Origin of the sequence: Photorhabdus akhurstii (assembly GCF_019090985.1) — a bacterium.
In the GTDB taxonomy this organism is placed as follows: domain Bacteria; phylum Pseudomonadota; class Gammaproteobacteria; order Enterobacterales; family Enterobacteriaceae; genus Photorhabdus; species Photorhabdus akhurstii.
Genome location: NZ_CP020335.1, coordinates 5,581,560 through 5,638,069, shown reverse-complemented (window position 1 = coordinate 5,638,069; position 56,510 = coordinate 5,581,560). Strand labels below are relative to the sequence as shown.

General features: G+C 43.9%; 62 protein-coding genes and 5 pseudogenes (2 of these 67 cut by a window edge). 37 read left to right on the top strand and 30 right to left on the bottom strand.

From position 1 onward, the window contains the following. The 23 genes and pseudogenes from rfbH to cpxR form a co-directional block, all read right to left on the bottom strand. Positions 1–984: pseudogene (gene rfbH / locus B0X70_RS24475) on the bottom strand (lipopolysaccharide biosynthesis protein RfbH); it reaches 329 nt to the left of the window's first position. A gap of 128 nt (positions 985–1,112) precedes the next feature. Then, positions 1,113–2,186, bottom strand: coding sequence for a CDP-glucose 4,6-dehydratase (rfbG, locus tag B0X70_RS24470; RefSeq protein ID WP_217471803.1), 1,074 nt, complete (start codon positions 2,184–2,186; stop codon positions 1,113–1,115). Positions 2,187–2,191: 5 nt separating this feature from the next. Beyond that, positions 2,192–2,965: a glucose-1-phosphate cytidylyltransferase gene (gene rfbF, locus B0X70_RS24465; protein WP_217470570.1), complete on the bottom strand. Its 774-nt coding sequence runs from the start codon at positions 2,963–2,965 to the stop codon at positions 2,192–2,194. Positions 2,966–2,976: 11 nt separating this feature from the next. After that, positions 2,977–3,954 carry an FAD-binding oxidoreductase gene (locus B0X70_RS24460; RefSeq protein WP_217471802.1) on the bottom strand — a complete coding sequence of 326 codons (978 nt, stop codon included), beginning with the start codon at positions 3,952–3,954 and terminating at the stop codon, positions 2,977–2,979. A 3-nt stretch (positions 3,955–3,957) separates the two neighbouring features. Then, the gene (gene rfbC, locus B0X70_RS24455; protein ID WP_217470569.1) at positions 3,958–4,506 is read right to left on the bottom strand and encodes a dTDP-4-dehydrorhamnose 3,5-epimerase; all 549 of its coding nucleotides are present in this window, start codon (positions 4,504–4,506) and stop codon (positions 3,958–3,960) included. A gap of 53 nt (positions 4,507–4,559) precedes the next feature. Beyond that, positions 4,560–5,444 (bottom strand): glucose-1-phosphate thymidylyltransferase RfbA, encoded by an 885-nt coding sequence (gene rfbA, locus B0X70_RS24450; RefSeq protein ID WP_217470568.1) that lies wholly within the window; start codon positions 5,442–5,444, stop codon positions 4,560–4,562. A gap of 45 nt (positions 5,445–5,489) precedes the next feature. Further along, positions 5,490–6,380, bottom strand: coding sequence for a dTDP-4-dehydrorhamnose reductase (gene rfbD / locus B0X70_RS24445; RefSeq protein WP_246593382.1), 891 nt, complete (start codon positions 6,378–6,380; stop codon positions 5,490–5,492). Then, positions 6,380–7,468, bottom strand: coding sequence for a dTDP-glucose 4,6-dehydratase (gene rfbB, locus B0X70_RS24440; protein ID WP_217470566.1), 1,089 nt, complete (start codon positions 7,466–7,468; stop codon positions 6,380–6,382). The genes rfbD and rfbB overlap by 1 nt, the downstream gene beginning before the upstream one ends. Positions 7,469–8,811: 1,343 nt before the next feature. After that, positions 8,812–9,771 carry a DMT family transporter gene (locus tag B0X70_RS24435; protein WP_217470565.1) on the bottom strand — a complete coding sequence of 320 codons (960 nt, stop codon included), beginning with the start codon at positions 9,769–9,771 and terminating at the stop codon, positions 8,812–8,814. Between the two features lie 285 nt (positions 9,772–10,056). After that, positions 10,057–11,931 (bottom strand): polysaccharide biosynthesis protein, encoded by a 1,875-nt coding sequence (locus tag B0X70_RS24430; RefSeq protein WP_217470564.1) that lies wholly within the window; start codon positions 11,929–11,931, stop codon positions 10,057–10,059. Positions 11,932–11,940: 9 nt separating this feature from the next. Further along, the gene (locus B0X70_RS24425) at positions 11,941–12,552 is read right to left on the bottom strand and encodes a sugar transferase (RefSeq protein WP_217470563.1); all 612 of its coding nucleotides are present in this window, start codon (positions 12,550–12,552) and stop codon (positions 11,941–11,943) included. After that, positions 12,553–13,710: a DegT/DnrJ/EryC1/StrS family aminotransferase gene (locus B0X70_RS24420; RefSeq protein ID WP_217470562.1), complete on the bottom strand. Its 1,158-nt coding sequence runs from the start codon at positions 13,708–13,710 to the stop codon at positions 12,553–12,555. It abuts the gene before it with no gap. Beyond that, positions 13,703–14,941, bottom strand: coding sequence for a glycosyltransferase family 4 protein (locus tag B0X70_RS24415; protein ID WP_217470561.1), 1,239 nt, complete (start codon positions 14,939–14,941; stop codon positions 13,703–13,705). Before B0X70_RS24415 ends, B0X70_RS24420 begins: the two co-directional genes overlap by 8 nt. Beyond that, on the bottom strand, positions 14,938–16,008 hold the full coding sequence (wecB, locus tag B0X70_RS24410; protein ID WP_217470560.1) for a non-hydrolyzing UDP-N-acetylglucosamine 2-epimerase: 1,071 nt from the start codon (positions 16,006–16,008) through the stop codon (positions 14,938–14,940). Before wecB ends, B0X70_RS24415 begins: the two co-directional genes overlap by 4 nt. Before the next feature lie 5 nt (positions 16,009–16,013). Next, a complete protein-coding gene (locus B0X70_RS24405; protein ID WP_246593381.1) occupies positions 16,014–17,102 on the bottom strand; it encodes a glycosyltransferase in 1,089 nt (362 codons plus the stop codon). A 1,228-nt stretch (positions 17,103–18,330) separates the two neighbouring features. Then, positions 18,331–19,443, bottom strand: a complete 1,113-nt coding sequence (locus B0X70_RS24400) for a D-glucuronyl C5-epimerase family protein (protein WP_217470558.1) — start codon at positions 19,441–19,443, stop codon at positions 18,331–18,333. A gap of 360 nt (positions 19,444–19,803) precedes the next feature. Then, positions 19,804–20,667: an oligosaccharide flippase family protein gene (locus tag B0X70_RS24395; RefSeq protein ID WP_246593380.1), complete on the bottom strand. Its 864-nt coding sequence runs from the start codon at positions 20,665–20,667 to the stop codon at positions 19,804–19,806. Positions 20,668–20,672: 5 nt separating this feature from the next. Beyond that, positions 20,673–21,743, bottom strand: a complete 1,071-nt coding sequence (locus tag B0X70_RS24390) for a DegT/DnrJ/EryC1/StrS family aminotransferase (RefSeq protein ID WP_217470557.1) — start codon at positions 21,741–21,743, stop codon at positions 20,673–20,675. A gap of 14 nt (positions 21,744–21,757) precedes the next feature. Further along, on the bottom strand, positions 21,758–22,345 hold the full coding sequence (locus B0X70_RS24385) for an acyltransferase (protein WP_036811315.1): 588 nt from the start codon (positions 22,343–22,345) through the stop codon (positions 21,758–21,760). Positions 22,346–22,363: 18 nt separating this feature from the next. Then, positions 22,364–23,412, bottom strand: a pseudogene (locus B0X70_RS24380) (Gfo/Idh/MocA family protein). Positions 23,413–23,426: 14 nt separating this feature from the next. Then, positions 23,427–24,737: a nucleotide sugar dehydrogenase gene (locus tag B0X70_RS24375; RefSeq protein ID WP_217470556.1), complete on the bottom strand. Its 1,311-nt coding sequence runs from the start codon at positions 24,735–24,737 to the stop codon at positions 23,427–23,429. 402 nt (positions 24,738–25,139) lie between these two features. Continuing rightward, entirely contained in the window at positions 25,140–26,510 is a 1,371-nt protein-coding gene (gene cpxA / locus B0X70_RS24370) for an envelope stress sensor histidine kinase CpxA (RefSeq protein WP_217470555.1), read from the bottom strand. Then, entirely contained in the window at positions 26,507–27,202 is a 696-nt protein-coding gene (cpxR, locus tag B0X70_RS24365; RefSeq protein ID WP_217470554.1) for an envelope stress response regulator transcription factor CpxR, read from the bottom strand. Before cpxR ends, cpxA begins: the two co-directional genes overlap by 4 nt. 157 nt (positions 27,203–27,359) lie before the next feature. Here cpxR and cpxP point away from each other — a divergent pair, with 157 nt between their 5' ends. Then, complete coding sequence (gene cpxP, locus B0X70_RS24360) at positions 27,360–27,851, top strand: cell-envelope stress modulator CpxP (protein WP_217470553.1); 492 nt, start codon at positions 27,360–27,362, stop codon at positions 27,849–27,851. 207 nt (positions 27,852–28,058) lie between these two features. Here cpxP and B0X70_RS24355 read toward each other — a convergent pair. Both B0X70_RS24355 and B0X70_RS24350 read right to left on the bottom strand, forming a co-directional pair. After that, a pseudogene (locus tag B0X70_RS24355) lies at positions 28,059–29,041 on the bottom strand (phage integrase). 66 nt (positions 29,042–29,107) lie between these two features. After that, complete coding sequence (locus B0X70_RS24350) at positions 29,108–29,401, bottom strand: helix-turn-helix domain-containing protein (RefSeq protein ID WP_149616325.1); 294 nt, start codon at positions 29,399–29,401, stop codon at positions 29,108–29,110. Between the two features lie 131 nt (positions 29,402–29,532). Between B0X70_RS24350 and B0X70_RS24345 the strand changes: the two genes are divergently transcribed. The 11 genes and pseudogenes from B0X70_RS24345 to B0X70_RS24295 all read left to right on the top strand — a co-directional run bounded on the left by B0X70_RS24345 (position 29,533) and on the right by B0X70_RS24295 (position 36,164). Next, positions 29,533–29,805 carry a Cox family DNA-binding protein gene (locus B0X70_RS24345; protein ID WP_023043965.1) on the top strand — a complete coding sequence of 91 codons (273 nt, stop codon included), beginning with the start codon at positions 29,533–29,535 and terminating at the stop codon, positions 29,803–29,805. Positions 29,806–29,815: 10 nt separating this feature from the next. Next, complete coding sequence (locus tag B0X70_RS24340; protein ID WP_023043966.1) at positions 29,816–30,022, top strand: hypothetical protein; 207 nt, start codon at positions 29,816–29,818, stop codon at positions 30,020–30,022. 143 nt (positions 30,023–30,165) lie between these two features. Then, positions 30,166–30,525, top strand: a complete 360-nt coding sequence (locus B0X70_RS24335; RefSeq protein WP_217470552.1) for a DUF5347 family protein — start codon at positions 30,166–30,168, stop codon at positions 30,523–30,525. 73 nt (positions 30,526–30,598) lie between these two features. Then, the gene (locus B0X70_RS24330; protein WP_217470551.1) at positions 30,599–30,793 is read left to right on the top strand and encodes a DUF2732 family protein; all 195 of its coding nucleotides are present in this window, start codon (positions 30,599–30,601) and stop codon (positions 30,791–30,793) included. Beyond that, the gene (locus tag B0X70_RS24325; RefSeq protein ID WP_036811341.1) at positions 30,786–31,007 is read left to right on the top strand and encodes a TraR/DksA family transcriptional regulator; all 222 of its coding nucleotides are present in this window, start codon (positions 30,786–30,788) and stop codon (positions 31,005–31,007) included. Before B0X70_RS24330 ends, B0X70_RS24325 begins: the two co-directional genes overlap by 8 nt. A 4-nt stretch (positions 31,008–31,011) precedes the next feature. Continuing rightward, positions 31,012–31,827, top strand: a complete 816-nt coding sequence (locus tag B0X70_RS24320; RefSeq protein ID WP_336246299.1) for a DNA adenine methylase — start codon at positions 31,012–31,014, stop codon at positions 31,825–31,827. After that, on the top strand, positions 31,824–33,962 hold the full coding sequence (locus B0X70_RS24315; RefSeq protein WP_217470549.1) for a replication endonuclease: 2,139 nt from the start codon (positions 31,824–31,826) through the stop codon (positions 33,960–33,962). Before B0X70_RS24320 ends, B0X70_RS24315 begins: the two co-directional genes overlap by 4 nt. A 2-nt stretch (positions 33,963–33,964) precedes the next feature. Then, positions 33,965–35,053 (top strand): annotated as a pseudogene (locus B0X70_RS24310) (DNA cytosine methyltransferase); the annotation flags it as partial. A 120-nt stretch (positions 35,054–35,173) separates the two neighbouring features. After that, positions 35,174–35,359 (top strand): hypothetical protein, encoded by a 186-nt coding sequence (locus B0X70_RS24305; protein ID WP_217470548.1) that lies wholly within the window; start codon positions 35,174–35,176, stop codon positions 35,357–35,359. Positions 35,360–35,514: 155 nt separating this feature from the next. After that, positions 35,515–35,850, top strand: a complete 336-nt coding sequence (locus tag B0X70_RS24300; protein WP_217470547.1) for a type II toxin-antitoxin system RelE/ParE family toxin — start codon at positions 35,515–35,517, stop codon at positions 35,848–35,850. Between the two features lie 8 nt (positions 35,851–35,858). Next, the gene (locus B0X70_RS24295) at positions 35,859–36,164 is read left to right on the top strand and encodes a type II toxin-antitoxin system RelB family anti-toxin (RefSeq protein WP_217470546.1); all 306 of its coding nucleotides are present in this window, start codon (positions 35,859–35,861) and stop codon (positions 36,162–36,164) included. Between the two features lie 220 nt (positions 36,165–36,384). Here the strand turns inward: B0X70_RS24295 and B0X70_RS24290 are convergent, their stop codons facing one another. Both B0X70_RS24290 and B0X70_RS24285 read right to left on the bottom strand, forming a co-directional pair. Beyond that, positions 36,385–37,419 carry a phage portal protein gene (locus B0X70_RS24290; RefSeq protein ID WP_217470545.1) on the bottom strand — a complete coding sequence of 345 codons (1,035 nt, stop codon included), beginning with the start codon at positions 37,417–37,419 and terminating at the stop codon, positions 36,385–36,387. Next, the gene (locus B0X70_RS24285; RefSeq protein ID WP_217470544.1) at positions 37,419–39,176 is read right to left on the bottom strand and encodes a terminase ATPase subunit family protein; all 1,758 of its coding nucleotides are present in this window, start codon (positions 39,174–39,176) and stop codon (positions 37,419–37,421) included. The genes B0X70_RS24290 and B0X70_RS24285 overlap by 1 nt, the downstream gene beginning before the upstream one ends. 142 nt (positions 39,177–39,318) lie before the next feature. On the opposite strand from B0X70_RS24285, the gene B0X70_RS24280 reads away from it, so the two are divergent. The 18 genes from B0X70_RS24280 to B0X70_RS24205 all read left to right on the top strand — a co-directional run bounded on the left by B0X70_RS24280 (position 39,319) and on the right by B0X70_RS24205 (position 49,499). After that, a complete protein-coding gene (locus B0X70_RS24280; protein WP_217470543.1) occupies positions 39,319–40,155 on the top strand; it encodes a GPO family capsid scaffolding protein in 837 nt (278 codons plus the stop codon). A gap of 12 nt (positions 40,156–40,167) precedes the next feature. Continuing rightward, positions 40,168–41,271, top strand: a complete 1,104-nt coding sequence (locus B0X70_RS24275) for a phage major capsid protein, P2 family (protein WP_217470542.1) — start codon at positions 40,168–40,170, stop codon at positions 41,269–41,271. After that, positions 41,271–41,513 (top strand): phage terminase small subunit, encoded by a 243-nt coding sequence (locus B0X70_RS26115; RefSeq protein ID WP_472853260.1) that lies wholly within the window; start codon positions 41,271–41,273, stop codon positions 41,511–41,513. The genes B0X70_RS24275 and B0X70_RS26115 overlap by 1 nt, the downstream gene beginning before the upstream one ends. A gap of 7 nt (positions 41,514–41,520) precedes the next feature. Then, positions 41,521–41,934, top strand: coding sequence for a phage terminase small subunit (gpM, locus tag B0X70_RS24270; protein WP_472853259.1), 414 nt, complete (start codon positions 41,521–41,523; stop codon positions 41,932–41,934). Between the two features lie 82 nt (positions 41,935–42,016). Next, the gene (locus tag B0X70_RS24265; protein ID WP_110085761.1) at positions 42,017–42,481 is read left to right on the top strand and encodes a head completion/stabilization protein; all 465 of its coding nucleotides are present in this window, start codon (positions 42,017–42,019) and stop codon (positions 42,479–42,481) included. After that, the gene (locus B0X70_RS24260; protein ID WP_036811373.1) at positions 42,481–42,684 is read left to right on the top strand and encodes a tail protein X; all 204 of its coding nucleotides are present in this window, start codon (positions 42,481–42,483) and stop codon (positions 42,682–42,684) included. Before B0X70_RS24265 ends, B0X70_RS24260 begins: the two co-directional genes overlap by 1 nt. Before the next feature lie 3 nt (positions 42,685–42,687). Continuing rightward, on the top strand, positions 42,688–43,011 hold the full coding sequence (locus tag B0X70_RS24255; protein ID WP_217470541.1) for a phage holin, lambda family: 324 nt from the start codon (positions 42,688–42,690) through the stop codon (positions 43,009–43,011). Next, positions 43,004–43,399 carry a structural protein gene (locus B0X70_RS24250; RefSeq protein ID WP_110085764.1) on the top strand — a complete coding sequence of 132 codons (396 nt, stop codon included), beginning with the start codon at positions 43,004–43,006 and terminating at the stop codon, positions 43,397–43,399. The genes B0X70_RS24255 and B0X70_RS24250 overlap by 8 nt, the downstream gene beginning before the upstream one ends. A 14-nt stretch (positions 43,400–43,413) precedes the next feature. Further along, positions 43,414–43,776 (top strand): hypothetical protein, encoded by a 363-nt coding sequence (locus tag B0X70_RS25495; RefSeq protein WP_246593379.1) that lies wholly within the window; start codon positions 43,414–43,416, stop codon positions 43,774–43,776. After that, positions 43,748–43,924 (top strand): Rz1-like lysis system protein LysC, encoded by a 177-nt coding sequence (gene lysC, locus B0X70_RS25490; RefSeq protein WP_246593378.1) that lies wholly within the window; start codon positions 43,748–43,750, stop codon positions 43,922–43,924. Before B0X70_RS25495 ends, lysC begins: the two co-directional genes overlap by 29 nt. Next, positions 43,917–44,333, top strand: a complete 417-nt coding sequence (locus B0X70_RS24240) for a phage tail protein (RefSeq protein ID WP_113049724.1) — start codon at positions 43,917–43,919, stop codon at positions 44,331–44,333. The genes lysC and B0X70_RS24240 overlap by 8 nt, the downstream gene beginning before the upstream one ends. 1 nt (position 44,334) lies before the next feature. Then, positions 44,335–45,000, top strand: coding sequence for a phage virion morphogenesis protein (locus B0X70_RS24235; RefSeq protein ID WP_217470540.1), 666 nt, complete (start codon positions 44,335–44,337; stop codon positions 44,998–45,000). A gap of 37 nt (positions 45,001–45,037) precedes the next feature. Then, entirely contained in the window at positions 45,038–45,676 is a 639-nt protein-coding gene (locus tag B0X70_RS24230; protein WP_036811389.1) for a phage baseplate assembly protein V, read from the top strand. Beyond that, a complete protein-coding gene (locus B0X70_RS24225) occupies positions 45,673–46,014 on the top strand; it encodes a GPW/gp25 family protein (RefSeq protein WP_217470539.1) in 342 nt (113 codons plus the stop codon). The genes B0X70_RS24230 and B0X70_RS24225 overlap by 4 nt, the downstream gene beginning before the upstream one ends. A 2-nt stretch (positions 46,015–46,016) precedes the next feature. Continuing rightward, complete coding sequence (locus B0X70_RS24220) at positions 46,017–46,925, top strand: baseplate assembly protein (RefSeq protein ID WP_036811392.1); 909 nt, start codon at positions 46,017–46,019, stop codon at positions 46,923–46,925. After that, positions 46,918–47,526 carry a phage tail protein I gene (locus B0X70_RS24215; protein WP_214067420.1) on the top strand — a complete coding sequence of 203 codons (609 nt, stop codon included), beginning with the start codon at positions 46,918–46,920 and terminating at the stop codon, positions 47,524–47,526. Before B0X70_RS24220 ends, B0X70_RS24215 begins: the two co-directional genes overlap by 8 nt. Continuing rightward, the gene (locus tag B0X70_RS24210; RefSeq protein WP_217470538.1) at positions 47,523–49,046 is read left to right on the top strand and encodes a phage tail protein; all 1,524 of its coding nucleotides are present in this window, start codon (positions 47,523–47,525) and stop codon (positions 49,044–49,046) included. Before B0X70_RS24215 ends, B0X70_RS24210 begins: the two co-directional genes overlap by 4 nt. After that, positions 49,047–49,499: a tail fiber assembly protein gene (locus B0X70_RS24205; RefSeq protein WP_217470537.1), complete on the top strand. Its 453-nt coding sequence runs from the start codon at positions 49,047–49,049 to the stop codon at positions 49,497–49,499. A gap of 103 nt (positions 49,500–49,602) precedes the next feature. On the opposite strand, the gene B0X70_RS24200 is transcribed toward B0X70_RS24205, so the two are convergent. Next, positions 49,603–49,848: a helix-turn-helix domain-containing protein gene (locus B0X70_RS24200; protein WP_217470536.1), complete on the bottom strand. Its 246-nt coding sequence runs from the start codon at positions 49,846–49,848 to the stop codon at positions 49,603–49,605. A gap of 104 nt (positions 49,849–49,952) precedes the next feature. On the opposite strand from B0X70_RS24200, the gene B0X70_RS24195 reads away from it, so the two are divergent. Both B0X70_RS24195 and B0X70_RS24190 read left to right on the top strand, forming a co-directional pair. Then, the gene (locus B0X70_RS24195) at positions 49,953–50,225 is read left to right on the top strand and encodes a helix-turn-helix domain-containing protein (protein ID WP_036773173.1); all 273 of its coding nucleotides are present in this window, start codon (positions 49,953–49,955) and stop codon (positions 50,223–50,225) included. A gap of 70 nt (positions 50,226–50,295) precedes the next feature. Continuing rightward, a complete protein-coding gene (locus B0X70_RS24190; RefSeq protein ID WP_217470535.1) occupies positions 50,296–50,547 on the top strand; it encodes a helix-turn-helix domain-containing protein in 252 nt (83 codons plus the stop codon). 388 nt (positions 50,548–50,935) lie between these two features. Here the strand turns inward: B0X70_RS24190 and B0X70_RS24185 are convergent, their stop codons facing one another. Beyond that, a complete protein-coding gene (locus B0X70_RS24185) occupies positions 50,936–51,274 on the bottom strand; it encodes a helix-turn-helix domain-containing protein (protein WP_036773169.1) in 339 nt (112 codons plus the stop codon). Then, entirely contained in the window at positions 51,271–51,630 is a 360-nt protein-coding gene (locus B0X70_RS24180) for a type II toxin-antitoxin system RelE/ParE family toxin (RefSeq protein WP_036773167.1), read from the bottom strand. The genes B0X70_RS24185 and B0X70_RS24180 overlap by 4 nt, the downstream gene beginning before the upstream one ends. 236 nt (positions 51,631–51,866) lie before the next feature. On the opposite strand from B0X70_RS24180, the pseudogene B0X70_RS24175 reads away from it, so the two are divergent. The 5 genes and pseudogenes from B0X70_RS24175 to B0X70_RS24155 form a co-directional block, all read left to right on the top strand. Next, a pseudogene (locus tag B0X70_RS24175) lies at positions 51,867–53,038 on the top strand (phage tail sheath protein). A gap of 10 nt (positions 53,039–53,048) precedes the next feature. Continuing rightward, positions 53,049–53,564, top strand: coding sequence for a phage major tail tube protein (locus tag B0X70_RS24170; protein ID WP_036773162.1), 516 nt, complete (start codon positions 53,049–53,051; stop codon positions 53,562–53,564). Positions 53,565–53,609: 45 nt separating this feature from the next. Continuing rightward, positions 53,610–53,927: a phage tail assembly protein gene (locus tag B0X70_RS24165; RefSeq protein ID WP_217470534.1), complete on the top strand. Its 318-nt coding sequence runs from the start codon at positions 53,610–53,612 to the stop codon at positions 53,925–53,927. A 14-nt stretch (positions 53,928–53,941) separates the two neighbouring features. Beyond that, a complete protein-coding gene (locus B0X70_RS24160; RefSeq protein WP_051560792.1) occupies positions 53,942–54,061 on the top strand; it encodes a GpE family phage tail protein in 120 nt (39 codons plus the stop codon). Then, on the top strand, positions 54,054–56,510 hold the 5' portion of the coding sequence (locus B0X70_RS24155) for a phage tail tape measure protein (RefSeq protein WP_217470533.1). Its footprint extends 186 nt past the window's final position; only the first 2,457 of its 2,643 coding nucleotides appear in the window; it begins with the start codon at positions 54,054–54,056; its stop codon lies off the right edge, out of view. The genes B0X70_RS24160 and B0X70_RS24155 overlap by 8 nt, the downstream gene beginning before the upstream one ends.

The following is a 56,510-nucleotide window of genomic DNA, read 5'->3' as shown; positions in this document are numbered from 1 at the left end:
CAGTACAGTTTTCCAGACCGGCTTTCAGATAGGTAAAGTTGGCCTTACGTTGTTCGACAAACTCTTCAACACGTTCCAGCTGAGCCAGACCGCAGGCTGCCTGCATATCGGTGATTTTCAGGTTATAACCCAGATGAGAATAAATGTACTTGTGATCATAACCTTGAGGCAGAGATCCAAGTTGCTGACCAAAACGCTTGCCACAGGTGTTATCGCAACCCGGTGCACAGTAGCAATCACGGCCCCAATCTCGGAAAGATTCAATAATTGTTCTCAGTTCACCTGACTTGGTAAACACAGCACCGCCTTCCCCCATGGTGATATGGTGTGCTGGGTAGAAGCTAACAGTACCAATATCACCAAAAGTACCGACCATTTTGCCATCATATCGGGTGCCCAACGCATCACAGCAGTCTTCGATCAGCCATAAATTGTACTTGTCGGCGATACGGCGCACTTCGGTTAGGTTAAACGGGTTACCCAGAGTATGAGCAATCATGATAGCTTTGGTCTTGTCGGTCACTGCTGCTTCGATCAGTGTCGGATCGATATTGTAGGTAGGGATATCCACATCGACGAAGACGGGAATAAGACCGTTCTGAATAGACGGGTTAACAGTCGTCGGGAAACCTGCCGCGACAGTAATGACTTCATCACCCGGCTTAAGTGCCCGCTCACCCAGCTTATAGGAAGTCAGTGCGGTTAACGCCAACAGGTTGGCAGATGAACCTGAGGAGGTGGTCAGCACATGGGGTACGCCAATGTACTCCCCAGTTTTTTTTCAAAGGCATCATTGAAACGCCCAGTGGTCAACCAGCCATCCAGAGAAGCTTCAACCATTAGTTGTAGTTCTCGGGCACCGATTACTTTTCCGGAAGGTGGTACTACGCTAGTACCGGCTACAAAAGGTTGAGGAGCCATCGCTTCCTCTGCATACTGGGCAACCAGCGAGGAGATCTGTTCACGTAATGCTTGAGAACTCATTAATTCATTCCTGTCATGGGGTATGTTACTTGTCTTTGCGGGCCTTAGGGCGGCAGACAAACAAATATAAAGGGGCGATATGTTACGGCTACAAACCTCAAAAGTCATGTTACCGTAGCAGATTCATTTTACTGCGCAGCCATGTAATCACGAATTTCGTGTAGCGAGGTTTCACGCATATCCTCACTTGCCAACCATGCCTTATGCCAGTTGACGATACGTTCCAGTGTATTGACCAGATCCCAGCGGGGATGCCAGCCCATTCTCATCTTAGCTTTGGAGCAGTCCAGTTTTAGGTAATGAGCTTCATGCGGGTGTTCTGCGCCATCGAGTTTCCAAGTGGCATTCTTCCCCCATAGTTGAGCCATCGTTTCAACAATAAACTGTACCGGTTTGGCATCATTATCATTGGGGCCAAAGTTCCATCCCTCAGCAAAGGCGCATCCGTCCCGGTAAAGGTGCTGAGCTAATAGCAGATAGCCGGAAAGTGGCTCCAATACATGCTGCCACGGACGAATAGAATGCGGATTACGGATCACAGCAGGTTCGCTATTTTGAAAAGAGCGTAAAATATCCGGGATCAGTCGATCCTTGGCCCAATCACCTCCCCCAATCACATTACCGGCACGTACCGATGCCAGCGCGACTCCATGATGCTCATAATCTTTGGGATTAAAGAAAGAATTACGGTAGGCAGAAGCTACCAGTTCTGCACATCCTTTGCTGTTGGAGTAGGGATCATAGCCGCCCATAGCCTCGTTTTCACGATAGCCCCAAACCCATTCTTTGTTTTCGTAGCATTTGTCACTAGTAATGTTGACAACTGCCTTAATACCGCCAACTTGCTTAATAGCTTCCAGTAAATAGACTGTACCCATCACATTAGTGGAATAGGTCTCAATAGGATTATCGTAGGAGAGTCTTACTAATGGTTGAGCAGCCATGTGAAAGACTATCTCAGGTTTGAAGTCAGTTATAGCTTCACGCAGATGGAAAAAATCACGGATATCCCCTTCTTCAGAGAGCAGACCTCTATGAACGCTCGCTACTTCAAATAGACTGGGTTCAGTTGGTGCAGGTAGCGAATAACCGCGAACAATTGCTCCCATCTCTTCAAGCCATAGGGAGAGCCATCCCCCCTTAAAACCGGTATGCCCCGTGAGAAAAACACGTTTTCCACGCCAGAAATTCGCTTCAATCACAGTGTTTACTCCCAAATCTTCCACGGAGCCTGCCTTTTCTTCCATAATGCTTCGAGATAATGTTTGTCGCGCAGAGTATCCATTGGCTGCCAGAAGCCTGTATGTTCATATGCCATCAATTCGCCTTGTTCTGCCAAGGTCATTAGCGGTTCTTGTTCCCAAGTAGTAGCATCATTATCGATGAGATCAATCACTTTTGGGTTGAGTACAAAGAAACCACCATTGATCATAGCGCCATCGCCTTTTGGTTTTTCTTGGAAAGAGCGGATTTGTTTATTCTTGATATCAAGCGCACCAAAACGTCCCGGCGGTAAGGTGGCGGTAAGGGTAGCCAGTTTTCCATGATTGCGATGGAAATCGATAGTGGCCTGAATGTTCACATCGGAAACACCATCACCATAGGTAAACAGAAAAGCTTCATCGTCCTTTATATAATCTGCTACCCGCTTCAGACGTCCTCCTGTCATAGAGATATCCCCGGTGTCAACCAAGGTGACATTCCAAGGTTCGGCACGCTTCTCATGCACTTCCATCCGATTCTCTGCCATATAAAATGTCACGTCAGACATATGCAGGAAATAGTTGGCAAAATACTCTTTGATAACATATCCCTTGTAACCACAGCAGATGATAAAGTCATTAATACCATGAGCAGAGTACATTTTCATGATGTGCCATAAGACAGGTTTTCCACCAATCTCCACCATTGGCTTCGGTTTTACCACTGTCTCTTCGCTCAGACGAGTACCCAAGCCCCCGGCCAAAATTACTGCCTTCATGATTTCCTCATTTATTTAGATACGGTGAATGCATCAGAGAAGAAGTGCTTCCCAGACAATCCATTTTTTACAAAATCAGTTCTTGCTGCTTCGATCATAATTGGAGATCCACAGGCATAAACGGCAAATGCTGAGAGATTATCAAAATCTTCCATTACCGCCTTATGGACGAATCCTCTTCTTCCTGACCATTGAGAATCTTCACCGGATACCACGGGTACATAATGTATATTCTCATACTTGGTAGCCCACTCTATTGGAAGGTTTGAATAAAAATCAGACTCGCTATTCATTCCCCAATAGATGTGAATCTCACGTTTGGAATTTTGTTCGATAAGTTTTTCCACCATGGCTTTAACTGGAGCAAATCCAGTACCGCCAGCAAGAAAGATAATTGGTCGATCATCGTCTCTGACGAAGAATGTTCCCAGCGGTCCTTCCAGTCTCATCAGGGTATTTACAGCCAGTTCGTTGAATAAAAGGCTACTCATAACTCCATTGGCGACTTGTCTAATATGTAATTCGATCCCTTCCGAAACCGCAGCATTGGCAATGGAATAGCTTCGTACCACACCTTGATAATGAAGATTAATATATTGGCCGGGTAAGAATGCAAAAGATACAGTGGGTGGTAGCCTGAATTTAATGACCATATATTCATCTGCCGCTATGCTGGTTGAACTAACTTTGCAGGGCACAATCTTTTTCGTTAGCTCAGCAAGCTCTGGATAGTATTCAGCTTCTATGACAATCTCATCAGAGCTAGGCTTACATTGGCAAGTCAAGAAACGCTCGCCAGCCTTATATACACGCTCTTGTTCATCGGAAACTTCACCAGCAAGTAGAAGTGATTCGCACATGCCACATGAACCATTCTTACAGCTATATTCTAGTACTACGTTAGATTCCAGCGCAGATTCAAGGATTGTTTTATTTTTTGCTGCGCTGAATTTAACCTGAGAGGGAGTCAATTTAACTATGGTACCCATCATTTACTCGAAATATTGTGCACTTGTAAATGCTGGAGCGGTTTGGTCTTTAGCGGAAAGTTGAGGTGCTATTTCTAAAGGCCAGTCAATCGAAAGATTCTCATCATTCCACATTATGCTTCTTTCGTACTGAGGTGCATAATAATTGGTTGCTTTATATAAAAATTCTGCTGTTTCAGTCAAAGTGAAGAAGCCATGCGCAAATCCTTCTGGAATCCAAAGATGACGTTTGTTGTCTGCACTCAGATGAACACCGACCCATTGCCCAAAGGTGGGAGAACTCTTACGAATATCAACAGCCACGTCAAAAACTTCACCTGCGATACAGCGCACCAATTTACCCTGAGCGTAGGGATGCAATTGATAATGAAGTCCACGTAGCACTCCTTTACTAGACTTAGAGTGGTTATCCTGAACAAACGTTGTGGAACGCCCAATTGCCTCTTCAAAGACTTTCTGGTTGAAACTTTCGAAGAAAAAACCGCGTTCGTCTCCAAATATCTTGGGTTCGAATATTAATACGTCGGGTATAGCTGTCTTGATTACATTCATCGGATATATCTTTAAGTATGAGTATGGGGGAATATGTTATTTCCCTTGATAATTTATTGTTTATCTCTTTCCACCATTTTTAGTAGATATTGACCATAGGCATTTTTGGCCAATGGAGTGGCTAGATCAATGATCTGATCAGCACTGATAAACTTTTTACGATAGGCAATCTCTTCAGGGCAGGCAACTTTAAGCCCCTGACGGATTTCAATAGTCTGGATAAAGTTGCTCGCCTCGATCAGACTCTGGTGAGTCCCCGTATCAAGCCAGGCATAGCCTCGCCCCATCATGGCTACAGATAGATTGCTTTGCTCAAGATAGAGACGATTAATATCGGTGATTTCAAGTTCACCACGCTTGGAAGGTTTAAGTTCCTTAGCCATCTCCACCACACGATTATCATAGAAATAGAGGCCGGTAACCGCATAGTTACTTTTCGGCTCTAGGGGTTTCTCTTCCAGGGAAATAGCTCTCCCTTCAGAATCAAACTCTACTACACCATAACGCTCTGGATCGAGTACATGATAGGCAAAGACTGTTGCGCCATTTGTTTTTTCAGTTGCCTGTTCCAGTTGCTTTTGTAGGTCATGACCGTAGAAGATATTGTCCCCTAGCACTAGGGCGCAAGCGTCTTCACCAATAAATTCCTCGCCAAGGATAAAGGCTTGCGCCAGACCGTCAGGGCTTGGCTGTACTTTGTACTGAAGATTGAGCCCCCATTGACTACCATCTCCCAGCAATTGCTTGAACCGAGGTGTATCTTGCGGTGTGCTGATGATAAGAATGTCTTTTATCCCAGCCAGCATCAGCGTGCTCAACGGATAATAGATCATGGGCTTATCGTAGATGGGCAGCAGCTGCTTACTTACCGCCATAGTAACGGGATAAAGGCGGGTACCCGATCCTCCCGCAAGGATAATACCTTTACGTGTTGTCATACTGTTTAATTGATTATCGTAAATAAAAATATCGTCAGTACTGGCTTACTGCCCCAGAATTTCGGTCAGCATGCGGTCTACTCCTGCCTTCCAGTCAGGAAGTATTAAATCAAAAGTCTGCTGAAACTTGTCGGTATTGAGCCGCGAATTGTATGGGCGTTGTGCAGGAGTAGGGAATGCGGAAGTAGATACTGGCTTAATTTCTCTGATAGCCAATTCAACACTAGCGCATCGAGCCTGTTCAAACACATGCTGAGCATAGTTGAACCAGGTAGTTTCACCCGATGCTACCAAATGATAGAGTCCAGCCACTTCTGGTTTCTGTTGTGCCACGCGGATCGCATGAGCCGTACAATCAGCCAGTAATTCTGCACCAGTCGGTGCACCAAATTGGTCATTGATGATGGAGAGTGTCTCGCGTTCTTTGCCCAGTTTCAGCATAGTCTTGGCAAAGTTGGTTCCACGAGCCGCATAAACCCAACTGGTTCGGAAGATAAGATGCTTCTTACAATGAGCCTGTACCGCAATTTCACCGGCTAGTTTAGTTTCGCCATAGACATTGATAGGAGCTGGTATGTCATTTTCACGCCAAGGCTGCTCGCCACTGCCATCAAACACGTAGTCAGTAGAATAATGAACCAGCCAGGCCCCCAATTTTTGGGCTTCTTTGGCGATAGCCTCCACACTGCGGGTATTAAGTAGTTCGGTGAATTCTCGTTCTGATTCTGCTTTGTCTACCGCCGTATGTGCAGCAGCGTTTACAATCACATCAGGTTTGAGTAACCGAACGGTATCAGTAATCCCAGCCGGATTACTGAAATCACCGCAGTAATCATTGGCAGTAACGTTAAGTGCTGTAATTCTTCCCAAAGGTGCTAACGCACGTTGTAATTCCCAACCCACCTGACCATTTTTACCAAACAGTAGTATATGCATTATTTGTTCTCCCCATAATGCTCGGCAATCCAGGATTGGTAAGCACCACTTTTCACATTGTTGACCCATGCTTGATTGTCCAAATACCATTGAACGGTCTTGCGGATCCCTTTCTCAAAGGTTTCTTGTGGCTGCCAGTCCAACTCATGGCTAATCTTGCTGGTATCGATAGCATAACGGCGATCATGTCCCGGACGATCTGTTACATACGCAATCTGATCGCGGTAGGAGCCTTGAGCTTTTGGTTTGATTTCATCAAGGAGGTCGCAAATGATATGAACTACCTCAATGTTTTTCTTTTCGTTGTGACCACCGATATTATAGGTTTCCCCAACTTTTCCCTCAGTGACAACTTTGTAGAGGGCTCGAGCATGATCTTCGACATAGAGCCAGTCTCGGATTTGGTCGCCCTTACCGTAGATAGGCAGAGGTTTTCCTTCCAACGCATTGAGGATAACCAACGGAATCAATTTCTCTGGAAAATGGTAGGGGCCATAGTTGTTAGAGCAGTTGGTGACTATGGTTGGTAAACCATAGGTACGATGCCAAGCACGAACTAGATGGTCACTAGATGCTTTGGAAGCAGAATAAGGGCTGCTTGGAGTGTAAGGGGTTGTCTCAGTAAATAGTGGTAATTTCTCATCCTGAACGATTTCATCTGGATGTGGAAGATCTCCGTATACTTCATCGGTCGAAATGTGGTGGAAACGGAATGTGGCTTTTCGTACCTCATCCAATCCAGACCAGTAGGCGCGAATGGCCTCAAGGAGGATATAAGTTCCTACAATGTTGGTTTTGATAAAGTCAGCAGGTCCATTTATTGAACGATCAACGTGGCTTTCAGCGGCCAAGTGCATAACTACATCCGGTTTATGATGAGCAAGTATTCGGTCCATTTCTACTCGATTACAGATGTCGATATGTCCGAATGAGTAACGTTCACTGTTGAGGACCTCGATAAGAGATTCCAGATTGCCGGCATAAGTCAGTTTGTCAATGTTAACCACGCTATCTTGTGTATTATTGATTATATAGCGCACAACTGCGGAACCAATAAATCCTGCACCACCAGTGACGAGTATTTTCACTAAATATCTCTCTTTTACTTAAAGTTAATGTGGCATATTCATAATGCCGATAGCCGATAGATAACGTGTTGTTATTCTCATCCTTGACCAAAGCGGCAAAATCTTATGCTAACAACTTTGGCTTTGTTGTTATCTAAGGAAAGGCTACGAAACATTGTGTGTAGCAACAAGAGCATTTGACAGATAGCATGTATTTATATTACGGCTTTCCTTATTGAACCCTGTCTTAAATGTTTTTTCATTATCCAAGTGTGCTCAGGCCATTATATAGAAGAGACTTTTACATCATTTCCTTGGTTATCACGAATTAATGAATGTTTGGGCTGATCCTTCAAATTTGTTCTAAGCGGCGCATGACTAATCTTTATTCCTAAGCTACTTCTGTTACCCAAAAGGCATTTGAAGCTTATTTGATCTTCAATGAGTTGTAATACAAGAAAATCTTGTATCCTTGTTAGCATCAATACTGATAATGCATGATTGGTTTGTCATATACAGGGAGAAGTTGTTTAGATATACACATTGTTATAGGGACTGGAACCACTGGCTAAGATAAGCCTTTCATATTAATTTGACCAATCAATATATTGTTTTTGAGTATGGGTTAATTTTAACGAAAACCACTAAATGAAATTATTTAATAACTTTTGCTTAACATGTAGAAGTTTTCTTGTATGTATCTTAGAAATGAAAAACCTAAATCAACATCTTAAGAATCATTAAGTAAAGCTACCGCACTAGGTTTTTGGCTCCCAGAGTGCCTGCAATGTTCGGTAATCTTATCTATTGCACTGATTTTTCAATACTTTTGTCTGTCTTAACAAAAAGTAATGGGGGATAAGATTTTTTAACTAGTTGAGGGGAGATTAGACTGTAAACTTATCTGGGTCAAGCTTAACAGCCAACTTGTTTAACTAATTGGTAGAATACAGTTAGCTGAAATTTGTATTACTGCTCATGGAGTGGCAGATAGACCTTACCAACAACGTACTATGATGCCTTATTTTTCAACAGGTTTGTTGCTATTCCATTCGTCTCGGGATGTGGCCATATTTCCGTGATATCCATTCGGTAGTAAAGCTTAATTGTGACATTATGTTTATTTAGCATTGTGATTGGTGGGATAACGATGTTCCTGATTCTGAAATCCGTAATCTTTGAAGGTGTAGAAACTCAATAGTGATTGTTATCTAAAAGGCTAGAGAAGAGAGGGGAGTGGTTGGTGTAGATTAGGGAATGCTTGATATTGATAGGTAATTTTTTTATAGGTAATTAGAATTTTAGTGGTTTTCTTTAACTATAACATTAAAGCGAGCCTAAACTTGATACGAATAGAATCGCATTCATTTAAGAGTCAAAATCAATTTTTTGATGTTAAGTGGATTTACAGCAGTCAGGAATGATCCGGCAGAGACTCCTACACATAGGAGCACTAGTTTTATAGAGATAGGCTCATCTACCAGCAAACAAGCAAAGATGACTGCCCAGATGGCGTAAGTGATGTTTAAACTCATCGCACGGATGGGTTGGAGCATGCAGATTGCTTTGTAGTAGAAGAGGTACGATAGCGTGGCTACCAGAGAAGTGAAGAATAATAAGGAGTATAATCTTGTATTTGAGAATATATTTACAATACTAGGAAAAGAGTGAATGAATAATATGATAATGACTAAATAGCCCACTGAGGATGATAATTGCCTGATGAAATAAGCAATATCAGCAGGTATATCTTTGTTCATGCCATAAGAGCTGATAACAACTTCGGAACTCCAGCCTAGTGCACATATAAAAGCGAAAAGGAAGCCGATCCAGCCAGATATTGTTTGAGTTGATGCTGAGTAACCTAATATCATAGTGCATACAACGGCTAATATTAGTCCCAATATACCGATAAGGTGAATGCGATCTTTAAGTAGGAAGAAAGAAGTTAGTGCGCCAATAGCAGGATAGGTGGCCGAGATAGTTGCTGTGTAGCTAATACCAATGTATTGAATAGCTAAAATATAGCAAGACATACCAATTGGACCGCCAAATATAGCCGCCAGTATAATTATCCCATTTTTCTTGTTTTTGGGGATAAGGCATATCGCTCGGTATTTTCCTTTAACTATAAGATATATAAACATATATCCACATGAAATCATATCATTTAGGAAAGCGAGTACGATAGGAATGAAAAGACAACAGGAAAGTGCGGTGTTTTTTAGTAATAATGCGAAAAGTACGCCACTTAGCCCCCAGAAGACACCAGAGGAGAGTCCATAGGCATTGGCTGTTATTTTATTATTAGTGAATATAGCCATTTGAGTATTGCTTCATAAATTTATAGACTCATGCCAAGGGGCTAGCCCCATAATTTCCAGATGTTTAACCATTTTCCTTTATTGAGGGAGGATTTGAAGGAAGTATAATGCATATGATATATCTAATAATGAGTTTTTTGTTGGCTTGTTATTTTTGTTTTCTGAATTATGTGATTTTTAATTGTTCGTGTGTTAAAGGTTTCGTAGGATTATTGTTTATCCAGAAGGTTAATGTCGGTAATGTGGCTTTTAGCCAGCTTCATGGCATGAGTGTATTTATGGATTTTATTTTAGAAGATCGTAAATGTAATCTTTAGGATGAAAATCAATAGGCGCATTGATGAGGATCTTCCTAATATTTTTAAAATCGTAATTTTCACAAGATGTTTTTAAGTTATTTAATAATGGATCTAATTTATCCCAAGTCAGAAAAATTTCATTGGCTGTCATTATTCTTGGGTGATTGGTGCCAGAAACATTATCACCAATTAATAGCTCTTCATAAAGTTTTTCACCAGGTCTTAATCCGGTAATTTTGATTTCGATATCGCCATGAGGATTGGTTTCATCTTTCACTGTCAGGCCGGAAAGGTGGATCATTTTTCGGGCGAGATCATAAATTTTTACTGACTCTCCCATATCGAGAACAAAAACGTCGCCATTATTGCCCAGTGCCCCTGCCTGGATGACTAATTGGGCGGCTTCCGGGATCGTCATGAAGTAACGGGTAATGTTTTTGTGGGTGAGGGTTATCGGTCCACCACTTTTTATCTGTTTCTCAAACAGGGGGACAACGGAACCGGATGAACCAAGGACGTTGCCAAAGCGAACCATTGAGAATTTTGTATGGCTGTTCTCTTTAGCAAAAGCTTGTAGTATTAGTTCAGCAAATCTTTTTGTTGCGCCCATTGTATTTGTCGGGCGGACGGCTTTGTCAGTAGAGATTAATACGAATTTGTCAACTTTTTGATTAACTGCGGCTTTAGCCAGTGAGAGGGTGCCAAAGATATTGTTATTAATGCCCTCTATGGTATTCATTTCTACTAGTGGAACATGTTTATATGCCGCAGCGTGATATATGGTATTAATATTAAATTTATTGATTATTCTGGTTATCTTGTCTGAATCTTTTATATCACCTAAAATTGCAGTAATCGCTATATTCAGATCTCTATCTGAATTTATCTTTTGTAACTCTTTTTCTATTGAGTAAAGGCAATATTCGGTTAATTCAAATAAGACCAGTTGCGAAGGAGATTGAGTGATGATTTGCCGGCATAATTCTGATCCGATTGAACCTCCGGCGCCGGTAATAAGCACATTTTTGTTTTTGATGTTTTTACTGAGTAAACTTTGTAGTGGGTTAACCGGTTCTCTTCCTAGCAGATCGTTAATGGAAACACGTTTCAGTGAGTTTATTTGCGCTTTTCCTTCAACCAGATCATTGAAGCTTGGGATGGTGAGGATTTCACAATGCTCTTTTTGGAGTCTTTCAAGTATTTTTTTTCTATTAGATATTGATGCACTGGGTATGGCTAATAATATTTTCTTTATATTATATTTTTCTACTAAATTTGTTATCTTCTCTGGAGAGAAGACATAAACCCCATGAATAGATAAATTGTGTAATTTAATATTGTCATCAATAAAAGCAATAGGGTTGAATTCTCTATGTTCTCTTAATATGGGTAAGAGTTGCCGGCCAGATTCTCCGGCTCCATATATGATAACAGGCGCGCCTTTATATTTTATTAAATTACGTAGCGTTCTATAGACAAATCTTGTGCCGCAGAGTGAGATAACCAGAAAAGAAAAATAGATAATTGGTACAGTTCTGGGTAAAAATGCTTGTTGATATAAGGAAATTGCGGTCAATAATAGAGTAGATAGAAATGAACCAATAATGGCCCATTTCAATATACTCATGTTGACATATTTTAATATGGATCTATAGAAGCCAATTCTTAAGAAAATAAATAGCGTTAAAGGTATGGTGAATATAATCGTTAACCAATGTTGTAAGCTGTAGATGGGGACTTCTCTGTCAAGGCGTAGCCACATGCTTAGCCAGTATGAAATAATGATAATAAATATATCTACAATCAGAAGAACGAGGGTTTTGATTAATCTATCTTGATTGAAAAACATTCTCTTGTTCATAATGGTTAATTACCTAAACACTACTTTGTAAATTGTTTTAAAAATGATCTTTAGGTCATAGAAAAATGACTTTTTATCAATATATTCTAAGTAGTACTTGGCTTTTATTGGCATAATAATATCGATATAAGCTTGATGAGGATCTTTATATTGGCTTAGTATTTGGTTTTCATCGATCATTTCTATGGAAGCCAAATCTGTTATGCCGGGTTTTACCGATAATATTTTGTTTCTGACATCATCTGGATATTTGTCCATAAATTGTGGTACTTCGGGTCTTGGCCCGACTAAGCTCATTTTTCCTCGAACAACATCAATCAGTTGAGCTAATTCATCAATTTTATATTTGCGTATAAATTTTCCTGAGTGGGTAATACGCAGATCGTGACCGATAGTGAGTTGTCCTTTTTGCTCCGATCCCGTCGTCATGCTCCTAAATTTGTGAATATAAAAATCTTGGTTATATTGGCCCACTCGTTTTTGTCGGAAAAAAATGGGTCCTTTTGAATCCATTTTTATCCAGATAGCAATAGTGATTAAAATAGGGAGTAATAGGATGAGTCCAATGAGAGAAGAAATAAAATCAAAAAGCCTTTTTATAGCTAAATAATATGTCGTCATTTATGCCAAGATCTCTTTAATTGTTTTGATAACGTAGATTTGGTCTTCTTTTGTCATTTTTGTATATAAAGGAATAGATACAATTCTTTTAAAATTTTCTTCTGCGATTGGGAAGTTGTTTTCATTAAGAGAATAGGTGTTTTTCCAGATGGGTTGTTTATGTAGTGGAATAAAATGGACAGAGCAGCCTATATTTTTTTCTGCCATTTTTATGATAAAGTCATCTCTGGATATTTTGACTTCATCATTTAATCTTATGGTATATAGGTGCCAGGCGTGTTGGCTATTAGGTTCTTTAGGCTTAGTAGGTAAGATAATGGGCAGATCTTTTAATTCATCATCATAGAGTTTCGCCATCTCCTCTCTTTTCTTGTGGAAAGTGTTTATTTTCTGTAGTTGATGGATGCCGATAGATGCACAAATATCTGGCATGTTATATTTATAGCCTGGTTCAATCACTTCATAATACCAGGCAGGTATTTTAGATTGATATCTATCAAAGGCGTCTTTGCTAATGCCGTGGAGACGCATTATTTTTGCTCTTTTTATGATATCTGGATCTCTGGAGACTAGCATGCCGCCCTCTGCTGTCGTCATGGTTTTATTCGCGTAGAAGCTGAATACGGTGACATCAGTGTCTAGTGTGCCAATTTTCTTTCCCTTATATAAAGTTGGAAATGAATGGGCGGCATCTTCAATTATTCGTAGATTAAATTTTTTAGCTAACGCAATAATGGCATCCATATCACAGGATAAACCCGCAAAGTGTACCGGCATAATTGCTTTAGTTTTGGCGGTTATGGCTTTTTCTATTGCTATTGGGTCAATATTCAGGCTGTCAGGTAAAGAGTCAACAAAAACAGGGTGAGCCCCTAAATAACGGACAACTTCTGCGGTTGCCGTAAAGGTGTAGGTCGGAACAATGACTTCATCACCCGGCTGAATACCAATGGCTTCCAACGCTAAATGCAATCCCGCTGTTGCTGAATTTACTGCAATGGCTTCAACATCAGAATCTAAATATTGTGCAAAATCTTGTTCAAATCTTTTGGTTTTAGGTCCGGTGGTTATCCAACCGGTTTTAAGTGAGTCAATAACTTCATCAATTTCAGATTGTCCAATTTCAGGTAATGCAAAAGGAAGGAATTTATTATTCATGATTAATGGTAGCCTTTATGAAATTGTCTGCTAATACGGAATAAGCGTGATTTTCTAAAGCGTAAATTTTACCTTGTTGCCCCATTTGGTTTAATTCGTCAGTTGATAACTCACTGAGTTTTAATAAGGCTTGAGCAATGTCTTCTGGCTTGCCTGATTTAACGGTGATACCGCAATTCACTTCGGAAACAGGGTCATTACCGGCATCAATCGCACATAAAATGGGTTTGCCCGCCATCATATAATCGATAAGTTTATTAGGGCTGATGCCAAATCTGAATAATGATTGTTTTTGTAATCCTATATAGGCAATGTCAATTTTATTGAGTAGTATTGGGATTTGAGTTTTTGGGATCGGATCAAAGAATATAACGTTATTTATTCCCAGTAATTGAGATTCCTTTATTAATTTATCCTTTTCAAGGCCAGTGCCGACTAATAAGAAAGTTATCGGTTTGTCATGAAGAAGCGAAGCCGTTTTTAGTAGCTTTTCTAGCGCATTTGGGCGGCCGTGAGCTCCGCTATAGCATACAATTTTATGTCCTTTATTTTTTTCGGTTATAATAAGTTCTTCTAGTAAACTGTTTAATGGCGTAAGCTGATTTGTCCAATCCTCTACAACCACGCCATTAGGGATAATATGTAATTTTCTGAGGTCTAATCCATGTGCTTTTGTATGTTCTTGTACATTTGGAAGCATGGAAATAACCACATCCGCATATTTATAAGCCGCATTTTCAGCGAATTGACATAATTGAATAAAGGGATGTTTCGGTGACATGCCACCTAATTCTATGGGTGAAAGAGGCCATAAATCATGCAGTTCAAAGACCAGTTTAGCGTTAGCTTTTTGAGCAATACGTTTTGCCACCCAGATATCCATCGGATAGGTACTTGAAGCAATGACAACATCAGGTCGATATTTTTTGACTAAGTTATGACTATCAAACCAAATTTGTCGCAAAAAAGAGAAAATATTTTTGACTCTGGATAACCCATTTCCACTATAGCTCGGGGTTGGATACCAGACATATTCTAATCCGTTAATATTTTCGGTGGTTTTTTTATTATCTATCAGCTTGGGTTGTTTTGTTCGGACATGAGAATAAGAGGCTGCGAGTAGGGTAATATTATGTCCAGATTTAATCCACTCTTGCCCTAAATGATATGGGCGAAATTCCATACCCAGGTCCGGCGAACCCGCATAATGGTTTATATAGACGATATTCATAGTAATTTTTCTAATTCGTCAGCAATTCTTGTCGCGGCGATACCGCCGCCATACATGGATTGAATAGAGTCCATATTAGTCCCTATCATGTTATGAACGGCTTGGGTTATTTTTTTATTTTCAGCTTCTGAGAGTTTATTTACGCCGGTTTCAATGAGTTCTACCCATTCAGTTTGATCTCTCACGGTTACACAAGGTTTACGGAAGAAAAAAGCCTCTTTTTGTAGTCCGCCACTATCGGTAATAATCAGAGTAGTGTTTTTGAGTAGCCAGATCATCTCTAAATATCCCACTGGCTCAATTAAATGGACATCTAAATTTAAGTCGTATTGCGCTAACATTTTTTTAGTTCTTGGGTGAATTGGCATGATAACAGTAGCAATTCTTTTATGTATATCATTTAAGGCGTTTACAATTGCAGTTAAACGTGCTTGGTTATCGGTATTTTCAGCACGATGGAGTGTGGTTAATATGAAGTTTTGTATGGAATCCAGCCCATCGGGTTTTTTGGCCATTTGGCTAAAATATAAAGCCGCATCTTCCATGACATCACCGACTTTTCTGATATGAACGGGCTTTGAGCCGAAGCCTTCTGCTTGTAGGTTATTGACGGCAATGTCTGTTGGACAGAATAGAATTGAACTCACATTATCGGTTAATATTCTGTTTATCTCTTCGGGCATCTGCATATTAAAACTGCGTAGGCCGGCTTCAACATGGATAATGGGAATATGTAATTTAGACGCGGCTAGTGCGCCAGCTAAAGTCGAGTTTGTATCACCATATACCATGACGGCATCCGGTTTTTCTGTGATAAGTACTTTTTCAACTTCGATTAGCATCTTTCCGGTCATTTCGCCGTGCGAGCCGCCATGAATATTGAGGGTGTAATCGGGTTTGGGGATGGCTAATTCATTAAAAAATATATCAGACATATTGGTATCAAAATGTTGACCTGTATGAATGATAATTTCTTTAAATTTATTATGATTTTTTAAAGCGCGAGATACTGGGCTTGCTTTAATGAATTGCGGTCTGGCGCCTAATACGGTAATAATTTTTTTCATATCGATTAACGTCCAATGTGTTGGTAAAATTTGTTAAGTTTATTTTGTTCAATATCCCAATTGTATTTTTCATTGACTGCTATAAGCCCATTGCGACCCATCTCTTCCGCTATATCAGGGTTATTTGACAAGTAATCTATCGCATTAGCGATTTCTTTAGGATTTAATGGGTCGATACAAATGCCACAATGGTTTTTTACAACAATATCTTTCCATAATGTGAAATTTGAAGCGATAACCGGGATACCCGCACTCATATATTCGAATATTTTATTGGGTTGGGCATCAATATGATTGGGGAGTGGGTGATATAGAACGATACCCGCAATAGATTTAGATAAAAGTTTTTTGGTTTCTATGCGATTTAAAAATCCCAGCTCATCTATTTTGTGCCAATTTTTCATACTTTTTATTTTATTTTCTAAATTTTTGTCAGAAAAATTGCCCGCTAATTTCATTGTCGTATTTGTTGTAAGGTAAGAGAGGGATTCAACCATCTCGGCTATACCTCTAATGTCAGAAATGCCGCCGACATAGCAGACTTGTTTTTCTTTTTCATGCCAGTTGGCGTTTTTATTATATAATTCGCCTAATATTGGATAATTATTTATGTCTATGGTGTTGTTATTGAGTTTTAAGAATTTATCTCTTATTGATGGAGTAGCTGTAATAATTCCATCAAATTTAGGCGTAGCATATTTCTCGTAGAGGGAGAATAATTTAGAGATAATAACCCGGGTAAATTTATTTAAATAAGGTTTGCTAAAAATTTGTTTAGGGACATCTTCATGGGCATCAAAAATGACTATTTTACCTTTCTTTTTCAATTTTAATCCGATAGGGATGAGTTCTGGATCATGGAAATGATATAAGTCAGCGTCTAATTCTAATGCTTTTTTATAAACTTTATTGGTTGTTTTAAAGATCCTATTTAATCGACCGGGTAATATACCGACATCAATGATAGCAATGTTATTCTTGACTTCATTACCTTTACCATCTGCAACAATAAGGGAGACCTCATGTTCTTTTTGTAAGGCAGAACACTCTTTTAAGAAAATACGGATGTCGAAACGCGAATGCACAGAGGTCATATGTGTAATTTTCATAAGGATATTTTGTTAGTTTTCGTCGGGAATAAAATAATAATATGCTTAATGCCAGCAGACCATATGTCAGTAGCAGTGCTGTAATCGCTGAGTTGGATATTGTGTAGACAAAGGGTAAATAGAGTGTTGTTGAAAATTCAAATGGAACTTTTTTTGAGCTCAGGTTCATGGCAAAGAGCAACATATTAAATATAAAAAAGTTTATGATTAAACCCAGTGTGCCGTATCTGGCGATGCCGTCTCCAATAAAGCCGGTATTCGCCGATCCTGATGTGCCATAATAGATCTGAGAAACTATTTGAGGTGCTTCTGTCGTAAATTCACTATTAGTGTTGTAAATATAGTCATAAAAGTAATAGGTGTTTAATGTGGGTGTGAAGAATACTCTGCGTAGCCAATGTATCAGTGGATCATAGAAATCGAAAACAAAATATAATATCCCGGCGGTCAGGAATAAATAGAGAATGATATTTATCACTGAATTACTTATCGATCTTGTTCCTTTTATATAGAAGAATAGAACGATAACAGCGAGATTCATGAATGCTATGCTTTTTAATCCTGAAGAGCTGTAGATTAAATAGGAAATCATAATGCTTATTGTAATGAGGATATATCTAATAGGGCCTTTTATATAGAGTGATGCTAATAGTAGCAATGGTGAAATAACATATCCCCCATTGGTGATGATGTACATAGTGAGTAGCGGTGTGCTGTCTTTAAAGTGCTGTCTCACGGAATAAACTTTAAAGATATTAGGGGGTATTAAACTTAATCCAGGATTACTAATGACGAATAAGAGTACAATAATACCACATCCTATTATCAGTATTTTATATAAATCCCACGGAATTTTTAGTTTTGGCATCGTTATTCTATCTATTATCCGAAAAAATAATATTGATGAGAAAAATAATATGTTTATTGTGCATACGAAAATGATTGAATTGATAGAGGCCGAATTAATCAGTGGGAATATAATTGATATGGGTATAATGTAAGTGATATAGATTAACCATAAAAAAACCATCACGGGATTTTTTGGTTGTTGAGTAAAATGAGTGGTAAGAATGATATCCAGCAGAAAAAAATACTTAAGTAACCTTGTGGGGTAATATTATAGCCTCTTATCTCATGAAAGGTTTCTAATATAAGCACTGAATTCAGGTAGATAATAACCTGATAGATAAATATTTTCAGGATTATTTTAATATTATTTTGCATTTTTTCTGATCAAGAAGTAAATGAGTGATAATACTAAGATAGACAGGAGATACATAGTGATAAATTGATAGTATGCCCAACTAATAGGGCCATGTTTTATGTAATAATATCCGCTATTAGCGGCGGATTTATTCCAGTTGTTATATAAGTCTATTATTTTTTTATTTTTAAAATTTTGATTTCTATCTATCAGATCTTTTAAAAGAAGGGTATGTATTTTATGATATTTAATATTACAGGGATTGCCAATTAAATCATAGCTGGACCATTCGTTTTTTATGTCGAATTTAAATATATTATGGCTGATCGATTTATATAAATTATCGGATAATCTTTTGCTTTCATCTATGTTTAGATAATTTTCAAAGGATTCGATACCATAAGTAGAGTAGATCATACCATTTAATACAAAAGCCAATTGGTCTGAATGGGCTTGAGGATCAACATATTCTTCAATCCAGAGCATATTATCTAATGTTGTTAAACTTCCGCCTTTATGAATAGGTGCTAGTGATGATTGATAGAGTAATTTTGAAGTTAACAGATATTTATTATCGCCAAAATGGTCATAAGCTCTTAATAGGAGAATAATGGCATAAGCATCGGTTAATCCAGACCACCAAGGGGCAAAGAGTTTATTGTTTTTATAGCCTTTATATGACCAATCGAAATCATATAAGTAATGATTTTCACCATGAAATAATTTTATATTATTTAATAACCAGTCGGCTGAAAACTTAAAATTAGCTATCAGTTCTTCTTGATTGAATTCAGGTGGGGGTACATTCCAGCCGGGTAAGGATGAATCGGTTCGCCATAATATATTAACATTATCTTTATTTAAACCTAAAGAAGAGTATATCAGGCCATAGTGAACAACATAAAATGGGGATAGGAATGGCTTAGGAATATGAGGTGAATGGGATAATGGAAAACCATTGCTATTAAATTCGCGTTGAGAAAATTTCCCTTTCATGACCAGACTTCTTATATTCCCGTTGAATTCATCTAATTCATAAGCATATTTATTAAATGTATAGCTGACAATCATCACGATAATGATATAGGGAATTATTTTTATTATATTTTTACTTTTCTTCATTTTAACCTTCTTTACGCATGAAAGATAATCTTAAAATATAAACTGTACTCGCCATATAAAGAACAAAACTGGTGAGTGAAAATAATAACAGGGTAAGATAAATATCGCCTAATAGATATCCAGTAAGGAGGGCGATTAATCTTAATATAATCGATATTGTTTGAATAAATAAATTGCTTTTCTGATGTTCATAAATGGATAAATATATCGATAACGATGAATATATTATTTGTCCGCATAAGTGCGGTATTAAACATAATAGATATTTACCTGATTCAAGCCATTCTTCACCGAAAATAAAGGTTATAATGGGTATGCCCGCGAAGTATGTCACGATAGCAAATAAAATAGCAATGAGCGTTAGGCAATAAAATGTTTTTTTATCTTTAAAAAAGGTGATGTAATCGTGTCTTTTAAATATCCTTGTAATATAGACGAAACGGTTTGGGTTAATAGTGTAATTGGGGCGCCTGATATTCTCGATGCAATTAAATAAAATCCTGCGGGTTTTAGTCCATAAGTGGACATGATAAATAATTGAGGCAGTTCATTACTTAATGTGTTAATTGAGGCCGCAGGAAAATCATAAACCGGAAATTTATAATATTTCTTAACCAGTAGTCTTATTTTTCTAAATTCATTTTTGTTGATGATAAAACGGTATTTGGATTTTTTACCTAAAAATAGAACACCTAATGATTGACCTAATATTTGGCCTAAGATGAGACTGCTTGCGCCTAAATGGGCAATACCGCCAATGATTTGAGTGCTAATCATGGCAACGGTTTGCGTTATTTTAGTGATAGAGAGAGCATGATATTGCTTGTCTCTTATACTATTAAAACTGACTGCACGATAAAATCCATAGGTGATAATACCTAGCGGGATATAGTATATATAATTTCCTATAATTATCTTTTCTGGGATATTAGATATTGCAATAACAGTGATAACTATCAAGCTAATGGTTATGGGAATAATGCAAGATAATGTGATTAGTGAATTAATTTCACGCGTTTTTCCTGATGCACTGATTGAAAACTCATAACGAAGACAAGCACCGACGGCAAAAACACTTAAAAGCGATGAAAATGAAGCATAAATACCTAATTCTTCAGGTGAAAATAGTCTGGTTAATACCGGTGTTGATAGCAGTAATAATATCTGGCTGAATAATGATGAGAGTAATAAGCCAGATATATTCCTCAATAATTTATAATTCATAGATTTTAAATTGAACTGGCAATTTTATTAATTAAATCTATGGATAAATAGGGGTGCATTGGCAAGCTAATGACTTCTTGTGCAATTTCATCTCCAACAGGCAGATCAATATGGCTGGCCACTGCGGGTTGTTTATTCAGGGGAATAGGGTAATGCACGGCGGTTGGAATGCCTTGCTCTTTTAGTCTGCGTTGCAATTCATCGCGGTTTTTAACCCGGACAGTATATTGCGCATAGGCTGAAAGATTGTGGGGCTCAATATACGGCGTGGTCATGATGCCGATATTGTTCAACGCCTGATGATAGTTTTCTGCCACATTCTGACGTAATGCCATTTCTTCATCGAATATTTCCAGTTTGGGTAATAGAATAGCCGCTTGCAGCGTATCTAAACGGCTGTTCACCCCGATTCGGATATGGTGGTATCGTCTGTCTTGTCCGTGTCGGGCAATTTGACGAATAATTTTTGCCAGTTCTTTATCGTGGGTGAAAATAGCTCCACCGTCACCGTAACACCCTAACGGTTTACTGGGGAAGAAACTGGTGCAGGAAATTGTAGTGAGGTTACAGGAACGCTTGCCTTTATAGGTGGCGCCAAAACTTTGGGCCGCATCTTCTATCACGGTAAGATTATATTTTTCGGCGATGGCATTGATTTCGTCAAAATCGGCACATTGACCAAATAAGGAAACCGGAATGATGGCTTTGGTTTTTGGGGTAATTGCGGCTTCGAGTTGGGCTGGATCTAAATTATACGTCGTGGGCTTGACGTCAACATAAACCGGAACTCCGCCCAGTAGCGCAACGGTTTCAGCGGTGGCAATGTAGGTAAAGCCCGGCGTAATCACTTCGTCGCCGGGTTTGATGCCAATCGCCATTAAGGCAATTTGTAGCGCATCGGTGCCATTGGCGCAGGTAATGCAATATGGCGCCCCCGTATATTCAATGAGCCTGTCTTCTAATTCGGCGACTTCGGGTCCTAAAATATATTTTCCATGTGCTAATACTTTCTGGATATTCGCGTCAATTTTATCTTTAATTTTAAGCTGCTGTGCTGCCAGATCGGTAAATTGCATGCCTTGGTCCTTGATTATTTAATGCGCACGACAATGTTGTTATTGAGCTGATAAATATGATGGGTGTGCGGGCAGGTAGCTGTCGCTTGGCCGTGTAGCGGTAAATCTAATTGTTCGCCAAATTCACTCATCCAGCCAATTTGTTTGGCCGGCACCCCCACCATCAGGGCATAATCGGGAACATCTTTATTCACTACCGCGCCGGCGCCAATAAAAGCATAGGCGCCAATGGTGGCGCCACAAACAATGGTACAGTTGGCGCCTAAGGTGGCGCCTTTTTTTACTCGCGTATCTTTATATTCATTCTTTCTTTCAATCAATGAGCGAGGATTATAGACATTGGTGAACACCATGCTGGGACCACAAAATACCCCGTCTTCCAGATGAACATTGTCATAAACCGAGACGTTATTTTGTATTTTGCAGTGATTGCCGATAGTGACTTGATTGCCAATAAAGACATTTTGTCCTAAGGAGCAACCCTCGCCGATTTGGGCGCCAGAACAGACATGGGTGAAATGCCAGATACGGCTGTTTTTCCCGATTTGTGCCCCTGCATCCACAATGGCGCTGGGATGTATCATTACGTGTTCCGCTGACATGAGACCGGTTCCACAGGTTTAATAGGTTAAAGGCAAGGAAATGGTTTTATTATCTCTGGCGGATAAATAGGCGGCGATAAGCAGCTCTAAGGATTTTAAGCCTTCCCGACCGTCGGTTATCGGTTTGGCTTCGCCTTTCATCACCTCAATGACATTTTTATAGTAGAGCGGGTGTCCAAATCCATACACTGATGTGGTTTCGTAATTGGCGGCTTTGACTTGCTGGTCATACTCTTTTTCGTCAGCAAAATGCCACTCCTGGATTTCATTGACGGCTAAACCCCCACTCTGACGGTGCCTTTTTCGCCTAAGATGGTGATGGAGCCTTCAAGGTTCTGAGGATACGTGCACATGGTGACGGCCATTGAGCCTAATGTGCCATCCCGCCAGCGGATATTGAGTACCCCGGTATCTTCTGTTTCGATATCCAGATGGGTCGAGGTCATGGCCTGAACATCTTTGACCGGGCCGATTAACCATTCAATTAAATCCACATAATGGCTAGCCTGATTCATGAAGGCGCCGCCATCAAATTCCCAGGTGCCGCGCCAGGCGGCCTGATCATAATAGGCCTGGGGACGGGTCCAGAAAACGTTGAGGTGGACCAGGTGGATTTTGCCAAACCGTTTTTCACTGACCGCCCGTTTCAGTAATTGCAGGGTGGCGTTTAAGCGGTTTTGTTTGACGACGAAGAGGTGTTTTCCAGCTTTATCCGCCGCTTTAACCATGTTTTCCCCCTCAGCCAGCCGGGTGGCCATCGGCTTTTCGGTGACGACATGAAAACCTTTATCAAAGCAGGCCATCGTCTGTTCTGGATGCAGGCCGGAAGGGGTGGTCAGGATAATGATATCGGCGGTGATGTTATCCAGCATCGTCTTTAAGTCGCTAAAACCTGGGACGCCGGTTTTTTCTACCGCCGTGTTTAATGCGTCTTGATCGTTATCACAGACGGCCACTAATTCGGCCGTTTCTTGATGTATTTCCAGAGAATTGAAATGATTTTTAGCGATCCGCCCACAGCCGACTAAAGCAAATCTTATCTTTCTGTCGTTGATAATGCTCAGCATAATCTTATCCTAAGTTAAGCTTTGATAATGTTTGTGTGATGGGGAGAATATTTGCCACGGGTATCGACGACTAATTTGGCGTGATTGATGATCAATTCGTAATTAAATTTATCGTGATCGGTGGCTAAAATAACGCAGTCGAAATCTCTGAGACTATTTTCCGTGAGAGGGTGGCTGATTAGATTAAAATGATGCTCCCGCATTTTCGGGAAGAGCGGGACATGCGGATCGGCATATTCAATATTAGCCCCTAATGCTCTTAATTTTTCCATAATATGCACTGAGGGACTTTCTCGCATATCATCCACATTCTTTTTATAGGCGATGCCGAGAATTAAGATGCGGCTGCCATTAATGGATTTATTAGCCTTGTTAAGGGCTAATACGGTTTTATTGACCACATAATCCGGCATGGAGGAATTGACTTCACCGGAGAGTTCAATAAAGCGGGTGTTGATACCATATTCCCGGGCTTTCCAGGTTAAATAGAAAGGATCGATAGGAATACAGTGGCCGCCTAATCCGGGGCCGGGATAATAGGGAACGAAGCCGAAGGGTTTGGTTGCTGCGGCTTTAATCACTTCGTGGATATCAATCCCCATTTTATCGGCAACCAGTTTCATTTCGTTGACCAGGCCGATATTGACCGCCCGGTGGATATTCTCCAGCAGTTTTGTCATCTCGGCGGCTTTGGTTGAGCTGACGGGAACAACCTGGTCAATGGCGGGTTGATAAACGGCGATACCGGCTTTTAAGCAGTTTTCAGTATGACCGCCAATGACTTTAGGAATGGTGCGGGTTTCGAAATCGGGGTTGCCGGGATCTTCCCGTTCGGGTGAATAGACCAGAAAGATATCCTCACCGACGGTTAATCCGCTTTCTTCAACCCGGGGGAGTAACTCTTCTTCCGTGGTGCCCGGATAGGTGGTGCTTTCTAAGGAGAGGACTTGTCCGGCTCTTAAATACGGTTTTACCCTGTCGGTGGTGTTAATGACGAAACTGATATCGGGTTCACGGTATTTATTTAACGGCGTTGGGACGCAAAGGATAATGGCATCGCATTGAGCGATTTTGGTGAAATCCGTGGTGGCTTCAAAACCGGTCTTTATCGCGTGACTGATTTTGGCCGCGGGAATATGTTCAATGTAACTTTGGCCGTGATTTAATTTATCTGTTTTTTCTTTATCAATATCGAAACCAATGACTTTAAAACCGATATCGTTATATCTGAGCATTAACGGTAAGCCAACATAACCCAGGCCAACAATGGCAATGGTGGCGGTTTTATTATCAAATTTCTCGGTGAGAATGTTGAGTGAGGACATATTTTGCCTTTTAAGATGATGACTTAAAAAATAAAATTTATGAAAGTAAATTACATTTGGTTTTTAATAGGATGTTATCTATTTTCATAAGTTTTATTTGGCAGGTGAAACTTTAACAAGCTTTGCAAATAGATTTTGTAAGATATATTTCTGAAATAATAAATAAGGTAATAACAACGCTACCGCACTAGGTTATTGGCTCCCAGAACTCCATAGAATCTTATAATTTTATCTACAGTTTTGATTTTTCAGTGCTTTTGTCTGCTGTAATAGAAAAGCAATTAAAGATAAGTATTTTTAATGAATAACGGGGGAGGTTAAACCGTCAGACTCGCCGGGTCAAGCATAAATAAAATTTATTTATTTAATAAATTTTTAGAATAAGGTTAGCAAAAATCTGTATTATCGGCCATGAAGTGGTAGCCAAATAACCAAGCGTAAGCCGCCGAGTGGGCTATCCTCAGCACGTACCCAACCGCGGTGCTGGTTAATCGCGGTTTCAACAATGGCTAAACCAAGGCCAGTGCCGCCGGATTCTCGATCGCGGGCTTCGTCTGTACGGTAGAAAGGGCGGAATATGTGTTCGCGGTCTTCCGGGTTGACGCCCGGGCCGTCATCATCAACGGTAATGGTGATTCCTTGATTATCGGTGTTAAATGCGACCGCAATATGGTGGTGGGAGTAGCGTAAGGCATTACGCACGATATTTTCAAAAGCACTGCCAAGTGCTAATGGGTTGCAGTAAATTGCCCAAGAACTCGGTGGTAAAGTTGCTTCAAGGATTTTGTCCATTTGTTCGGCTTCGAAGCGGGCATTGTCAAGAATATCGTGCCATAAATCTGTCATTTTGATGTTTTCTCTCAGCAGTTCATTTTTATGCTGACTGCGGGAGAGTACTAATAGATCGTTAATCATGCTGTCTAGCCGTTGGGCTTCTGTCTCAATTCTTTCCAGCTCTTTACTCTCGCCATGACGGCGGCGGAGTAATGCAGTGGCAAGTTGTAGGCGGGTGAGCGGTGTGCGTAGTTCATGGGAGATATCGGAAATTAGCCGTTGTTGTGCGGTGACCATTCTTTCCAATACACTGATCATTTGGTTGAAACTGTTACCGGCGGCCAGAAACTCTTGCGGGCCAGCTTCCAGTTCTGGATGCTGACGTAAATTACCTTTAGCAACATCGTCGGCGGCATTTTTTAATTTGCGGGCAGGTTTAGCTAAACTCCATGCCAGCCATAATAGGAGGGGCGCACTGATTAACATCGTGGCAGTTAATAGTAATAGTGGCCGGTCAAACATCAGGTTAATGAAATCCGATTGTGGGCTATTCGCTGGACGAACTAAATAAAGTTGATAATGATCTTCTCCATCTCGAATGGAAAAGGGCCCTAACATTTCAGAGCGGCCATATTTTTTCTTTTTCGGGTGATCGGCGTTATCTGATTGTCCAATAAAGTTGCGGACAACTTGCATTTCGCTTCTTTGTGCACCGATAACTCGCCCTTCGCTGGTGACCAGTATCAAGCGCTGACCTGGGGGGGCCCATTTTTCAGTCGCGCGAAATAAACGGCGCCACCAAAGTAAATCGTTAGCGGGATCTTGAGCTAATTCCGCTTCGATATGTTGTTCCAGCATAACTCCCTGCCGATATTTATTTTCCAGCAGAGAGGTTAGTTGTCTGGAATCCAGTTTCGGCACCATTAATACCAACATTAGGACTAATGCCAGCGTAAACCAGAAAATTGCGAAGATGCGTGCCGTTAAACTGTTTATCATGTCGCAGATACCATTAAATATCCTCGCCCACGTAAAGTCTTAAACCAGGGTAGTCCATCTTCCCGCTCAGGTAATTTACGGCGTAGGTTAGAGATATGCATATCAATTGCTCGGTCAAATGGGGTGAGTCGCTTACCTAATACTTCTTGGCTCAAATGTTCGCGGGAAACAACTTGACCTAAATGTTGAGTTAGTAAATAGAGCAAGGTAAATTCAGTACCGGTTAAATCGAGAATCTGATTAGCGAAGCTGGCTTCCTGTCGGCCGGGATTCAATTGCAGGTTATCGACCTGAAGCGTAGGTAGGCCACTGTCTGTTTGTTGCTGCTCACTCCAGTTTGAGCGGCGAAGAATAGCACGTATACGCGCTACTAACTCACGATCATTCAATGGTTTGGCAAGATAGTCATCCGCCCCTAATTCTAGTCCCAGAACACGATCCAAATCACTTCCTCGCGCTGTCAGCATAATGACTGGCGTTTGATGGTGTAGACGCAGCTCTTTCAATGTCGTAATGCCATTTTTACGTGGCATCATAATATCGAGTAGTAGTAAGTCGATCGAATCGTCAAGGAATTTTAATGCCTGCTCTCCGTCATGAGCGATCACAACGTTAAATCCTTCCATTTCAAGTAATTCTTTTAATAGTGATGTCAGTTCACGGTCATCATCAACTAATAGGATTTTATGCATCGATTACTTCCTCCAAGAACAAAAATACGATAACAAACTTTGCTATTCCACGACTTTACGTTCTTTTACAAGCCTTTGACGCTAGTTTGCAGCCGCGTAGGTATAGTTGTCCACATTGGACCTAATAGCATCGTTCGGGGAAACGAGGAGTTGTTTAATGCGTAACATAGCAGCGTTAGTTTTAGCGTCAATGTTTGTTCTTGGCTCGACAGCATCTTTAGCTGGAACAGCAAGTACAATACACGCTGCTACGGTACCCGATAATTGTGCGCCTTGCGATTATAAAAATGTAGGAAACTATCATTATCGTAATAATGATGCTGGTGACAATGACCATATGTTCAGCGGTATCACTTTAACTGAGCAGCAGCGTCAACAGATGCGTGATTTGGTAGGGCAGAAACATCAACCACGTTCATCGATGTCGATGAATCGCACAGAGCGAGAAGAGATGCGTAAGCTGGTCACTGCGAAGGATTTTGATGAGGTGGCAGTAAAAGCCCTGATTGAAAAGATGCTCAGATGTAATGTGGAACGTCAGGTAGAAATGGCCCGTATCCATCACCTGATATACCAACTGTTAACGCCTGAGCAACAAGCACAATTGGAACAGCATTATCGGCAGCGTATGTCCCAATTACCGAACTGATTTGTAATACCCATAGCAGCAAAGTAGTAGTAAATGAGAATTTTTCCTTGCCATAGACACCATCCCTGTCTTTCAGGCCCTTTTTAGGGCCTTTTTTTCAGTCACTTACAACGCATTTCTTTGTAAAACAACAACATAAAAAAGTATAAAGGGGTTAGAAAGTATACGAAAGTTTTTGAGTGTGGACGCTCGCCACACTCTCTAGCTTTATTCTACTTCTATCCCACCCTTAAGAGGGTTTAATGTAATGGCATGTTGCAGATAGTCCGGGGCAAGGTGTGCATAGACCATTGTTTGGATTATGCTGGCGTGCCCTAATATCTGTTGTAATGCAATTATATTCCCTCCATTCATCATGAAGTGGCTGGCAAAAGTGTGTCTGAGGACATGAGTTGCTTGCCCTTTAGGTAAGTCGGGCTTTACTACATGTAAGATCTTGCAGAAATTTATGTAGTCAACATTGAACAGCTTGCCCATTTTCTTTTTGCCGCGAATTTCTTTCTCTAATTTGTCAGAAATGGGAACGATGCGTTGATCTCCATTTTTGGTATTTAGAAAAATTACACGGCCTTTTAATACCTGTTGAGCTGCCAGACTTTCCGCTTCCCCCCCAGCGCGCCAGTGCTAAGGCAGAGTAAAGCCAGCTTTTTTTCCTCTTTATTTAGAGAATTAAGCAGTAGTTCTATCTCTGGTGTTGTGAGATAGGTCATAGCAACATTTTTCTCGCTTAATGGCTCTAATCCTTGTAGAGGATTTGTGCCAGTAAATTCCTCAATTTTTATTAAGGTCGAGAACATACCGGATAGTCTGTACATATCTCGATTTACAGTTTTAGCGCTTATTCCATCAGCCAGCCGTTTTCCCCGATGTTCCATAATGACTCTCTTTGTGAGGTGACCTATTGTGGGGTTGTTAAGCTGCCTCATTGTTTTGGTGAGATGTCGCTTCTCTATTGCTCCATTGTCTGTGTTTTGTCCGTAATATAGCCACCAAATATTGATGAAATCACTCAGTTGTGTCTTATCATTCGTGGTGGATGGTTCACTATTGCTAGCCTGTGTGAGCGTGTAACGTTCAAAGGCAACTGCTTCACTTTTTCTATTAAATTTCCTACGGAGTCTTGTTCCTGTGCTGCCGTAGGGTCTTACATCCACTTCGTAGCGTCCATCATTGAGCTTCTTAATTGCCATAAGTAAGCCCTTCGATGAAACTGACAGATTGTGACCACAACTCGTCAGCATACGCATAACCAATATCTAGCCAATTTTCTGGCTTGAGTGGAATGAGGTTTCGTTCTCTGGCCCATTGTGCGCGATAGCCGGCGAGACTTGACCAGCTTCCGGTGCTGTAGTGTCAGTCATTAGCCACAGCGTATATTTTTTGAACTTAGGGTGTTGAGTTAATTTAGAAAGTGTGTTCCAGCCGGGTTCGTTATGTCCTCCCTCTAATTTTTTTAATGTGCTAAGAGGGAGCTGCATGATTTCACAGAATTGTGATTGACTCAGGTTCTCTGCATTACGCATGGCCTTTATTTTTTCTCCTATGTTCATTGACTTAGTTCCGAGTATTGATCTAGTATTCGCTTGGTGGTGTAAAAATCGGAACCATCAAGCACGAACAAAACACCTTGTAAACAGAGTTAGAACGGGTTTAAAGGTGTTTGATTTAACGAGGTTAACAAATGAGTGAAGAAGCGTACAAGGTTGAATATCCAGTTGATGCCGTACCGTATCCAAAATTTGCGGCTTTGATCGGTAAAAAAGAAGCGGCTGTTCAAGAAATGGTAAAGCAGAACAAGTTGCCACTTATTGAATGGCGTGATCCGAGTAAACCAAAAGCTAGGGTAGGGGAGAAGTGGATTTATGTTCCTGAGTTTAATCGTGCTATGCGCGAGGCATTCTACAACCGGCCAAAAGAACAGCGTGACGCTTGGCTATTGTGGATTGGGCTATAAGGTGCGTGTTATGACTCAGATCCCAACACCAGAGGAATACAAAAAGGGGCGGGTAAAATTTGGAAAATTACTTATTCAGCCTTTACGCAAGAATGCCGTAGTTCAGATTACTCAATATCAGGTCAGTGATGGCGAATACTCTTATGGTCAATTCGATTCAAAAGAGCAGGCTATCAGTTTTGCAAGGCAGCTTTACGGGAGAGAAATCAATGAATGAATTAATGAAAATTCCGCATAAATATAAATTAACTGGCGATGATTTCAAAAAGACGAATCATTACAAATATTTCATGATTTCGGTAATTGGTTTGGCAACTGTGATATTAACCCCGTTATTAGTTTTTATTTACAGGTGATGAAATGGCAAATACAGAACCGTGCCGTGCTGTTGTCTTAACACTGGATGAGAAAATCGATGGTCTCAATAAAGCCTCTGAGGCGCGTAATCGGTATTTTTGTGATGATAAAGAAAATAATAACAAATTGGCCGATTTCATGGAAACTATGCGTGATCGCACAAATAACCGCGTTAGAAATAATGAACGGGTTTTGCATTTAATTTTTCACTTGGCAGGTTTTGATAAAGAGCGTTATCACGTCAAGTTTAAGGAATTAACAATAGAGGAACAGCGTTCATTAATATTGGCAATTAATCAACTTCGGACTGTGTCATCTATATTGCCAGATAAATTGGCATTGCCAAAATCAACCCAGTATTAATTTAAAGCATAATTTAAGAAATTAATGCGTAAATTCGCAGGGGTTTTTATTGCCTAAAAATAGGAAATAAAAAATGAATATAGAGCAATTAATTAAAAGAAATAGAGAAGACGAACGCAAGATATTAGCCGAACGTTCTTCTACACGTCTGTTAAAAATCGCGGCGCATATTGTGGCAAAGAAATTGGATTATGCCGCGTCATCTGCATTGTTGAACAGTGAAGCCGAGAAAATAGAACACGAAGCACGGGAACTGGAGAGTGTCTAGGGAAATCGACCGTGCTTGCCAACATGCTGAGAAAACGCTAGAGCGCAGAATATCAGAGCATGTAAACCGCTCCGTCGGTGTCTCTGCGTTTGAATGTGAAGAGTGCGACCAACCTATCCCTGTGGAACGTCGGATGAATATCGCTGGAGTCATCCGCTGCGTCGCATGTCAGGAAGTTTTTGAACTGAAACAGAAGCATTATCGGAGTATATGAATTGGTGAATAAAACTATCTTGAAATGGGCAAGTTCTAAAATTCGCATTATGGATAAATTGCTGCCCCATCTGCCAGCAGGTCAACGGTTGGTTGAACCGTTCGCAGGTTCATGTTCTGTAATGATGAATACGCAATATGATGCGTATTTAATTGCGGATGCTAACAGCGACTTAATTGATATGTATCAGTGCATCAAAGAGAATTGTGATGGGTTTATAAATTCTGCGCAAGACTGGTTTTCGTATTTTAATAGTGAGCATGGGTTTTATTGTCTGAGAGCTTTATTTAATTCTGATGATGAAAAATATAAATCGCAGATATGGCGCACATCAGTATTTTTATTTCTAAACCGGCATTGCTTTAATGGCCTGTGTCGTTATAACTCAAAAGGTGAATTCAATGTGCCTTTTGGGAACGGTAAAAAACCTTACTTTCCCGAAATAGAAATATTGGCGTTTGCTGAGAAATCCAAGATTGCTTCTATCCATCGTGCCGATTGGCGCGAAATACTGAAACTGGTTGATTTTGGGGATGTGGTTTATTGCGATCCGCCTTATTTCACTAAAGGTGTTAATTTTACACAGTATTGCAAAAATGGCTTTTTTTATAATGACCATCAGGAGCTGGCTACTTCTCTGAAACAGCTCAATGAATTATTGGGCGTTCCTGTCACAGTTTCCAACTCCATTGAGGCCAAAGAACTTTATGCCGATCTGGGGTTCACTATCTATGAAATCGAAGCACCACGCACCATTGCCGCCAATGGCAATCGTCAGCCAGTAATAGAAATTATTGCGACGCTAGAGGCGAGTGCATGAGTGAGTTAATCGACTTGTTGCAGGAGCATAACAGCGATTACCAGCAGTCAAAACGCCTGCAATATGAGATGTTCAAGCCCGGTTTGCCCGGCGAGTCAACGTTAGCTGAACAGATCATGTGGCAGGTAAACCCTGATGATTATGACTGGCGTCATAAAATTATCGGTGATATGCCCGATTTTTTGGCGCTCTATTTTGCTACCCGGTACAAAAAAATATTTACCCAATCGGGGGGTAATCGCCGCCGTGCTAATACGTTTTTGCGTCAGTTTGGCGAGAACGTATTACCACGGCTGAATAAAGTCACTGAACGCTATCAATTCAAGGATCAGGTATCCGGCGTTACCCCGTTCCCCTTTATTGAGCAGTTAGAGCGATTGGTTACGTTGGAGCGTAAGGATATCAAACAGCTTGCCTGGGGAATTTCCCATTTTATGGCCGAGAACTACGAAAATACATCGGCTCAGTATGTCAATCAACAACCTGTGAGCGAACAAGACGCCAGAGAACGTTTGATCCGTATCTATGAGTTACTGGCAAAACTGACTCAACAAGCCGGCACAACAGCTCCTTACTGGCAGCAGTTCACCAAAGGCAGGGAAGGTGCCACAGTCGATCAATTGTGTGCCGGCCTCCTGCGCATGATGTCGGATAAATGGTGGTATGCCCGCTTGAAAAGAATGCGTGATATTCGCGCTGAGCATATGGCTATTGCGGTAGGTCAAGTGCAGAAATCAGCCTCTCCCTATGTTTCCCGTAGTACGCTGCGTGAATGGTTAGAGCAGAAGCGCCGTAATTGGGATTTTATCAAACAGTTTGATGTTGAGAATGAACAGGGCGACAGGGTACCGCTGGAAGATATGGTACTCGGTAGTGTGGCTAATCCCGCCGTCCGCCGTAGTGAATTGATGGTGAGAATGCGCGGTTTTGAAAATCTGGCTGACGAACTCGGCTATGTTGGTGAGTTTTATACCATCACCGCGCCATCAAAGTATCACGCTGTCCACAGTGTCGGTGGCTTTGTTTCAAATTGGAATGGAGCTAGTCCCCGTGATACACAAAAATATCTGTGCAACGTCTGGGCGAAAATCAGGGCGGCTTATTCCCGTGCGGGGATCAGCGCCTTCGGTTTTCGTGTAGTTGAACCTCACCATGATGGTACGCCGCATTGGCACATGTTGCTGTTTATGCGTCCTGAACATGTCGATGAAATGCGTGACATCATGTGTTATTACGCCCGGTTGGAAGATTCAGAAGAATTACAGGGGCAGAAAGCACTAAAAGCACGATTCCATGTGAAGTCCATCGATAAGGCGAAAGGTTCGGCTACGGGCTATATCGCTAAGTACATTTCCAAGAATATTGACGGTTACGCGCTGGATGGCGAAAAGGATGGGGAAACAGGCCAACTTCTTAAGGATATGTCACGATCTGTCTCTGCCTGGGCCAGTCGTTGGCGTATCCGGCAGTTTCAGCAGATCGGTGGTGCGCCCGTTTCCGTCTGGCGCGAATTGCGTCGTTTGAGTGGTGATGAGCAAATCTTGTCTGATGTAGATATGGATAATGTTCGATTTGCTGCGGATGTGGGGGACTGGTTCGCCTATACCGAGTTCCAAGGTGGGCCTCTGGTTGCGCGAAAAGATTTAACCGTGCGGTTGTCCTATGAAATCACCGAACAAGGCAATGCTTACGGCGAAAATGTGTTGCGTATTTCCGGTGTCTACTCGCCCCGCTTGGGCGACTCCTCTTCTTTTATTACCCGTACTGTTAAATGGAACATTGTTCCTAAATTTAACGCTGATGTTAAAGGCGTGGGTTTGGGGTTTTCTGGCGGCTTTGCCGCCTCTTGGAGTTCTGTCAATAACTGTACGGGGTGTGACAGTACGGCCAGAGGCGGTGATCTGTTAGTGGAAAAAGTTATCGATTATGCGGATTCAATCGGCATGGATTTTAGCCGGGCTATGGCGAAGTCATTAATCATCGGAGAAAAAATTAATGTAGGTGAGCAGTCGTTCAAGTTATGGACGGATGGCAGTTTTATTCCGATAAAGACGGAATGTCAGAAACAGGAGCGCCGTGATGTGCTGTGGCAGCGGATTAAGAATATTGGTGAAATGAGGAAAAATCTATCGTGAATATGCGTTTCGGTTCGGTTTGTTCTGGTATTGAAGCAGCCAGTGTGGCATGGGAACCGCTGGGTATGTCTCCGGCATGGTTCAGTGAAATCGAAAAATTCCCCAGCGCGGTACTGCAATATCACTGGTCTTATGTCCGAAATCTGGGGGATATGACTGAAATCCCCGCCATGATTACCGAAAATCTGGCCGATGCGCCGGATATTCTGGTTGGTGGTACACCCTGTCAGGCGTTCAGCATTGCAGGTCTGCGTAATGGGTTGGACGATGAGCGGGGAAAACTAACATTATCATTCGTAGAGTTGGCAAATGTCATTGATTCAGTCAGAGCAGCAAACGGCGAACAGCCTTCAATTATCGTCTGGGAAAATGTCCCCGGAGTTCTATCCAGTAAGGATAATGCCTTTGGTTGTTTTCTTGCGGGACTTACCGGAGAAGATGAACCATTGCAGCCGTCAAGGAAGAAATGGACGAACTCAGGTTATGTGTCTGGACCACAAAGAGCCGTTGCATGGCGAGTGCTGGACGCTCAATATTTCGGAGTGGCCCAACGACGTCGCCGTGTGTTTGTTGTCGCAAGTGCTAGAACAGACATCTGTCCCGCAGAAATACTTTTTGAGCCAGGCAGCGTGCGTCGGCATTTTGAATCGCGCGGAACGGCGGGGAAAGCAATTACCAGAAATGCTGGAAACCGTGTTGTTATCGGTAGTCACTGGGATTCAGAGTTAAACCAGCATCCGACATTAAATTCAGGCGGTATTGGCATGAGCAATCAGGAGATATTTTCTCAGAGAGGCAGCGGATTGGTATCTACGTATCGGTTGCTTTCGTTTGGTGAATACCGGACAGATGATATTTCATCAACACTGCGCTCCAGAGATAATAAAGGCGCTACTGACCTAATATCAACTCATGGGGCTGTGCGCCGTTTAACACCAGTGGAATGCGAAAGACTACAGGGTTTTCCCGACAATTACACCCAAATCCCATGGAACGGGAAAGTACCGGCAGATTGTTCCGATGGTCATCGTTATCGGGTAATAGGGAATTCAATGGCTGTGCCTGTAATGGCATGGATTGGGAAACGAATTTTAATGCAAGCGAGGAATAAATAATGATGTGTTACAACGGAGTATCACTCTAGGAAATGATGAATTACCTCGTTAAATCGAAATTGTTCACTGAAACGACCGGGGCGCTATCCCTATGCGGTGGTTGAATATCTGGAGTTGTTGATCCGCAAAGATGATGCAGAGTTACGCCAGAAAATGCAGGTACTGTCATCTCAGCAATGTGGAAAATGTGGTGATGCGCATCCGGTGACGGAATGCTGCTTCTTTGGCGAGGCTGCCTGTTGGAATACGTCGGGCTGGCATGAACTAAAATTGCAGTTGTGATTGTGTGACATGTCACGCGATTATTACTAAACCTGCTTTCAAAGCGGGTTATTGCTATGTGTCGATGCTAGAGATTATTAGCGCAGGGGTTAACTTAGCTCTTGCGCTAATTTAGCTCAAGGGCTATTATTTAGGCATCAATAGGGGATTGTCGAATGTTTGAAATTAAGTTTCATGATGCTTTTAAGGAAGAATTAAAATCACTGCCTGACTCGCTGGAATTGCGCATGGTCGCGTTAATTAAGCGTTTGAGGGAAAACCCAACCAGCCTGAGAGAGCCGCATTCAAAACCGATAGAGGGATATAAAGGGCTGTTTGAGCTGAGAGCAAAAGCCAAAGGCGGAATAGCCAGAAGTTTTTTTTGTTATGCCGCAGGGAAGAAAATCTATCTGTTAAGATGCTTTGTGAAAAAAACTAATGCCACTCCCCTGAATGAACTCAGGATAGCGATTGCGCGAAAAAATGAACTGACAGAACCATCAAGAGATTAAGAGGAAATATGATGCGTGATGACTTAGACCTCTACATTGAGGAAAGAACCAAAGAAAACCCCCGATTTAAAGCCACGTTAGCGGAAGAGGAGAAAGAGCTTGAGTTCGCGATTGAGATGCAGAATATGCTGACTGAATGGCGGAAACATGCTGGGCTGACCAGCGCTCAGGTTGCTGAAAAAATGGGTATCAAACCACCGACTGTATCAAAAATAGAAAGAAATATCGTTAAGGCATCCATTGATACACTCAGTCGCTATGCGCGTGCCTGTGGTGTTAACGATATCAAAATATTCTTACCATTAATAAAGTGATCGTTTTTTATTCTTTTGTTGCGGGTGCGCATAAGGGGGCATAACCCCCCATTCCCCGCACCAATCCGCAAGATCAAAAAAGGATCTCATGCTCCACCAAGCACCATTACGGCTGCGCTTTTAACGATCCCTTGCAGGTGCATAAAAAGCACTGCATTTAGTGAGCAGGCGCGGCGGGGTCACGACTGCGCTCAGGCGGCCTCACAATCAATAACGCGGGCTATTCGTCCTCGTCCATATCCAACGAATACCGTTCAAACCGAATTACTTCCTCACCAATCCAGTCATTTAATTGCTTCATCTTACTTTGCAATGGCATTAGCTCATTACGTACAAACACCTTAGCCGCCTTCTCGACATCACCAAAACCGCCGGTATTCTGTGGAATAATCCCCATCATCTGCGGTGGTACGCGGTGCGCGGCCAATATGTCGTCACGGCTGGCATTCTTGATATTTAAAAATTCGTCTTTAGCTGCGGCTTCAGACAGTGGAATAGTCTGGATACCGTCTTTTTTACCGCCCGGCGCATATAAAAATAGATTGCGGAAATTACCTGGCCCCTTGGAATTTTTCAGCGCATCGCGGATATTGTCGATATCGGACAGGTTTTGTGAGGCATCGCTGATATACAGGATGTAACCCGCATGGGAGCCGTTCAGGTAATACTTGCGGCGAAAAAGCGTAGCCGATTCATTCAACAGTGCCGACGGCAGAGCAGCTAAATACTCCGGCAATCCGTAAAGCTCCTGATTAATATCGGGTTCAATCAGATGAAACACTTGTCCCGTCGGGAACGGGTATGGCTGGTTGTTGTAGCCATATTTCACAAACCAGTAGGTTTCCAAGTCTTCACCGCGTCGGGTGAACTTGGCCGGGCAATGATGCAGCTTCAAAGGCTGACCAAGGCGATTCTTGCGTTGTTCAAGATAGGCATTGCCAAACAGCATAAAGTCCAGCGCCCATGAGTCGAATGCCTGTCGGCTAAGTAGCCGGTGTGGGATAAAGGTACTGGTTAGGATGTTGCGTTTGACATACACCGCGCTGCTGTGGTGCGGCGCCGAGCGAAACGACAGCGCCAGCCCGTTAAAACTGATTGGGGGTTCATACCAATTATCGACTAGCACACATTCCAAATAATCAAACACCTCGCGCCGGTCAAGGACGGGGATTGGATCGCCAAAGGTGAATGCTTCAATTGATGGGCTGGCCGTGGTTTTCACCGCCGGGCTGCGTTTTCTGTTTTTACGGCTCATCAGTAAACCTCAACAATATTTCTATGGTGGGGAGTGTCACCGGTAATCGGTTCATTAAACAGGGCGTGCATGGTGGCCCATGCCAGATCTGCGTGACTGGCTTCCTCGCTGCGGCTGGCTTGATAGGTCGGGCGGTTGCCGCTGGCGGTGGTAGAACGGCGGATCGCCATAAAACTTTGTGCAATGTCGGTCTGGCCGGCGTCAAACTCCAGCCGGCGATGGTTGATAATGTCCCATGCCTTAAGTACCAGCGCGTTTTTAACGGCGGGGTTATAGACAAATTCCCGCACGGACGGGAAAAATTCTTTGACGTTTTGGTAAACCCCATGCCCGACGCCGGTCGAGTCAATGCCGATATATTCGACGTTGTACTGTTCCGTCAGTCGTTTGATGGCGTCAGATTGAGCGCGAAAGTTCATGCCACGCCACTGATGACGTTCAAGGATGCGGAATTTGCCACCCGGTACCCGCGGTGGAGCGACTACGGCACAACCGGCACTGTCGCCATTCTCGCCACCTTTGGCGGGATCATAACCGATCCAGACAGGGTGATAACCATAGGGGCGTAGCATCAGGGGTTGCACATCGTCCCAGATTTCCCAGCTATCGACCATGCAACCCTGCATCAGTTGCAGTGAGAAAATGGATTCGATATCGTCCATAAATTCACACATCAGCAGGTTCTGGTACTCGTCCGGGCTATATTCCAGCCGTAACTGGTCAATATCAAACAGGTTACAGCCGCCTCTGACTGCATCTTCAACCGTGACAATCTGCCGCCACTGACCATCGGCACATCGTAGGCCGCTGGCTAATGCTTGATGGCTAATATCAATGTCAATGCGATTGGCCTTGGCGCGGCCACGGTTAAACAGTTTGCCTGACCAATACGGGTACGCGCTGTGGGCTAAGCTGGACGGTGTAGAAAAGTAAGTCTGGCGCCATTTTTTGTGCATCGCCATACCGGATGCTACTTTACGCAGTTCCTGAAATTTCGGAATCCAGAAATATTCATCCAGATAGAGATTGCCGTGATAGCTTTGCGCGGTGCGGGCATTGGTGCCGAGAAAATACAGGGTGGCGCCATTATTCAGGGTGATCGGGTCGCCTTTTAGTTCGGCGTCCACTTCCCGCGCCATTTCCAGGATGTACTGCTTGAATACATGGGCCTGCGCTTTACTGGCAGAGAGAAATATCTGATTGCGTCCGGTAGTCAACGCATCGATCAGGGCTTCACGGGCAAAAAAGAATGTCGCACCAATCTGGCGGGATTTCAGGATATTGCGGATACGATGCGCTAATCCGGCGTGATACCAGTCATGTTGATAATCGAACAGGGTTGAGCGGAAAATGTCTTCCAGCTTTTTGACTTGTTCTTCACTGAACACGTTCTTTTCCGGTGGCCGGCGCTCACCTTTGTTGCGGTTGGCAATTTTGGGGTTCAGATCGGTTTCATTACCGCCGCAGCTGTATTTCCTGATCCGCGCCTGTCGTTCTAACTGACGGTGCAACAGGTCAATTTCCTTAAAGTCCTTGCCTTCTTTTTGCTCCTTGGCGATAAGCTGACATAACCGTGCTTCAAGAGATAACTCGACTCGTTCAAACGAGGTCACCTCATCCCATTTGTCGCGACGTTTCCAGCTATGGATAGTTGATGCTTTCTCGTTGAGTATTTCCGCAATCCGTGCGATCCGGTACCCGTTAAAATACAGGTGCATTGCGTACTTACGGGGATCAAAATCGGGCGTTGTTTTCATGCTGCCAGACTACAGACCCGTCCGTCATTTCTCTGTGTCTGCCCTGTGTGCCAGCCCAGACACAACCGCATTTTATTGTTTCCTCGACATGACGATACAAACTAGTAGGCCATGACTGATTCATTGATAATCGGGGCTTACAATGCCGAAGAAATCCAAACCCTTTCGAATCTGTGTGGAAGGCGCAACCACAGACGGGCGCAAGGTTCAGCGCGAATGGCTGACACAGATTGCCGCCAACTATGACCCGCAGACCTACGGTGCGCGTATCAACATGGAACATTACAATTTTTCGTGGAGTCCGCGCTTTGGCGATGTGGAATCGGTTTTTACCGAAGAAATCAAGGACGGTGCGCTGGCGGGCAAGCTGGGGCTGTATGGGATACTTTTACCCACCGATGATCTGGTGGAAATGAACCGTAAGCGTCAAAAGGTTTACACCTCCGCCGAAATCAACCTGGATTTTGCTGACTTCGGCAGCGCGTATCTGGTGGGATTGGCCGTTACTGACAGTCCGGCAAGTCTTGGCACCGAAATGTTGCAGTTCAGCGCCAACGCAGCTAATAACCCGTTGAACTCACGCAAGCAGCACCCGAACAATGTTTTTACTGCCGCGGAAGAAACTTTGTTCGAATTTATTGATTTGTCAGAGGAAACCGAAAAAATTTCTCTCTTTTCCCGTGTACAGACGTTCTTCCAGAAAAAGCAGCAGAGTGATGATACTCGTTTTACCGATATCCATCGGGCCGTCGAACTGTGCGCCCAAGAGCAGCAGGCCACGGTGGAAACCGTGAACACACTTTCTCAACAAATAGGTGAAATAACTGCTATCAAACAAAAGCAAACTGAACTTGAAACCCAGCTTAGTGACTTAAAAACTCAGTTGAGTCAGCAAGACAGCCAGAAAACACACCGACCTGTTTCGCTGGGATCGCCGAACGCCGACACTCCAGTCAGTAAACATCTGACCAATTGTTAATGGAACAACCCCATGAAGAACGAAACTCGATTTAAATTTAACGCCTTTCTGATGCGTCTGGGTGAAATTTACGGTGTGGACGCCACGGCATTTACAGGCAAGGTAGAAGTCAATCCATCAGTTGCCCAGACGTTGGAAGAGGAAATCCAGCAAAGTGCCGATTTTCTGCAAAAAATTAACATGGTTCCCGTCAGCGAGCAGTCGGGCGAAGCGATTGGGCTAGGTATCGGTTCAACTATTGCAGGGACGACAGACACCGACAGTAAGGAGCGAGAAACTTCCGATCCGACCCGAATCAACGCTATTGAGTATAAATGCGAACAAACCAACTTTGACACTAGCATTCCTTACAAAAAACTTGACTTGTGGGCGAAATTTCAAGATTTCCAGTTACGTATCCGTAACGCCATTATCAGACGTCAGGCACTGGACCGCATTATGATCGGCTGGAATGGGGTTAAACGCGCCAAAACCTCAAACCGCGTTCAATATCCACTATTGCAGGATGTAAATATCGGCTGGTTGGAAAAAATCCGACAGGGTGCACCGGATCATGTCATGAGCAATATCACTGACGAAGCCGGTAAGGTTATATCTGAAACCATCCGTGTAGGAGAAGGCGGCGATTTCAATAATCTTGACGCATTGGTGATAGATACCGTCAACAATGCTATCGACCCAGAATATCAGGATGATACGGAGCTGGTGGTCATCTGTGGCCGTGAACTGCTGGCTGACAAATATTTCCCGTTGGTCAATCAGTCGCAGCCCAACACCGAAAAAATGGCGGCAGATGTGATTATCAGCCAGAAACGTATCGGTAATTTGCCCGCAGTGCGTGTACCGTATTTCCCGCCCAAAGCCTTGCTAATTAGCCGTCTGGATAATCTGTCTATCTATTATCAGGAAGGCACCCGCCGACGTTCTGTGCTGGATAACCCCAAACGTGATCGCATTGAAAACTACGAATCAGTCAATGAGGCGTATGTCGTTGAAGACTATCGCGGTGTGGCCCTGATTGAAAATATCGAGATGTTGGCAGCCAGCAAAAAAGCAGCGTCGTTGCAGCCAGATAATGCCGTACCTGAGCACAACGCCGACACTGAGGAACCATAATGGCTAGCCCGTGGCAGCGTCACCGAATGCGATTACAGGCGACCGAGGCCGCTCAACTGAGTAGCCCTGCGCTGCAAAATCACGGCGGTTATAACCAGATGCTGCTGATGCTGGAGCAAGACCGCCGTCACCTTAAAAAATCCAGTCTATGGAGCGCAAAGCGCAGCACAAAAGGCAAATCTTGCCTAAATATGCGCCGTGGATTACTGGGGTATTACAGGGGGCATAGGTCATCAAGATGATGTGCTGATGTATGTCCTGCTGTGGCGCATTGATGCAGGTGATTATGATGGTGCGCTGGATATCGCCGAGTACGCGTTACAGCACCGACTCGCTATGCCCGAAAATCATGAGCGGACAACGGGCTGTGCCGTTACAGAAGAGATCGCCGAAGCAGCCCAGCGTTGCTATACCGCTAAATCTCTGATGCCTCTTGCCACGCTGGAACGGGCGACCAATCTCACCCACGATCAGGATATGCCCGATAAGGTGAGGGCGGAGTTATATAAATGGCTCGGTTACAGCCAGCGGGATAACAATCAGCCGCAGCCTGCCTATTGTTCGCTGAGCAGGGCTTTAGAACTGAATAATCATGTTGGCGTGAAAAAAGACTTAGAGCAACTTGCCAGAGCGCTCCGCAGTCAGAAACACGACAACGCATAACCGAACGTGCCAACGCGCCGGGGCGGCACGGGGTGGCGAAGTCTCAACGCCCTGTTCACCGCCCACCTATTCAGGGGGCAATATGGACTTTATTTCAACCGCACCCGCAACGGATAAACAGGCCACCATGACCAGTGCCCCGTTTTTTCCTGCTATTGAGATCAGTCGTTACCGTGACGAGATGCGCACAGATGGTACGGTCACCGCGCCGAGATTACATCAAGCAATTTCCAACGCCATTGTTGAGGTTAATCGCGAGCTGAACCATTGGCGGCTGAGCCATATCGATGAGGGATACTCATCACTGGCCGATATTCCCGCCGGCACTCTCAATGGCGAGAGTGAGTTGGTTTATCTCTATCGTCGAGCAGTGTTTTGCCTGACCAAGGCGAACCTGATCGAGCGTTACCGCGATATCGACACGACTCAGACCGGCAGTAAAAAGGCTGAGGCAATGGAAATCACCATTGACGACCTGTGGCGGGATGCGCAATGGGCGATGCGCCGGATACAGGGGCGGGATCATGTCATTGTGGCGCTGATCTAATGCGGGTAAGGGCACAACAGTATGACACCGTGGATTCCTTATGCTGGCGCCACTATGGACGAACACAGGGAGTCACCGAACGGGTATTAGCAGCCAATCCCGGTTTGGCTGATGTTGGGGCCATCTTGCCGCAGGGTACCGAGATTGAACTGCCTGAAATCACGCCTGCTGCTGTAACGCCCATCATTCAATTATGGGATTAGAAAATGAGCAAGCAACCGGATTTATGGGCCGATTTATTGAATGGCCTGAAAAATTCATGGCCGCAGATATCCGGCTCCTTACTGGCTGTACTGATCTGTTATGGTCGCCTGATTTATGACGGTGTAGAGCGAAAAAAACGCTGGGTTGAACCGTTGCTATGTGGCGGGTTGTCGTGGGGTGTTTCCAGCGGGCTGGAACTGTTTGGCATTCCCGGCAGTGTTTCACCGGCTTTGGGAGGCGCCATTGGTTTTATTGGTGTTGAAAAACTGCGTGAATTTGCCCTTCGCGCAATCAATAAACGTTTAGGAGACAAATCACATGACTAGAGGTGTTCGCAACCATAATCCGGGCAATATCCGCCACGGTGATAAATGGCTGGGATTACACGACACACAAACAGACCCGTCATTTTGTCAATTTGTATCACCAGAATACGGCATACGGGCCATTATCAAGATTATCCGCAATTATGAACGAAAATACGGATTGAACAGTATCCGGCAGATAATTTCTCGTTGGGCGCCCCCGAATGAAAATGATACCGAAAATTACATTGCATATATGAGCCGGGCGGTTGGTATTCCCTGTAATGCGGTGATTGATGTTGATAATCCGGTGATCATGACCCGATTGGTTTGCGCCATCATTCAAATGGAAAACGGACAGCAACCGTATGCTGATACGATCATTAAACGGGCGTTTGCGCTGTTATGAGGTTTAATCTGCACATGCTCACCTTGAGTACGCTGGCGGCAGTGTCCGGCCTGCTCTGGCTCTATTACGGTGAGTATCAGCAAAAAAACGATGCATACCAAACGCTGAGCCAGCGGTATAAGCAACAGCAAACCATTACCGATAACGCATTCCAAACCATCAGGATAATCAATGATATCTCACGGATTAATAACGAAAATCGGAAGCGATCAACCGTGGATGCCGCACAAATTCAGGCGGTTATCAATACCGCTGTTGTCGGGAATGATTGCGCCCGTCGTGCTGCTCCTGATAGGGCTGTTGTCCGGTTGCAGCAGCACGCGAACCGAATACGTTCAGGCACCGTTGATGCCGATTCCGATGCATTTGCTCGCTGACTGTCTGCCCCCGGTCATAGCCGACACAATGACATGGGGTGATAGCTTGTTGCTGAATGCACAGTTACTGGCAGTTATTGAACAGTGCAATCTGGATAAACAGGATATTCGACAAATAGAACAGATTAGACAGGTGACACATGAATAAGCCTAACGCTTTGCGGAAAGTCCTGACAGAAAAGATCTCCTACTTGTGCGACAACCCTGAATACCTGCATTTGTTTGTTGAAGATGGCACCGTGCTGGCGACAATGGCGCTCTCCTTGTCTTACGAATATGAATACACGCTAAACCTGATTATTGAAGCCTATCCCGATGATCAGAATGTGCTCATGGCGGTTATCGGGCACTGGATACGCGAGCACCAGCCAGATATTTTCGCTCATCCTGACAATCGCCGCAGCGGCTTTACCTTTGACGTGAATATTCTCAATGATGACACCGCTGATATCAGTATCGACCTGAAACTGACCGAGCGTATACTGGTCACCCAGCAAGGGCCGGTCAGCACGGTGAGCGCCATTTCTGAGCCTGAAAACCCGTTTGACAGGTGGTGAGATGAACAGTGACGCATTGCAGCCTTTGGATACCACACTAACCGCCTTGTTGAATCAACTTTCTCCCGCCAGTCGAAAGCAACTGGCCCGTGATATTGCGCGGGACTTGCGACAGAGCCAAATGCAGCGTATCCGATCCCAGCGTAACCCTGACGGCAGCCGCTTTACCCAACGCAAGGCACAAACCCGCGCTGTACAGCATGGTATAAAATTCATCTGGCGTGGTGAACCTCGCACCTTGAAAAATTGGCAAATCCGCAAGGGCAAGAAGGGTGAAACGATTACCGGCTATGATGCCGAGCGTAAAGGCCAGCGTACTTTTTACAAACGCGATATCCAACGTTTTCTGGACGTCAAAACCGACCGGATCAGTACCCGAAAATCCAATAAAAAGACCCGCATGTTTAAGAAACTGGCTACCGCGCGTTACTTACGTTTGTCCGCCAGTGATCGGGAAGCCGTTATCTTTTTCGCATCGAAAGTCACTGCGGTTGCTCGTGTGCATCAGTTCGGGTTAAAGGAGCGCATGAAAGGGAAAAACATTGAAGTTAAATATCCATCGCGGCGACTTTTGGGACTGACACAGAGCGATATTCAACATATCGAAGACCAGATACTTTCTCATCTCACCCACGGATGTGTGCCAGTCAGTACACAAACCCTATGACGTGCAGGTGAGGGTTTGGGGTGACATTGTTGTCTGCATGAACACACAATTAACTGAACTGTTGCGCCGATTGCGCAACCTGATCCGAATCGGTGTTATTACCCAGGTAGATACTACACGGGGAATGTGCCGGGTTATGACAGGCAATCTTGAAACTGACTGGTTGCATTGGTTGACACCCAGAGCGGGAAGTTCCCGAACATGGTGGGCGCCCAGTGTTGATGAGCAGGTTTTATTGTTATCCCTTGGTGGTGACTTGACCACGGCCTTTATACTGCCTGCGATTTTTTCTGATGAGTTTCCGGCCCCTTCGGCATCACCGGAAACGGTGTGTATCGCTTTTCCTGATGGTGCCGTGATGGAATATGAACCGCAGATCAGCGCCTTAACTGTCACCGGTATTAAGACGGCCATGATCACCGCGTCGGCTTCCGTGCATGTTACTGCACCAGAAATCACTTGTATGGCCGGCAATCAGATCACATTGGATACACCCACCGTCATTTGCACCCACCATCTGACTACGGGCAGTCTGGAGGTGCAAAAAGGCGGCACTATGCGCGGCAATATCGTTCATGTAGGGGGTGAATTCAGTTCTAACGGGGTTGTGGTGGATTCGCATCGACACAACGGTGTGCGCTCCGGTGACAGTACATCGGGAGTTCCCATATCATGATGTACCTTGGTATGAATAGACAGACGGGGGAGGCTATCAGCGATATCGCCCATGTTCGCCAGTCAGTCAGCGATATTTTACTAACGCCGATGGGTAGTCGCATTGCCCGCCGCCAATATGGTTCGTTGTTGTCCGAACTGATTGATGCGCCCCAAAATCCTGCTTTACGTCTGCAAATTATGGCTGCGTGCTATACCGCCATCCAGCGATGGGAGCCCCGCATTACCCTGACCGCTATCACTATCAATCAGGGTGAGGCCGGACATATGATTGTTGATATCAGCGGACAATATCAGCTATCCAATGTCCCGGTTGTTTTTTCTGTGCCTGTGGGGTGACCATGCCGCCCATCGACCTTAGTCAGTTACCGCCGCCGGAGGTTGTCGAACTATTGGATTTCGAAACCCTGTTGGATGAGCGAAAAGAAAAACTGATTTCACTGTATCCGCCAGAGCATCGCGATGCTATCACCCGCACGTTGGCGCTGGAATCCGAACCCATCACCAAACTGTTGCAGGAAAACGCCTATCGGGAATTGCTCTTGCGTCAGCGCATCAATGAAGCAGCGCGGGCGGCGATGGCGGCGTATGCCATAGGCAGCGACTTAGACCAACTGGGGGCGAATAACAATGTGCAGCGTTTGGTATTACAGCCCGCTGACAATCTCGCTATACCGCCTATCTCTGCTGTGCTGGAATCTGACGCTGATTTTCGGGTACGCATTCCGCAAGCGTTCGAGGGGTTAAGCGTCGCCGGCCCTGTGGCATCCTATGAATACCATGCGTGCAGTGCTGACGGACGGGTTGCCGATGCATCGGTGATAAGCCCGGCGCCTGCTTGTGTCACCGTCAGTATTTTGTCACGTGAGGGGAACGGCGCGGCCAGTGATGAACTGATTGCGGTCGTGAATACTGCTCTGAATGATGAGGACGTTCGCCCCGTGGCGGATCGCCTGACCGTACAGTCTGCGGAGATTGTCGACTATCAAATTGATGCCGTGCTGTACCTGTACCCAACCCCGGAATATGAGCCGATATTGCGGGCTGTGCGTGAACGGCTGGCGCGTTACACTGCCGAGCAACACCGGATTGGCCGCGATATCGTGCGCAGTGCCATCTTTGCTGTCTTGCATATGCCCGGTGTTCAGCGTGTTCACCTGAAAGCTCCGGCGCAGGATGTGATTCTGGATAAAACTCAAGCGAGTTTTTGCACACGTGCGCAGGTAGTGATTGGGGGAGCGGATGAATAACCGTTTGTTACCTGTTGGATCATCACTGCTGGAAGTGGCCGCCGCTGAAGCCCTCGCCAGTCTGTCAAATGTGCCGGTTCCCCTGCGTGACTTGTGGAGTCCTGAGCGGTGTCCAGTGAAGTTGCTCCCCTATCTGGCGTGGGCGTGGTCGGTTGACCGCTGGGATATGGACTGGCCGGAGAATACTAAACGCGAGTCAATTAAGGCGTCGATGTTTGTTCATCAGCACAAGGGAACCATTGGCGCAATCCGGCGAATAGTGGAACCATTCGGTTATCTCATCCGTGTTCTCGAATGGTGGCAAACCAATGATGTCCCCGGTACTTTCCGGTTGGATATTGGCGTCATGGAAACGGGGATCACCGAGACCACCTATCAAGAACTAGAACGGTTGGTTTTTGATGCCAAACCCGCTTCACGGCATTTGGTCGGTATGTCTATTCAGTTGGAGACCAGTGGCGAAAATTATTGCGCGGTCGCTAGTTACAGCGGTGATGTATTAACCGTTTACCCCTATATCCCGGAATTAATTACCGTCACTGGCTCTGATGTAGTAGGGGCTGGAGTGCATATTATTGATGATATGAGGATTGAGTCATGAGGACCAAATATTTTACCCTGTTAACTCGATTGGGCGCGGATAAGCTGGCAAATGCCGCCGCGTTGGGTACCAAGATTGAAATCACCCATATGGCTGTTGGTGATGGAGGTGGAAGCCTGCCGACACCAGATACTACACAGACTGAACTGGTTAACGAACGCCGCCGCGCGGCGATTAATGAGCTAAATGTTGATCCCAAGAATACTAACCAGATTATTGCCGAGCAGGTAATCCCCGAAAACGAGGGCGGTTGGTGGATACGGGAAATTGGCCTGTTTGATAAAGACGGTATTTTGATTGCCGTCGGAAACTGCGCGGAGACTTACAAACCGCAGTTACAGGAAGGCTCTGGGCGTACACAGACTATTCGTATGGTCTTGATTATCAGCAGCACTGACACAGTAACATTGAAAGTTGATCCCTCCGTGGTGCTGGCAACGCGGGAATATGTGGACGAGTCGATTCAAATTCATGTGAAGAACCCTAACCACCCTGACGCTACGCTAAAAGATAAGGGTTTCGTTGTTTTGAGCAGCGCGGTAGACAGCAGCAGTGAAACCTACGCGGCAACCCCGAAGGCGGTTAAGGCGGCATATGACTTGGCAAATGTCGCGGACAATAACGCTAATGGCCGTGTGCCTGCTAGTCGTAAGGTGAACGGGAAGGCGCTTTCTGTCGATATTTCACTGAATGCGGGGGATATTGGGGCGTATACCAAAGGGGAAATGGATTCTCGTGTGAATGAAGTCAACATACTGGCAAACACGGCAAACCAGAATGCGACCGATGCTAATGATAATGCTAATAGTCGATTGTCCAAGAGGGAGAACGGTGCTGACATTCCTGACAAAAATGTTTTTGTGAAAAATCTCAATTTGTTGGAAACGGTGGTGTTGGCTAAAGAAGCAGTACCGAGCAACCGGAAAATCAACGGTAAGGCGTTGACCGGGGACCTTAGTTTGAGTGCTGGAGATGTGGGAGCATATACGCGAGCAGAGAATGATAATACTTTCTTGCGTATTTCTAGCGATAAAAACGCCACCGTTGGTAGTTTACTGATTGATAGCAAAACGCCCTTTCCTGAATTGCGTTTCAAATCGAAAGATGGGTATGTGGTAGGAATTAACGGCTCAGAAGGAAAATTGTTGCATATCTATTCTAACGATCCGAGCAATCGGCGGCGTTACAATATACTAATACCTGAGCGAAGCGGTACTCTTGCGCTACAAAATGCAGCGATAAAATCTGAAAATGGTTGGTGGCAATGCGGGGATACGGGAATAATGATTCAATGGGTTAAAGTTGCATCCAGTCAACAATCATGGGTAAAAGTCAATTATCCAATTTCTTTTAAAAATAAGTTCCTTGGCTATATTGCCAGTATGTCGAGTGTCAATACATCAACGGGCCACACATTAGTACGTAATGCAACACTATCGACATTTGAATATCAAGCTGGCACTCCTAACAATAATGAGAATCCAGACAGAGTTGTACATATATTATTTTGGGGGGTATAAATGGTTTATTTCTCCAGAAAAGAAGGCGCTTTTTATAATGAAGCTTATAAAGAATGCGTTGAAATAACAGCAGAAAAACACAATGAATTACTCGCCGGGCAATCGCGCGGTTTATCAATTGTCAGTAGTAAAGAGGGTTATCCAGTACTCATTGAACGTGCTCCGTCCGTTTATCATAAATATGATGGTGAAAAATGGATAATATCAAAAAGTGATAAAATAAAGCTTAGACAGGAACAGCAGCAACAAGCAGAACATAAGAAACAGCAACTTATGCTCACGGTAGGTAAACAGATAGCCCCGTTACAAGATGCGGTAGATTTGGGGATAGCGAGTGATGAGGAAAAATCGCTGTTAGCCGCTTTGAAAAGATATAGGGTATTACTGAACCGCGTTGATGTTAATTTAGTACCAGATATTCATTGGCCTGAAAAACCCAGAATAATAGAATAAGGGTTGCAATAAACTGGCTCCAATAGTTAGACAGTCTAAGCAGCTAACATGGCCTAGGTTCGATATTGTACCGAACTTAGACCATTTGTTGGTTGGGAATTAATCACATTGAGGAATTATTTCGGCTAACTCGTTTAATAGGTTGTCCATTCTCATCAAAATATCGGCTTGGCCAAATTTCTGAGGGATGTACTCCAATAATCCATTCTCCTTTAGGCCAAGGTCGTGATAGAGCATTAGCTAACGTAGATGAACTAAGTCCCTCCTTACGTGATACTGCTGCTAAGGTAGTGCCTAGCTTACGTAAGGCAGCGATAATGTCGGCGGTATGCCAATCTTTTTTATTCATTTCCTTTATATCTCCATATAACAAACGTCATGAATTATCCTGTTTTGGGATATTTAAGTAAATGATTGATATTCGATTTTGGGATATTAATCAAGGTTAAAGAAATGGCATCGATTTATTCATATGAATATCAACTGGTTATAAACGCTCTTCGTAAGGCTAGGATAGAAAAAGGTATTACTCAAAAGAGCTTGGCTCAAGCCTTAGATCGACCTCAATCATTTATTGCTAAAATTGAAAATGGTGAAAGAAGGTTGGATGTGGTTGAATTTGTGCATATAGCACATTTGCTATCTGTCGATCATGGACTAATTTTAGGAAAAATACTGTTCAAAAAACTACCTAACAAGCTAAAACGATCAGAGTTTATAAAATAAAAAATCCCATTTTGGTATAAATCAACAATCGATTGATATTTAATCCTAAATGTTTAGTAGGATTGAATATATGGTTTCAATTTACTCTGATGAATATCAAGTAGTTATCAAAGCACTCCGTGAGGCTCGTATAGCAAAGGGAGTCACACAAGAGAATTTGGCTCAAGCGTTAGATCGCCCTCAATCGTTTATTGCGAAAGTTGAGAATGGTGAAAGAAGATTGGATGTTGTGGAATTTGTTCATATAGCACATTTGTTATCATTAGAGCCAAGTGTTCTCATAAAAAGAATCCCAAGAAGATATTCCTCAATATGCGGATAACTTTCTATCTATACTAGTTTCATCAGATAGCGTAGCTAAAGAGGGATTCACATAGTTAACCATGTGGTAAAACAATTAGGGTTTTAATACCCCTGAAATTGTTTTTTTATACTTCATGTTGGGCAGTGTCTATACACGTTTTACTTGGCTAACACTACAATTGGGACTATCTGCGCTCCTTTTGCGCAGATAAACGTTCCGATTTAGGTTGGAGCGGGTGCTGGTTTATGAGGTCAGCCTTTTCAGCTATATGGATCAAGCGGATTTTGCGTAAGGAACTACGGGAACGAGGTATTGAACCGAAAGGTTGAATCTTTTGAAATGCCAAGAAGCCCCCATTCTAGGTGCCTCTTGTCTTGAATTGCTCTAACACCTTTATATGTGGGTCTTAGCCTACCGTAATCTGAACAGGTTTTCCTATACGGGTTAACATATTAACTAATGCGTCAATGGTGAATTTATTTACCTTTTTATTCACAACGTCAGATACTCTTGGACGAGAAATGTGCAACACCGTTGCTACTTCAGTTTGTTTCATTTTTTTATCTGCAATCCATAAAGTAATTTCTTTCATTAGCTGTTCTTTGATTTGCAATGTGTTGTCTATTTCTCGTAAAGAGGTTGCATGAAGTTGCTGAGCCTCTTGCTCAGTAAAACCTAACTCAGAAAATATATTATGTCCGGCTGGAGTTACTCTACGAATTTCAGTGTCAATTTTAGTGGTCATTTGATATTTCTCCGCTGCTGGATAACTGCGTTGTATCGTACTTTAGCGATATCCTTATCATGTTTATTCGTTTGTTGAGTTTTTTTCTGAAAACTATGCAATACATAAATAGCTTCATCGAATTTAGCAACATACATAATACGATAAATACCTGTACTGTCTCTTAGACGTATTTCTTTTACGCCAGAACCGATGTCAGAAAAGGGTTTCCAATCTTCAGGATCTATTCCATGCTGTATTCTATGAAGCTGATAGCCTGCGTCTTTACGTGCATCTGTAGGGAAGGCTAACAAATCTTCATAAGAAGAGCCAATCCAGGCAATTTCTTTCTCTGTACTGCTCCTGATTTTCGTCATAGTTTCCCTTCCTTACCTGTCTGTATAAAATTTTATACAAACCTGTGCAAAGTTACAAGAATTGTCGCTTCATTTATCGTGCATGGCATGAGTCTTTTGATTACTCAAGGATGAACATTTCTAATACTCCTTTTATACCCTCCACTTTGTGCTATTCCTGATACTTACCCAATCAACTGAATTTTATTGTCCCTGAGATCACCATAGCGAAATCACCATTACGGGAGTCTTTCGCTATGGCCCAAGATTATCATCATGGCGTCCGCGTGCAGGAAATCAACGAGGGCATGCGTACCATTACCACTGTCAGCACCGCTATTGTCGGGTTAGTCTGCACAGCGGATGATGCTGACACCAAAACTTTTCCCTTAAACACGCCAGTCTTGCTAACCGACGTTTTGACTGCCAGTAGTAAGGCCGGCAAAACGGGCACACTGTCCCATGCTCTGCGAGCGATTGCTGACCAGTCCAAACCTGTGACTGTTGTTGTGCGTGTGGTTCAAGGGGAAACCGAAGCGGAAACCACGTCGAATATCATTGGCGGCGTTACCGACGAGGGCAAAAAAACGGGAATGCAGGCGCTGCTTGCGGCACAAGGTCAGCTCGGCATCAAACCGCGTATTTTGGGGTACCCGGTCATGATACCCAACCTGTCGTAACAGCCCTTGCCGACATCGCTCAAAAGCTGAGAGCAATGGCTTATGTCAATGCTTACGGTTGCAAGACCATTTCCGACGCTATCAAATACCGCAACAACTTTAACCAGCGCGAACTGATGTTGATTTGGCCGGACTTCCTCAGTTGGGATACGGTCAAAAATAACGAGTCTATCGCATACGCAACGGCTCGTGCGCTGGGCCTGCGTGCCAAAATTGACGAGGAAACCGGCTGGCACAAAACCTTGTCTAACGTTGGTGTCAATGGTGTGACAGGGATTTCTGCCGATGTCTTTTGGGATTTGCAGGATGCTGCCACCGATGCCAACCTGCTTAACCAGAACGCCGTTACGACCTTAATCCGCAAGAATGGTTTTCGTTTTTGGGGTTCTCGCACCTGTTCGGGTGATCCGTCGTTTCAGTTCGAGAGTTACACACGCACGGCGCAAGTACTGGCTGACACGATGGCTGATGCGCATATGTGGGCGATTGACAAGCCGCTGATGCCTTCACTGGTACGCGATATTATCGAGGGCATCAATGCCAAGCTGCGCGAATTAAAAGCCAATGGTTACCTGATAGACGGCCGGTGCTGGTATGACGAAAGCGCTAACACCAAGGACACCCTGAAAGCAGGCAAGTTATTCATTGATTACAACTACACGCCGATCCCGCCATTGGAAAACCTGCTGTTGCGCCAGCAAATCACTGACCAGTACCTGATGAATTTCGCAAACAGGATTAACAGCTAAGGGGCTACTCATGGCATTACCTCGTAAACTCAAATATCTGAATTTATTCAATGATGGCAATAATTACATCGGTGTTGTGGAAGAAATGACGCTTCCTAAACTGAGCCGTAAGCTTGAAGCCTATCGAGGCGGTGGCATGAATGGCACTGCCTCGGTGGACTTGGGGCTGGATGATGGCGCACTAGATACCGAATTTTCTCTCGGTGGTGTCGAGTCCCAACTTTACCGACAGTGGGGTATTGAGAAAGTGGACGGTGTTTCTCTGCGCTTTAACGGCTCCTTTCAGCGTGATGATACCGGGGAAGTGATTGCGGTCGAAGTCGTGATGCGTGGCCGCTTTTCGGAATTTGACCACGGCAGCTACAAACAGGGCGACAACAGCCAGACCAAAGTCAGCGCCAAAAACACCTACTTCAAACTGACGTGGGACGGAGAAATCCTGATCGAAATCGACACCGTTAATATGGTGGAAATCGTTGGTGGTGTTGACCGTCTGGAAGCCCACCGACGCGCTATTGGTTTGTAACAATTGAACGCTTATCATCTATAAATCACTATAGGAACATTCACCATGATTGAACAAACCCCTGTTGCCCAGCCGGAGCACGCTACAGTGACACTGGAAGAACCTATTACCCGTGGTGCAACCACCATCAGAGACGTCGTTGTGCGTAAGCCCAACAGTGGCGCACTGCGTGGTGCCCGTTTGCAGGCCCTGATGGAAATGGACGTCGATTCTATGATGTTGGTGTTGCCTCGTGTTACCGTGCCGGCACTGACCAAAAATGATCTGTTGCTGATGTCGCCCGGCGATCTGATTAACCTCTGCATTGAGGTGGTTAATTTTTTGTTGCCGAAGTCGGTGAAGTCCGATTTCCAGCATCAATAACCGTTGATGAACTGGTGGCAGATATTGCCACCGTGTTTCATTGGCCGCCTGCTGTGACAACTGAGATGGGCCTGCCTGAATTGTTGGCATGGCGTTACCGGGCTATGAAACGGAGTGGGGCCGATAATGAGTGACCGAAACTTACGCCTGCAAGTTATCCTGAAGGCTGTTGATAAAATTACCCGCCCGTTCAAGAGTGCGCAGGCGTCCAACAAAAGGCTGGCTGAAACCCTTCGCCAGTCGCGCCAGCAGCTCAGGGAGCTAAACCAGCAGGCTGGCCGGATTGATGGTTTTCGCAAGACCAAGCGCCAACTGACCGAAACCCGGCAGGCTTACCGTAGTGCCACCGAACAAGTGGCGGCACTGACCCGTGAAATCAACGTCAGCCAAAACCCGACACAGGCCCAAATCAACCAGCTCCAGCGGGCAAAGAATGCTGCTGCCCGGCTTAAGGAGAAAAATCAATCCCTGAGCCAATCCTTGCAACGCCAGCGTGATGCCCTGCACGCCAATGGTATCTCAACCAATCAGTTAGGACAGGCACAGCGGCGGCTCAATGGAGATATCAACCGTACAACTAGCACACTCCAGCAACAGGAGCGGCAGCTTGAACGTCTGAGACAGAGGGAACAACGGCTGGCGAATGCCCGATCCCGTTATCAGAAAATGCGGAACGTCAGTAACCAGATGGCCGCAACGGGTGTGGTTGCGACTACGGCGGGTGTCGGAGCGCTCTACAGTGCCAAGCGGGTGATGATGCCGGGTTACGACTTTGAAGTGGGGATGTCAAAAGTTCAGGCATTAACCCGGCTGGACAAGAATTCGCCCGAACTGAAAAAACTGCGGGAGCAGGCACGGCATTTGGGCGCCACAACCGCATTTACGGCGAATCAGGTCGCACAGGGACAAAGTTTCTATGCGATGGCCGGCTTTTCTCCCGATAAGATACGGTCAGCCATGCCTGGCACATTGGCGATGTCATTGGCGGGCGATACAGATTTGGCGGCCACCGCCGACATTGGTTCTAATATCCTGACCGGATTTAAATTAAAGTCCGGGGAAATGGGGCGGGTCAGTGATGTACTGGTTGGTGCCTTTACCCGTTCGAACACCAATCTGATGATGCTGGGTGATACCATGAAGTACGTCGCGCCTGTGGCGGCTGGGTTAGGCGTCGATATTGAAACCGCTGCCGCTGCGACAGGTAAACTCGGTGATGCGGGGATTCAGGGCAGTATGGCAGGGACCTCCCTAAGATCTATTTTGGGACGGCTGGCTGAACCGCCCGCCGCCGCTGCGAAAGCGTTGGCAAAGCTGAATATTCAGACTAAGGATGCCAAGGGCAATCTCCGCGCTTTGCCGGATATTCTGACTGAGCTGGACAAGAAAACTACTAAAATGGGTAACGCCCAGCGTGCCAGCATTTTTAAAGCTATTGCCGGGGAGGAAGCCTTTTCCGCTCTGTCGGTATTGGCTGAAAGAGCCGGTACGGGGGAATTACAGAAACTCATCAAAGAATTGAAGAACGCCCAAGGTGAGGCCAAAAAAGTCGCCGATACTATGACTAATAACCTTGACGGCGACATGAAAAGTCTGTCATCGGCATGGGAAGATATCGGTATTCAAATCTTTGGCGGTGTGGACAGTCCCCTGCGTGGGATCGCCCAGCGTATCACCAAAATTATCAGCAAGACGGGCGAATGGATGAAAGCAAACCCTGAACTGACCAAAACGTTAACGATGGTGAGTACCGGGCTGGGTATTATTCTGACGGTTTTTGGTGCGATTACGCTGGCATTGGTTGCTCTGTTGGGACCACTGGCAATCGTTAAATTTGGCTTGTCAGTATTGGGTATCAAGGGAACCGGCTCAATGCTACATCTTGGTAAAGTGTTTTCCTATCTTGGGAAAATGGTGATGTGGCTGGGGCATATTATGTGGACAAACCCCATTTTAGCGGTTATCGGCTTGATTGCCTTGGGGGCTTATCTGATCTGGCAGAACTGGGACAAACTTGGCCCGTGGTTCAAGAACTTATGGAACAACATTTCAAACTATGTTTCTACCACATGGGAAAATATCAAGCGCCGGGCATCAGTCAAATGGAATGAGTTGGTCATTGACACGAAAAAAATCCCGTCCGAATTTAAGAAGATTGGCTGTGAATTTGTCGAAAATCTTAAGGCAGGCATTGAGGAAAAATGGGAATCCTTGAAAAAGAAATTCTCCGAACTAGGCAAAATGGTTAAAGACGCCTTGACTCCCGACTTTATGCAGGGAGAAAACCAAGATCCCAAGCAAAAGGCGGCATTGAATGCTTATAAGGAATCTACCGGTTCTATTGGCGGCATATTGGCTGGTGGATTCGATAAAGGTGGTTACATCCCGATGGGCAAGATTGGCATTGTGGGGGAATATGGCCCAGAGATCATCAACGGCCCTGCTCGCGTCACCAGCCGCCGTCAAACAGCTGCATTGGCGGCAATTGCGGCACTATCGATGGGTTCAGCCTCGCCAGTCAGCGCCCAAAATGCCCCGTTGCACCCGTACAGCCTGCCTGCGTCACAGTATCAAACACCGGCT

Excerpts from the sequence above, each read along its gene's own strand:
- rfbF (WP_217470570.1), bottom strand. The coding sequence starts at position 2,965 with ATGAAGGCAGTAATTTTGGCCGGGGGCTTGGGTACTCGTCTGAGCGAA.
- B0X70_RS24460 (WP_217471802.1), bottom strand. The coding sequence starts at position 3,954 with ATGGGTACCATAGTTAAATTGACTCCCTCTCAGGTTAAATTCAGCGCA.
- rfbC (WP_217470569.1), bottom strand. The coding sequence starts at position 4,506 with ATGAATGTAATCAAGACAGCTATACCCGACGTATTAATATTCGAACCC.
- rfbA (WP_217470568.1), bottom strand. The coding sequence starts at position 5,444 with ATGACAACACGTAAAGGTATTATCCTTGCGGGAGGATCGGGTACCCGC.
- rfbD (WP_246593382.1), bottom strand. The coding sequence starts at position 6,380 with ATGCATATACTACTGTTTGGTAAAAATGGTCAGGTGGGTTGGGAATTA.
- B0X70_RS24435 (WP_217470565.1), bottom strand. The coding sequence starts at position 9,771 with ATGGCTATATTCACTAATAATAAAATAACAGCCAATGCCTATGGACTC.
- B0X70_RS24430 (WP_217470564.1), bottom strand. The coding sequence starts at position 11,931 with ATGAACAAGAGAATGTTTTTCAATCAAGATAGATTAATCAAAACCCTC.
- B0X70_RS24425 (WP_217470563.1), bottom strand. The coding sequence starts at position 12,552 with ATGACGACATATTATTTAGCTATAAAAAGGCTTTTTGATTTTATTTCT.
- B0X70_RS24420 (WP_217470562.1), bottom strand. The coding sequence starts at position 13,710 with ATGAATAATAAATTCCTTCCTTTTGCATTACCTGAAATTGGACAATCT.
- B0X70_RS24415 (WP_217470561.1), bottom strand. The coding sequence starts at position 14,941 with ATGAATATCGTCTATATAAACCATTATGCGGGTTCGCCGGACCTGGGT.
- wecB (WP_217470560.1), bottom strand. The coding sequence starts at position 16,008 with ATGAAAAAAATTATTACCGTATTAGGCGCCAGACCGCAATTCATTAAA.
- B0X70_RS24405 (WP_246593381.1), bottom strand. The coding sequence starts at position 17,102 with ATGACCTCTGTGCATTCGCGTTTCGACATCCGTATTTTCTTAAAAGAG.
- B0X70_RS24400 (WP_217470558.1), bottom strand. The coding sequence starts at position 19,443 with ATGAAGAAAAGTAAAAATATAATAAAAATAATTCCCTATATCATTATC.
- B0X70_RS24395 (WP_246593380.1), bottom strand. The coding sequence starts at position 20,667 with ATGAATTATAAATTATTGAGGAATATATCTGGCTTATTACTCTCATCA.
- B0X70_RS24390 (WP_217470557.1), bottom strand. The coding sequence starts at position 21,743 with ATGCAATTTACCGATCTGGCAGCACAGCAGCTTAAAATTAAAGATAAA.
- B0X70_RS24385 (WP_036811315.1), bottom strand. The coding sequence starts at position 22,345 with ATGTCAGCGGAACACGTAATGATACATCCCAGCGCCATTGTGGATGCA.
- B0X70_RS24375 (WP_217470556.1), bottom strand. The coding sequence starts at position 24,737 with ATGTCCTCACTCAACATTCTCACCGAGAAATTTGATAATAAAACCGCC.
- cpxA (WP_217470555.1), bottom strand. The coding sequence starts at position 26,510 with ATGATAAACAGTTTAACGGCACGCATCTTCGCAATTTTCTGGTTTACG.
- cpxR (WP_217470554.1), bottom strand. The coding sequence starts at position 27,202 with ATGCATAAAATCCTATTAGTTGATGATGACCGTGAACTGACATCACTA.
- cpxP (WP_217470553.1), top strand. The coding sequence starts at position 27,360 with ATGCGTAACATAGCAGCGTTAGTTTTAGCGTCAATGTTTGTTCTTGGC.
- B0X70_RS24350 (WP_149616325.1), bottom strand. The coding sequence starts at position 29,401 with ATGAACATAGGAGAAAAAATAAAGGCCATGCGTAATGCAGAGAACCTG.
- B0X70_RS24345 (WP_023043965.1), top strand. The coding sequence starts at position 29,533 with ATGAGTGAAGAAGCGTACAAGGTTGAATATCCAGTTGATGCCGTACCG.
- B0X70_RS24340 (WP_023043966.1), top strand. The coding sequence starts at position 29,816 with ATGACTCAGATCCCAACACCAGAGGAATACAAAAAGGGGCGGGTAAAA.
- B0X70_RS24335 (WP_217470552.1), top strand. The coding sequence starts at position 30,166 with ATGGCAAATACAGAACCGTGCCGTGCTGTTGTCTTAACACTGGATGAG.
- B0X70_RS24330 (WP_217470551.1), top strand. The coding sequence starts at position 30,599 with ATGAATATAGAGCAATTAATTAAAAGAAATAGAGAAGACGAACGCAAG.
- B0X70_RS24315 (WP_217470549.1), top strand. The coding sequence starts at position 31,824 with ATGAGTGAGTTAATCGACTTGTTGCAGGAGCATAACAGCGATTACCAG.
- B0X70_RS24300 (WP_217470547.1), top strand. The coding sequence starts at position 35,515 with ATGTTTGAAATTAAGTTTCATGATGCTTTTAAGGAAGAATTAAAATCA.
- B0X70_RS24295 (WP_217470546.1), top strand. The coding sequence starts at position 35,859 with ATGATGCGTGATGACTTAGACCTCTACATTGAGGAAAGAACCAAAGAA.
- B0X70_RS24290 (WP_217470545.1), bottom strand. The coding sequence starts at position 37,419 with ATGAGCCGTAAAAACAGAAAACGCAGCCCGGCGGTGAAAACCACGGCC.
- B0X70_RS24285 (WP_217470544.1), bottom strand. The coding sequence starts at position 39,176 with ATGAAAACAACGCCCGATTTTGATCCCCGTAAGTACGCAATGCACCTG.
- B0X70_RS24280 (WP_217470543.1), top strand. The coding sequence starts at position 39,319 with ATGCCGAAGAAATCCAAACCCTTTCGAATCTGTGTGGAAGGCGCAACC.
- B0X70_RS24275 (WP_217470542.1), top strand. The coding sequence starts at position 40,168 with ATGAAGAACGAAACTCGATTTAAATTTAACGCCTTTCTGATGCGTCTG.
- B0X70_RS26115 (WP_472853260.1), top strand. The coding sequence starts at position 41,271 with ATGGCTAGCCCGTGGCAGCGTCACCGAATGCGATTACAGGCGACCGAG.
- gpM (WP_472853259.1), top strand. The coding sequence starts at position 41,521 with ATGTATGTCCTGCTGTGGCGCATTGATGCAGGTGATTATGATGGTGCG.
- B0X70_RS24265 (WP_110085761.1), top strand. The coding sequence starts at position 42,017 with ATGGACTTTATTTCAACCGCACCCGCAACGGATAAACAGGCCACCATG.
- B0X70_RS24260 (WP_036811373.1), top strand. The coding sequence starts at position 42,481 with ATGCGGGTAAGGGCACAACAGTATGACACCGTGGATTCCTTATGCTGG.
- B0X70_RS24255 (WP_217470541.1), top strand. The coding sequence starts at position 42,688 with ATGAGCAAGCAACCGGATTTATGGGCCGATTTATTGAATGGCCTGAAA.
- B0X70_RS24250 (WP_110085764.1), top strand. The coding sequence starts at position 43,004 with ATGACTAGAGGTGTTCGCAACCATAATCCGGGCAATATCCGCCACGGT.
- B0X70_RS25495 (WP_246593379.1), top strand. The coding sequence starts at position 43,414 with ATGCTCACCTTGAGTACGCTGGCGGCAGTGTCCGGCCTGCTCTGGCTC.
- lysC (WP_246593378.1), top strand. The coding sequence starts at position 43,748 with ATGCCGATTCCGATGCATTTGCTCGCTGACTGTCTGCCCCCGGTCATA.
- B0X70_RS24240 (WP_113049724.1), top strand. The coding sequence starts at position 43,917 with ATGAATAAGCCTAACGCTTTGCGGAAAGTCCTGACAGAAAAGATCTCC.
- B0X70_RS24235 (WP_217470540.1), top strand. The coding sequence starts at position 44,335 with ATGAACAGTGACGCATTGCAGCCTTTGGATACCACACTAACCGCCTTG.
- B0X70_RS24230 (WP_036811389.1), top strand. The coding sequence starts at position 45,038 with ATGAACACACAATTAACTGAACTGTTGCGCCGATTGCGCAACCTGATC.
- B0X70_RS24225 (WP_217470539.1), top strand. The coding sequence starts at position 45,673 with ATGATGTACCTTGGTATGAATAGACAGACGGGGGAGGCTATCAGCGAT.
- B0X70_RS24220 (WP_036811392.1), top strand. The coding sequence starts at position 46,017 with ATGCCGCCCATCGACCTTAGTCAGTTACCGCCGCCGGAGGTTGTCGAA.
- B0X70_RS24215 (WP_214067420.1), top strand. The coding sequence starts at position 46,918 with ATGAATAACCGTTTGTTACCTGTTGGATCATCACTGCTGGAAGTGGCC.
- B0X70_RS24210 (WP_217470538.1), top strand. The coding sequence starts at position 47,523 with ATGAGGACCAAATATTTTACCCTGTTAACTCGATTGGGCGCGGATAAG.
- B0X70_RS24205 (WP_217470537.1), top strand. The coding sequence starts at position 49,047 with ATGGTTTATTTCTCCAGAAAAGAAGGCGCTTTTTATAATGAAGCTTAT.
- B0X70_RS24200 (WP_217470536.1), bottom strand. The coding sequence starts at position 49,848 with ATGAATAAAAAAGATTGGCATACCGCCGACATTATCGCTGCCTTACGT.
- B0X70_RS24195 (WP_036773173.1), top strand. The coding sequence starts at position 49,953 with ATGGCATCGATTTATTCATATGAATATCAACTGGTTATAAACGCTCTT.
- B0X70_RS24190 (WP_217470535.1), top strand. The coding sequence starts at position 50,296 with ATGGTTTCAATTTACTCTGATGAATATCAAGTAGTTATCAAAGCACTC.
- B0X70_RS24185 (WP_036773169.1), bottom strand. The coding sequence starts at position 51,274 with ATGACCACTAAAATTGACACTGAAATTCGTAGAGTAACTCCAGCCGGA.
- B0X70_RS24180 (WP_036773167.1), bottom strand. The coding sequence starts at position 51,630 with ATGACGAAAATCAGGAGCAGTACAGAGAAAGAAATTGCCTGGATTGGC.
- B0X70_RS24170 (WP_036773162.1), top strand. The coding sequence starts at position 53,049 with ATGGCATTACCTCGTAAACTCAAATATCTGAATTTATTCAATGATGGC.
- B0X70_RS24165 (WP_217470534.1), top strand. The coding sequence starts at position 53,610 with ATGATTGAACAAACCCCTGTTGCCCAGCCGGAGCACGCTACAGTGACA.